The organism is Rhodococcus sp. 14-2483-1-1 (assembly GCF_002259335.1).
In the GTDB taxonomy this organism is placed as follows: domain Bacteria; phylum Actinomycetota; class Actinomycetes; order Mycobacteriales; family Mycobacteriaceae; genus Rhodococcoides.
This window is the reverse complement of sequence record NZ_NPFX01000022.1, coordinates 173,014-230,684: the sequence shown is the minus strand read 5'-3', so window position 1 is coordinate 230,684 and position 57,671 is coordinate 173,014. Positions and strand designations below refer to the sequence as shown.

28 protein-coding genes and 1 riboswitch (1 of these 29 running past the window's edge) are annotated in these 57,671 nt (G+C 64.8%); of the genes, 19 read left to right on the top strand and 9 right to left on the bottom strand.

Annotation, left to right across the window (positions count from 1 at the left end; genetic code table 11):
* Nucleotides 1–104 precede the first annotated feature (104 nt).
* From tatC to CH294_RS21980, 3 genes are all read left to right on the top strand, one after another.
* The gene (gene tatC / locus CH294_RS21990; protein WP_032377889.1) at nucleotides 105–1,076 is read left to right on the top strand and encodes a twin-arginine translocase subunit TatC; all 972 of its coding nucleotides are present in this window, start codon (nucleotides 105–107) and stop codon (nucleotides 1,074–1,076) included.
* 27 nt (nucleotides 1,077–1,103) lie between these two features.
* Nucleotides 1,104–3,878, top strand: coding sequence for a DEAD/DEAH box helicase (locus tag CH294_RS21985; RefSeq protein ID WP_052058382.1), 2,775 nt, complete (start codon nucleotides 1,104–1,106; stop codon nucleotides 3,876–3,878).
* A gap of 141 nt (nucleotides 3,879–4,019) precedes the next feature.
* Nucleotides 4,020–5,108, top strand: a complete 1,089-nt coding sequence (locus CH294_RS21980; protein ID WP_094739077.1) for a DUF4333 domain-containing protein — start codon at nucleotides 4,020–4,022, stop codon at nucleotides 5,106–5,108.
* An 18-nt stretch (nucleotides 5,109–5,126) separates the two neighbouring features.
* Here the strand turns inward: CH294_RS21980 and CH294_RS21975 are convergent, their stop codons facing one another.
* Nucleotides 5,127–6,104 carry a 5'-3' exonuclease gene (locus CH294_RS21975; RefSeq protein WP_094610426.1) on the bottom strand — a complete coding sequence of 326 codons (978 nt, stop codon included), beginning with the start codon at nucleotides 6,102–6,104 and terminating at the stop codon, nucleotides 5,127–5,129.
* 27 nt (nucleotides 6,105–6,131) lie between these two features.
* Here CH294_RS21975 and CH294_RS21970 point away from each other — a divergent pair, with 27 nt between their 5' ends.
* Both CH294_RS21970 and CH294_RS21965 read left to right on the top strand, forming a co-directional pair.
* The gene (locus tag CH294_RS21970) at nucleotides 6,132–7,274 is read left to right on the top strand and encodes a Xaa-Pro peptidase family protein (protein ID WP_094739076.1); all 1,143 of its coding nucleotides are present in this window, start codon (nucleotides 6,132–6,134) and stop codon (nucleotides 7,272–7,274) included.
* 5 nt (nucleotides 7,275–7,279) lie between these two features.
* Nucleotides 7,280–7,849 (top strand): nucleotidyltransferase family protein, encoded by a 570-nt coding sequence (locus tag CH294_RS21965; protein WP_094739179.1) that lies wholly within the window; start codon nucleotides 7,280–7,282, stop codon nucleotides 7,847–7,849.
* Between the two features lie 21 nt (nucleotides 7,850–7,870).
* Here the strand turns inward: CH294_RS21965 and CH294_RS21960 are convergent, their stop codons facing one another.
* The gene (locus CH294_RS21960) at nucleotides 7,871–8,284 is read right to left on the bottom strand and encodes a TIGR03618 family F420-dependent PPOX class oxidoreductase (RefSeq protein ID WP_094739178.1); all 414 of its coding nucleotides are present in this window, start codon (nucleotides 8,282–8,284) and stop codon (nucleotides 7,871–7,873) included.
* Between the two features lie 64 nt (nucleotides 8,285–8,348).
* On the opposite strand from CH294_RS21960, the gene CH294_RS21955 reads away from it, so the two are divergent.
* From CH294_RS21955 to CH294_RS21945, 3 genes are read left to right on the top strand one after another with little or no spacing between them, the layout of a single operon-like run.
* Complete coding sequence (locus CH294_RS21955; RefSeq protein ID WP_032403425.1) at nucleotides 8,349–9,107, top strand: SDR family NAD(P)-dependent oxidoreductase; 759 nt, start codon at nucleotides 8,349–8,351, stop codon at nucleotides 9,105–9,107.
* Nucleotides 9,080–10,336: a precorrin-6y C5,15-methyltransferase (decarboxylating) subunit CbiE gene (gene cbiE / locus CH294_RS21950; protein WP_249305449.1), complete on the top strand. Its 1,257-nt coding sequence runs from the start codon at nucleotides 9,080–9,082 to the stop codon at nucleotides 10,334–10,336. Before CH294_RS21955 ends, cbiE begins: the two co-directional genes overlap by 28 nt.
* A complete protein-coding gene (locus CH294_RS21945) occupies nucleotides 10,333–11,076 on the top strand; it encodes a cobalt-precorrin-6A reductase (RefSeq protein WP_249305447.1) in 744 nt (247 codons plus the stop codon). Before cbiE ends, CH294_RS21945 begins: the two co-directional genes overlap by 4 nt.
* Here the strand turns inward: CH294_RS21945 and CH294_RS21940 are convergent.
* Genes CH294_RS21940 through cobG form a run of 3 tightly spaced genes read right to left on the bottom strand, consistent with a single transcriptional unit; the run spans nucleotide 11,062 to nucleotide 14,360 of the window.
* A complete protein-coding gene (locus CH294_RS21940; RefSeq protein WP_094610360.1) occupies nucleotides 11,062–12,552 on the bottom strand; it encodes a precorrin-2 C(20)-methyltransferase in 1,491 nt (496 codons plus the stop codon). The two genes, CH294_RS21945 and CH294_RS21940, sit on opposite strands and share 15 nt — an antisense overlap.
* Nucleotides 12,549–13,175 carry a precorrin-8X methylmutase gene (locus CH294_RS21935; protein WP_032377897.1) on the bottom strand — a complete coding sequence of 209 codons (627 nt, stop codon included), beginning with the start codon at nucleotides 13,173–13,175 and terminating at the stop codon, nucleotides 12,549–12,551. Before CH294_RS21935 ends, CH294_RS21940 begins: the two co-directional genes overlap by 4 nt.
* Before the next feature lie 54 nt (nucleotides 13,176–13,229).
* Nucleotides 13,230–14,360, bottom strand: a complete 1,131-nt coding sequence (cobG, locus tag CH294_RS21930; RefSeq protein ID WP_094610423.1) for a precorrin-3B synthase — start codon at nucleotides 14,358–14,360, stop codon at nucleotides 13,230–13,232.
* A gap of 82 nt (nucleotides 14,361–14,442) precedes the next feature.
* A riboswitch (cobalamin riboswitch) is annotated at nucleotides 14,443–14,518 on the top strand.
* A 72-nt stretch (nucleotides 14,519–14,590) separates the two neighbouring features.
* Here cobG and cobN point away from each other — a divergent pair.
* From cobN to CH294_RS21915, 3 genes are all read left to right on the top strand, one after another.
* Nucleotides 14,591–18,196, top strand: coding sequence for a cobaltochelatase subunit CobN (cobN, locus tag CH294_RS21925; protein WP_094739074.1), 3,606 nt, complete (start codon nucleotides 14,591–14,593; stop codon nucleotides 18,194–18,196).
* 18 nt (nucleotides 18,197–18,214) lie between these two features.
* Nucleotides 18,215–18,595 (top strand): PPOX class F420-dependent oxidoreductase, encoded by a 381-nt coding sequence (locus tag CH294_RS21920; protein WP_094739073.1) that lies wholly within the window; start codon nucleotides 18,215–18,217, stop codon nucleotides 18,593–18,595.
* 86 nt (nucleotides 18,596–18,681) lie between these two features.
* Nucleotides 18,682–19,107: a VOC family protein gene (locus tag CH294_RS21915; protein WP_032403691.1), complete on the top strand. Its 426-nt coding sequence runs from the start codon at nucleotides 18,682–18,684 to the stop codon at nucleotides 19,105–19,107.
* A 12-nt stretch (nucleotides 19,108–19,119) separates the two neighbouring features.
* Here CH294_RS21915 and CH294_RS21910 read toward each other — a convergent pair whose 3' ends face one another.
* Genes CH294_RS21910 through CH294_RS21900 form a run of 3 tightly spaced genes read right to left on the bottom strand, consistent with a single transcriptional unit; the run spans nucleotide 19,120 to nucleotide 22,788 of the window.
* Nucleotides 19,120–20,487, bottom strand: a complete 1,368-nt coding sequence (locus CH294_RS21910) for a metallopeptidase TldD-related protein (protein WP_094739072.1) — start codon at nucleotides 20,485–20,487, stop codon at nucleotides 19,120–19,122.
* A complete protein-coding gene (locus tag CH294_RS21905; RefSeq protein ID WP_094739071.1) occupies nucleotides 20,484–22,010 on the bottom strand; it encodes a TldD/PmbA family protein in 1,527 nt (508 codons plus the stop codon). The genes CH294_RS21910 and CH294_RS21905 overlap by 4 nt, the downstream gene beginning before the upstream one ends.
* A 10-nt stretch (nucleotides 22,011–22,020) precedes the next feature.
* Entirely contained in the window at nucleotides 22,021–22,788 is a 768-nt protein-coding gene (locus tag CH294_RS21900) for a TSUP family transporter (protein WP_032403433.1), read from the bottom strand.
* A 17-nt stretch (nucleotides 22,789–22,805) separates the two neighbouring features.
* On the opposite strand from CH294_RS21900, the gene CH294_RS21895 reads away from it, so the two are divergent.
* The 8 genes from CH294_RS21895 (at nucleotide 22,806) to CH294_RS21865 (ending at nucleotide 56,612) form a co-directional block, all read left to right on the top strand.
* The gene (locus tag CH294_RS21895) at nucleotides 22,806–23,969 is read left to right on the top strand and encodes a sensor histidine kinase (RefSeq protein WP_037150427.1); all 1,164 of its coding nucleotides are present in this window, start codon (nucleotides 22,806–22,808) and stop codon (nucleotides 23,967–23,969) included.
* A 33-nt stretch (nucleotides 23,970–24,002) separates the two neighbouring features.
* Nucleotides 24,003–24,659, top strand: a complete 657-nt coding sequence (locus CH294_RS21890; protein ID WP_032403435.1) for a response regulator transcription factor — start codon at nucleotides 24,003–24,005, stop codon at nucleotides 24,657–24,659.
* Between the two features lie 81 nt (nucleotides 24,660–24,740).
* The gene (locus tag CH294_RS21885) at nucleotides 24,741–25,277 is read left to right on the top strand and encodes an FxsA family protein (RefSeq protein WP_032403436.1); all 537 of its coding nucleotides are present in this window, start codon (nucleotides 24,741–24,743) and stop codon (nucleotides 25,275–25,277) included.
* Nucleotides 25,278–25,294: 17 nt separating this feature from the next.
* Nucleotides 25,295–26,890, top strand: a complete 1,596-nt coding sequence (locus CH294_RS21880; protein ID WP_249305445.1) for an amidohydrolase — start codon at nucleotides 25,295–25,297, stop codon at nucleotides 26,888–26,890.
* Nucleotides 26,880–28,478 carry an apolipoprotein N-acyltransferase gene (gene lnt / locus CH294_RS21875; protein ID WP_094610356.1) on the top strand — a complete coding sequence of 533 codons (1,599 nt, stop codon included), beginning with the start codon at nucleotides 26,880–26,882 and terminating at the stop codon, nucleotides 28,476–28,478. Before CH294_RS21880 ends, lnt begins: the two co-directional genes overlap by 11 nt.
* A 508-nt stretch (nucleotides 28,479–28,986) precedes the next feature.
* Nucleotides 28,987–29,145 carry a hypothetical protein gene (locus CH294_RS27570; protein WP_155289297.1) on the top strand — a complete coding sequence of 53 codons (159 nt, stop codon included), beginning with the start codon at nucleotides 28,987–28,989 and terminating at the stop codon, nucleotides 29,143–29,145.
* On the top strand, nucleotides 29,146–55,914 hold the full coding sequence (locus CH294_RS21870) for a non-ribosomal peptide synthetase (RefSeq protein WP_094739070.1): 26,769 nt from the start codon (nucleotides 29,146–29,148) through the stop codon (nucleotides 55,912–55,914). It abuts the gene before it with no gap.
* 101 nt (nucleotides 55,915–56,015) lie between these two features.
* Nucleotides 56,016–56,612, top strand: coding sequence for a hypothetical protein (locus tag CH294_RS21865; RefSeq protein WP_032377910.1), 597 nt, complete (start codon nucleotides 56,016–56,018; stop codon nucleotides 56,610–56,612).
* Between the two features lie 67 nt (nucleotides 56,613–56,679).
* On the opposite strand, the gene pabB is transcribed toward CH294_RS21865, so the two are convergent.
* Nucleotides 56,680–57,671: the final stretch of an aminodeoxychorismate synthase component I gene (gene pabB / locus CH294_RS21860; RefSeq protein WP_094739069.1), read on the bottom strand. Its footprint extends 1,069 nt past the window's final position; 992 of the gene's 2,061 nt are visible here — the last part of the coding sequence; its start codon lies beyond the right edge, outside the window; it ends in the stop codon at nucleotides 56,680–56,682.

The window sequence follows — 57,671 nt, the reverse complement described above, 5'->3', positions numbered from 1 at the left end:
ACCGCTCAGCACACCTTCGGTGCCACGTGGGCACCGAAGGTTCACTGCTGTCGGTGACGGCCCGGCGCCGTCGGCCGACCGAAGAAGGCTGACCGTACAACACCATGCGCATTCCGTTCGATCCGCGGCGTAGCAAGCGCCGAGTCAATCCCGACGGCACGATGTCGTTGGTCGATCATCTGTACGAGCTGCGGACGCGGCTCCTGTGGTCGCTCGTTGCCGTCGCCGTCACCACGGCGTTCGGGTTCTTCTGGTACTCGCACACGATATTCGGCGTCGAAAGTCTCGGTGACCTTCTTCGAGGTCCGTACTGCACACTCGATCCGAACCTCCGCGCGAACTTGAGCAACGACGACCAATGTCGACTGCTCGCGACCGGACCGTTCGATCAGTTCCTGCTGCGATTCAAGGTCGCGTTCACCGCCGGGGTCGTGCTTGCCTGCCCCATCTGGCTCTATCAGATCTGGGCGTTCATCACGCCTGGCCTGTATGCCAACGAACGTCGATACGCCGTCTCCTTCGTCACCGGCGCGGCTGCACTGTTCGTCACCGGTGCCATCCTGGCGTACTTCGTGGTGGCCAAGGGGCTGCACTTCTTGCTGTCGATCGGCGACAACGTACAGATCACTGCACTGAGTGGCGATCAGTACTTCGGATTCTTGATCAACCTCCTCATCATCTTCGGTGTCAGCTTCGAGATTCCGCTGCTCGTGGTTGCTCTGAATTTCGTCGGCGTGCTGACCTACGAACGACTCAAGGCGTGGCGTCGCGGTCTGATCTTCGGTCTGTTCGTCTTCGCCGCCATCGCGACACCGGGGCAGGACCCGTTCTCGATGTTGGCGCTGGCGTTGGCGTTGACGGTCCTCTTCGAGATGGCAGTGCAGATTGCGCGAATTCACGACAAGCGTAAGTTGCGCAAGAGAAGAGACGAATGGGGTGATGTGTCAGATGACGAAGCAACACGTATCGAAGGCGCAAGTACGATCGAGTCCCCACACGCTGTCGCTCCGACACCGCCGCCCAGCGGATTCGGTGCTGCAACCCGAACCCAGTCACAGTACGACGACACCATCTGACCTCGGCCGATGCGTGGGGACCAGCGCATGACGGACACTACGACGGACGTCCATCCGAGTCCGAAGCCCACTGAGCTGCAACGTTTCTCGGCAGAGCTGGGTTTCCCGCTCGACCGGTTCCAGGTCGATGCGTGTACCGCGTTGGAGAACGGACACGGCGTCCTGGTCTGTGCCCCTACCGGTGCAGGCAAGACTGTGATCGGTGAGTTCGCCGTCCACCTGGCCCTCGCAGCCGGGCGAAAGTGCTTCTACACCACACCGATCAAGGCGCTCAGCAATCAGAAGTTCGCCGAGCTGACTGCACGGTACGGCCGCGACACGGTGGGCCTGCTCACCGGAGATTCGTCGATCAACCCCGATGCCCCCATCGTCATCATGACGACGGAGGTTCTGCGAAACATGCTCTACGCATCGTCGGACGCGCTTCGCGGACTCTCTCATGTCGTGATGGACGAGGTGCACTACCTGGCCGATCGCTTCCGGGGGGCAGTGTGGGAAGAGGTCATCCTGCACCTGTCCGACGATGTTCGCCTGGTGAGTCTGTCGGCCACGGTCAGCAACGCCGAGGAGTTCGGCGCGTGGATGAGCACGGTTCGCGGTGACACCACCGTCGTGGTGGACGAGAACCGACCGGTACCTCTCTCTCAGCACATCATGGTGGGACGCCGGTTGTTCGACTTGTTCGACACCAGGGCGCAGTCACCCGACGGCAGCCAGAAGGTCGTGGTCGACCGCGAACTCGTCCGGCACGTCAAGCAGCGCCAGTCTCTCGACTCGATGGACCGCTGGCACGCGCCGCACAGCCGAGGCCGGGGCGGTCGAGGGGGCGGAGGAGGCCGCGGTGGCGGTCAGGGCAGCGGGGCCAACAACCGGCCGCTTGCCCGACCCGATGTGATCGCCAAACTCGACGAAGAGGGCTTGCTCCCCGCGATCACGTTCATCTTCAGTCGCGCCGGGTGCGACGGTGCACTCACTCAATGCATGCGCTCGCGTCTGGTGTTGACGACGCCCGAGCAGGCGGAAGAAATTCGGTACATCGTCGAGAAGCACACCTCGGAACTTCCGCGGGAAGACCTGGAGGTTCTGGGCTTCTGGGAGTGGCGCGATGCACTCGAGCGTGGCTTCGCCGCCCATCACGCCGGTATGTTGCCGGTCTTTCGGCACACCGTGGAGGAATTGTTCGTCAAGGGCCTGGTCAGAGCGGTGTTCGCCACCGAGACGCTGGCGCTCGGCATCAACATGCCGGCCCGAACGGTGGTGCTGGAAAAGCTCGTCAAGTTCAACGGTGAAACGCATGCCGAGCTGACCCCGGGGGAGTACACCCAGTTGACCGGTCGAGCCGGGCGCCGCGGTATCGACGTCGAAGGCCATGCCGTCGTGCTGTGGCAGCCGGGCACCGAGCCGACCGAAGTCGCCGGGCTCGCGTCGACCCGTACTTTTCCGCTGCGCAGTTCGTTCGCGCCGGCGTACAACATGTCGATCAACCTGATCGAGCAGTTCGGTGCAGCCGATTCGCGTCTGCTGCTCGAGCGATCCTTCGCTCAGTTCCAGGCCGACCGCTCCGTCGTCGGCATGGTCCGGGGTATCGAGAAGAACATGCAGACGCTGGACGCGCTCGGTGCACGCCTCGGCGGACCCGACGGCGAATACTTCGAGTATGCGCGGCTGCGCGAACGACTCAAAGATCGCGAGAAGACCCTCGAACGCCAGAGCCGCTCCGATCGACGAGACAAGGCTGTCGATTCGCTGCGCGCCCTGCGCCGCGGCGATGTGATCTCGGTGCCGACCGGTCGCCGCAGCGGCCTTGCCGTCGTGCTGGAACCGGACGACGACCGGGCCGATCCGCGTCCGCTGGTGCTGACCGAGGACAAGTGGGCGGGTCGACTCTCCGCAGCGGACTTCCCCTCGCCGGCAACGTCACTGGGAACGATGCGGCTACCGCGGTTCGTCGACCATCGCACCGCGAGGACCCGGCGCGATCTCGCGGCAGCACTGGTCACGCGCGGAATATCGCAGCCGTCGGACCGCATCCGACGAAAGTCGACAGCAGCGGACGACAAGGAGCTGGCCACCCTTCGCCGAGCCATTCGATCGCATCCGGTGCACGCACGACCCGATCGTGACGAACTCGGTCGTACCGGTGAGCGCTACAACCGGCTTGCCCGCGAGACCGAAACGATGCGTCAGAAAGTATCGGCGACGACGAACTCTCTTGCTCGCACCTTCGACCGCATCCTGGCTCTACTCGCCGACCGCGGGTACGTGACGCCGGGTAAGGATCCCAAGGTCACCGACGACGGTGCCAGGTTGAGCCGGATCTACTCGGAGTCCGACCTGCTCGTGGCGGAATGCCTCCGCGGTGGTCTGTGGCAGGGCCTGTCACCTGCCGAGTTGGCAGCGGTCGTTTCGGCCGTCGTCTACGAGTCGAGGTCGGAGGGGGACATCACCCCGCACGGTCCGACGGGTCCCATTCGACATGCACTCACCGAGACGGTCCGGGTGTGGCACGAGCTTCGTTCGGACGAAGTTCGGCACAAGCTCCCGCCGACGAGAGAGCCCGACATGGGTTTCGTGAAGGCCATCTACAAGTGGGCGTCCGATCACTCGTTGGTCGACGCCCTCGTCACGGCCGGGGACAACGGCAAAGCTCTCTCGGGTGGAGACTTCGTGCGGTGGTGCCGACAGGTGATAGATCTGCTCGATCAGGTTCGGCTCGCGGCCCCGGAGCCGGAACTGTCGCGAACGGCGGCGCGCGCCGTCGCAGCCCTGCGCCGCGGCGTGGTCGCCGTCGACGCCGCGTGACAGGAGCGGTGTGATGGAGTGGCCCGGTAGAGATGAACCCGACGCAGTCGGAGCGAATCGGACTGCCGGGTCGGTACAGCGGGACGTCGTACAGTCGGGCTACTGTACCCCCGACGAATCCGAAATTTCAGTGGAGGCGAGATGAGCGGCCCATACGGTCCGACCGACCCCGACAACAGTTGGTCGCGCACACCCGACCAGCAGGACGGTGCCGCGAAAGATACTCCCGAATCTCCTGGTCATTCCGCAGGCTCCACTCCTGCGCCTCCTGGTCATTCCGCAGGCTCCACTCCTGCGCCTCCTGGTCATTCCGCAGGCTCCACTCCTGCGTCTCCTGGTCGTTCCGCAGGCTCCACTCCTGCACCGGATTCGCAGACCCCGACACCATCCGCATGGGGCCAGTACGGGCAACCGCCCGCAGCGCCGACCACTCCGTACGGAGAGTCCACGCCGGGCGCGTACGGGCAGAATTCACCGCAGCCGAGCGGTCAGTACCCACAGGGCCAGTACCCACCGACCGGGTATCCGCAGGGCCAGTATCCGCAAGCGGGCTACCCCCAGGGTCAGTACCCGCAGGGCCAGTATCCACAGGGCGGTTATCCCCAGGGCCAGTACCCACAGGGGCAATACCCACAGGGGCAGTTTCCCGAAGGCCAGAATCCACCGGCCTCGGCGGGTCAGAATCCCACCGCGCAGTACCCGGCCGGCCAGCAGTACGGCGCGCCCTATCCCGGGACGGCCACACCGCCGTCGGGTGATCCGGCTTATCAGAATCCCTATGCCCCACAGCAATTCGGTGGTGGTCAGTACGGTCCCGGCCAGTACGGGCAGCAGCCGTGGAACCCGAATCAGCAGTATCCGAATCAGCAGTATCCGAATCAGCAAGTACCCGGTCAGCAGGGCCCCCGGCCGGCCGGATCGCAGTCGAAGAAACCGTTGATCATCGTGGGTGTCGTCATTGCGGTCGTCGCGGTGATCGCACTGGTCTCGTTCTTGGCATTCGGCCGCTCGACCACGCTCGATTCTGCGGCCGCCCAAGAGGGCGTCCGTAAGGTGGTCACCGAGTCCTACGGCGCGTCCGATGTCTCCGGGGTGTCGTGCCCCCAGAACATCGAGGTGAAGAAGGGCGCAAGCGTCGATTGCACCCTGACGGTCGACGGGGCGTTCAAGAAGGTGACGTTGACTTTCCTGGACGACGACGCCAACTACGAGGTCTCGCTACCAAAGTAGATCTGCTCGACCGTCCTGTCAGTTCTTCGACGCCGTGGCCGCCATCGCAGTGACGAGGCGGGCCACGGCGTTTTCCACTCCGAGGGTCTCGGCAAGTTCGTTCAGTGCGTCGACGTCGGCGGGCTCGGCCGGGATCTCGTCCGACTTCGACAAGACGACGTCGGCGTCGGTGACCACTCGGACGACAGGAAGGGCCGCATCGAGGTAGTCGCTCGCGTTGGCCAGCTTCGCCCGGATTCCCTTGGCCATGTCCGACGACGGATCGAGTGCCGCGTCACGCAATGCAGCGACCGACTCGTACTGGAGCATCAGGGTAGAGGCCGTCTTCTCCCCGATGCCCTTCACTCCTGGCAGGCCGTCCGAGGCGTCGCCTCTGAGCAGTGCGAGCTCGGCGTAGGCCGCGCCTGCACGGTGCAGAGGAACTCCGTAGCGTTCGGAAACCAATGCGGGGTCGAACAATTCGGCCTTGGCCAACCCTCGCCCCACGTACAACACCCGAACCTCGTTCGGTTCGTCCGCCGCGACCTGCAACAGATCTCTGTCCCCGCTGACCACGACCACCGGGTCCTGTCGCTCGCGCGCAGCCAAGGTGCCCAGCACGTCGTCTGCCTCCAGCCCCTCCGCGCCTGCGGTCGCAATACCCAGCGCGGCGAGAACGTCCATGATCATGTCCACCTGAGGAGTCAACGTCTCCGGAACCTCTTCGCTCTCGGCGACCTCCGGGGCAGCCTCGGCCACACGGTGCGCCTTGTAGGACGGCACGAGATCGACTCGGAACTGCGGCCGCCAGTCCAGATCGAGGCACACGGCCAGCCGACTGGGTTCGGTTCGTGCGATCAGCGCCGAGATCATGTCGAGAAAACCACGGACTGCGTTGACGGGTCGTCCGTCGGGGGCCGTAATCGACTCGGGCAGTGCGTAGTAGGCCCTGAACCACAGGCTCGCACCGTCGAGGAGCAGCAACGGCGACTTTCCGGGGGCGGTCATGGGGCTCATCTTGCCGTACGGCATTAGCCTGGAGGCATGAGTGTCGATTCTTCGGTCAGTTCCTCACGTTTCTCCAGTGACGTCTACGCGTCGCGGCTCGCGCGAGCTGCGCGTCTGACATCGGATGCGGGATTGGATGCGCTGCTGATCACGCCGGGCCCGGATCTGCAGTATCTGACCGGCTCGAAGGCCAGTTCGTTCGAGCGTCTCATCGCCCTGGTCGTGCCGGCCGACGGCAGCACTCCCAGTATTGTCGTGCCGCGGCTCGAGCTGGCCGCGCTGGGCGATTCCGCGGCTGCGGATCTGTCACTGAACCTCGTCGATTGGGTGGACGGCGTCGATCCGTACGCGCTGGTGGCTGCGGCGGTTTCGACCGGAACGAAGACTGCCGTCGCCGACGCGATGCCCGCACTGCACTTCGTGCCGCTGGCCGAGGTGTTCGGAACTGTGCCGGTGCTGGCCACGGATGTGCTCCGCGAACTTCGGATGGTCAAGGACGAGGCCGAGATCGACGCGTTACGGCGAGCCGGGTACGCCATCGATCGAGTGCACGCCCGTATGGGGGAATGGCTTCGCGTGGGCCGAACCGAAGCGCAGATCGCTGCAGACATTGCCACGGCCATCGTCGAAGAGGGGCACACTGCACCCGAATTCATCATCGTCGGGTCCGGCCCACACGGTGCCGATCCGCATCACGAGGTGTCCGATCGTGTCGTGGAGGCAGGCGACATCGTCGTGATCGACATCGGCGGGCCCGTTGCACCGGGATACAACTCCGACTCGACCCGCACCTACAGTCTCGGCGAGCCGACAGCGGAGATCGCGGGCCTCTACGCGGTGCTGGAGCGGGCGCAGCAAGCAGCTGTCGACGCGGTGGTGCCGGGGGTCACGGCGCAGTCCATCGATGCGGCTGCCCGCGACGTCCTGGTGGACGCCGGACTGGGCGAGGCGTTTCTGCACCGCACCGGTCACGGAATCGGACTGTCTGTGCACGAGGAGCCATACATCGTTTCCGGCAACGACATCACCCTGACCGAGGGGATGGCGTTCAGCATCGAGCCGGGAATCTACTTCCGAGGACAGTGGGGTGCCCGTATCGAAGACATCGTCGTCGTTACCGCGGACGGGTGTGAATCGGTCAATCTTCGGCCCCACGGTCTGGCCGTCCTCCCGGTGTGACAACTGTGCGCGAGGCCGAATTCGTCTCGATCGTTCGGTCCAATCCTGCTGTCGCCGAGATACTTCGGCGTGCACCGCAACTGAAGCTTCCCGGGTGGTACCTGACGGCGGGTGGCCTGTTCCAGACGGTGTGGAACCGTCTGGCAGACCGCAACTTACAGGCAGGAATCCGGGACTACGACTTCTTCTACTTCGACGACTCCGATCTGTCCTACGAGGCGGAGAACGATGTGATCGAGGCCGCGGCGTCGGTGTTTGCCGACCTCGGTGTGGACGTCGAAGTGCGCAACGAGGCGCGCGTACACCTGTGGTACGAGCAGCATTTCGGCTCTGCGATCGCGCCGTACCGGAGTACCGAGGATGCGATCGATCATTTCGTCTCCACCACGTGCTGCTTCGGCATCACCACCGACCATTGCGGAACGGACGTCGTGTACGCGCCGCACGGATTTGACGATCTCTTCGCGGGAATCGTGCGGCCGAACCCACGGTTGCCGATGCGGCACGTATACGAGGCCAAGGCCGCACGGTGGACGACCGAATGGCCGAACCTTACCGTTCTTCCCTGGGTGTGAGGGCCGAGGCGGTGGCTCTTGTCAGCGCTTCAGCAGTGAGCGGCTGCCCAGCACGCGCTGCACCTGTATCTCGATGACGACCCGGGTGGGGTTCTCCCTCGGTACGCGGTAGCGCTGCGCATAGCGGTTCTCCGCATCGACGACGGATTCGCGATCGTCCCGCACCGCAGCCGGACCCTCCAGCGTCAGCCAGCGGGCACCGTCGATCTGAGTGACGGCGGCGTAGGCACCGCGGCCGGCGTTGATGGCCTTCTGCGACACGTCGTTGGTGATGACCCGCGCAATTCGAGCATCGGAGTCGTACGTGAAGCCGACGGCAACAACGTGCGGCGTCCCGTCCGGTCGAAGCGTCGTCAGTGTGGCGAGATGCCGCTCGGTGAGGAATTCGAGCGCGTCGTCGGTGAGGGCAGTCGCGTCTGCGGGGGTTGCGGCCATGACCCGACTGTAGTGACGTGCCCCGACTGCCACGAGCCGGGTTCGATCGGCCAGACTGATCGGCGTGAGCAGACGAGCAGAACCCGCACCCGGAACGCTGTTGCTGTTGGGCGGACGAAGCGAGATCGGGCTCGAGGTGGCCACCCGACTGGCACCGGGGCGAACCGTCGTACTGGCCGCGAGACGTAGCAATGAGCTGACAGCAGAACAAGTCCGGGTGCAACGGGCAGGCGCGGGCGCAGTCCACACTGTCGAATTCGACGCGAACGCGATGGACACCCACGCCGAACTCCTGCGCGCAATGGCCCGAGAACACGGTCCGATAGGCATCGTGGTTCTCGCCTTCGGCATCCTCGGCGACCAGGCGCGCGCCGAGAACGACGCCCAGCATGCGCTCGACGTCATCACCACGGACTTCCTGGCGCAGGTCTCCGTACTCACTCACGCCGCGACACTTCTTCGGGCGCAGGGCACCGGCGACCTGATCGTGTTCTCGTCGGTGGCGGGTGTACGAGTGCGCCGCGCAAACTATGTGTACGGGTCCGCGAAAGCCGGCCTCGACGGATTCGCGAGCGGACTGAGCGATTCGCTGCACGGCAGCGGAGTGCACCTGTTGCTCGCCCGCCCCGGGTTCGTCATCGGGTCCATGACCGAAGGAATGGACCCGGCTCCGATGTCGAGTACCCCTGATCAGGTCGCCGACCTCGTGGTGTCTGCACTGAACAAACGACGGAACAGCGTGTGGATCCCCGGCATTCTTCGCCCGGTCTTCTTCGCCATGCGTCTCCTGCCACAATGGCTCTGGCGCAGGATGCCCCGCTGATGACGGTTCCGATGCCCCGGCCGATAGTCGTCGTCGGAATCGGCGCGGACGGCTGGGACGGACTGCCTGCGACCTCCCGCGGGGCTGTCGAGAAGGCCGATGTGGTGTTCGGTTCGGTACGCCAGATTGCGAGTGTCCGGCCGCATTGCACCGAGACCAGGACGTGGCCGAGCCCGTTGCTACCGAATCTGCGGTCGATGCTCGACGCCTACGAGGCGTCGAACGTCTGTGTGTTGGCCAGCGGGGATCCGATGTTCCACGGCATCGGGGTGACGTTGGTGCGCGAGTTCGGTGCCGAGCGACTGCGCATGCACCCGGCACCGTCCTCCGTGTCGTTGGCATGCGCGCGGCTGGGGTGGGCACTGCAGGACACCCCGACGGTGTCTCTGGTGAACACGCCGATCGAGACACTGTTGCCGGACTTGGCCGACGGTCGCCGAGTGATCGTGTTGAGTCGGGGGAGCAGTACACCGGGTGAGGTGGCGGGGCTGTTGTCCGGCAACGGGTTCGGAGACTCCGCGATGACTGTGCTCGAACAGCTCGGCGGACCGGCCGAACGAATTGTCCACGGTCGAGCGCGAGATTCGACGTTCGAGGGCACCGACCCGCTCAACGTCGTTGCGCTGGAGTGCGTGAGAGATCCCGACGCGCCCCGCCACGCTCGCGTACCCGGCCTGGCCGATTCCGCATACACCGGTGACGGCCAGATGACCAAGCAGGAGGTTCGAGCACTGACCCTGAGCGCGTTGGCACCTGCGCCCGGAGAACTGTTGTGGGACATCGGAGGCGGATCGGGAACCATTGCCATCGAATGGATGCGTACCGACAGATCCTGCCGCGCAGTGACGTTCGAGAGTTCGCAGGCGCGGCGTGATCAGATCGAGCGCAACGCTCTGCACCTGGGAGTTCCGGGACTCATCGTGCACAACGCGGCACCCGAGAGCTTCGGAGGCGTCTCGGCCGTGAACGCGGTGCCCGACGCGGTGTTCATCGGTGGTGGATTGACCGGTGCCGACATGCTCGAGGCGTGTTGGAACGCGGTGCGCACCGGGGGGCGTGTGGTCGCCAATTCGGTGACTGCAGAATCGGATTCGTTGTTGCTGACCGCGTCGGCGAAGTACGGCGGAGAGCTCCGCAGATTCCAGATCTATCGAGGTGAGCCGTTGGGCGCGTTCACGACGTGGAGGCCACACTTACCGGTTACTCAATGGAGTGCGATCAAACCGTGAAGGTTCTGATTCTCGGCGGTACCACAGAGGCGCGGGCACTCGCGGCGGCGCTGGATCGGGTTCGGGACGTCGACAGCGTCACCTCACTGGCTGGGCGGGTCACACAGCCGATACTGCCCGTCGGTCGGACCCGAATCGGCGGGTTCGGTGGACCGGATGCCCTTGCGATGTGGCTGCGAGACAATGCGATCGACGTAGTGGTGGACGCGACACACCCGTTCGCATCCACCATCGGAGCGCACGCCGTGCATGCCACCGAGGCAACGGGAGTCGCACTCCTCGTAATGACGCGGCCACCGTGGACCGAGGGCGAAGGCGATCGGTGGACCGCGGTTCCCTCGCTGCCCGACGCGGCGTCGGCGATCACCCCCGGCAGCCGGGTGTTTCTCACGACAGGCAGGCAGGGCGTTCACCATTTTGCGAGGGTCGATCACTCGTGGTTTCTGGTAAGGACGATCGATCCTCCGACCGGTCCGGTACCACCGCACATGACGCTGCAGCTCGGTCGCGGTCCGTTCGACATCGACCACGAGTCGAAGGTGCTCGCAGACAACCGAATCGACCTGTTGATCACAAAGAACAGCGGCGGCGACATGACTCGAGCCAAACTCGATGCGGCGAGGGCAGCATCGATCCCGGTCCTCATGATCGCCCGTCCCGAGGCACCGACCTCGGCACCGATCGTGTACGAGGTGGATTCCGCCGTGGACTGGTTGACGAACCGGCTACGCGTCTACTGACGGGTACCGTCGGGAGGTGAAGACTTTCGGACCGCTTCCGGTCTCCACCACCGTGGTCATCGAGGATCCGATGATGAGCAGGCACCGCATATCGATCGACTCGGGGTCGAGTTCTCCGAGCGTCACAGTGCACACCGATTCCTGCACACTGCCCACCGCGCGTCCGATCACCACCGGCGTCTGTGGTGAACGATGCTCGAGCAGTAGATCTTTCATGGCTGCAACCTGCCAGGTTCTCGACTTCGAAGCGGGATTGTAGATCGCGATCGCCATGTCGGCTGCGGCGACCGCCGACAGACGCCCGGCCACCACGTTCCATGGCTTGAGTCGGTCGGAGAGCGATATCACGGCATAGTCGTGGCCGAGGGGTGCTCCCACCCGGCTCGCGACGGCGTTCGCGGCGGTCATTCCCGGTACCACTCGTACCGGCACCGAACTCCACTGTTGTTCGGCTGCAACCTCTATGACCGCTGTCGCCATCGCGAAGACCCCCGGATCGCCCGAGGACACCACGGCTACTCGCCGTCCTTGTTTGGCGAGGTCGAGGGCGAACGCCGCACGTTCGGATTCGACCTTGTTGTCGCTCGCGTGCCGTATCTGCCCGGGCCTCGGCGGTACCCGGTCGATGTAGGTGATGTAACCGACGAGATCGGTGGCGGCGGCCAGTTCGGCCCGCACCTCGTCCGTCGTCCATGCTTCGTCGCCTGGACCGAGGCCGACGACGACCACTTCGCCCGTGCTGGTGGGTGTTTCGGCTCGGTTGGAGGGGCTCGGCACCACGATCATCGAGAAGTACGGGACGTCGTCCGCGTCGGCGGCATCGAGGACGCGTTGATCGGGTGTACTGGCCCGCTCGACGTATCGCGCCTCGTCCAGTCTGCCCGATCGTTCCAGTGCGTCGAGCACTGTCGGATAAGTTCGCCCGAGTTTCATGATGACCGCGGCGTCGGTACCGCGTAGTCGGCGTGTGAGTTCGTCGGTAGTCAGTGTTCCGGGCAGGACGGTCAACACCTCGTCGCGCTCCACCAATGGAGTTGCCAGCGCCGCCGACGCAGCACTGACCGAGGTCACGCCGGGAACCACCTCGACCTCGAACCGGTGCGCCAGGCGTTTGTGCATGTGCATGTACGAGCTGTAGAACAGCGGATCGCCCTCGGCCAGAAGCGCAACCGACCGACCGGCGTCGAGATGAGCGGCGAGCCGTGCAGCAGCGGACTCGTAGAACTCGTCGATCGCACCTTGATACCCACCGGGATGAGCCGTCGCCTCGGTGGTCACCGGGTACACCAGGTGCTCCTCGAGTTGACCGTCACGCATGTACCCGGCCGCGAGGGCGCGCGAGATGCTGCGGCCGTGTCGAGCGCTGTGGAATGCAACAACATCGGCCTCGGCGATCACACGAGCAGCCTTGACGGTCAACAGCTCCGGGTCACCCGGGCCGACGCCGACTCCCCACAATTTTCCGACAGCGGTCATTCCTGTTCGCTCGCAATGGCATTGACTGCGGCGACGGTGATGGGGCTGCCACCACGTCTGCCTCGGACGACCAGATACTCCACGCCGAGGTCGGCTGCGATCAGATCTTCTTTCGACTCCGCTGCGCCGATGAATCCTACCGGGCCGCCGACGATGGCTGCGGGCTTCGGGGCTCCGGCCGCGAGCATCTCCATCAGGTGGAACAGTGCGGTCGGCGCGTTTCCGATGGCGACGACGGCGCCGCCGAGCTTCTCGCCCCACAACTCCAGCGCGGCAGCGGTTCTCGTGGTGCCCATACTCCGAGCCAAATCCGGTACCCGAGGATCGGACAGGGTGCACAGAACCTCGTTGTCGGCCGGAAGACGGCGACGAGTGATGCCGGCGGCGACCATGTTGGCATCGCACAGCACCGGTGCGCCTGCGCGCAGGGCGGTTCGAGCGGAACCCACCACGTCGGGCGTGAATCCGATGGTCTCGGTCAGGTCGATCTCACCGACAGCGTGGATCATGCGTACGACGACCTGGGCGACATCCGGCGCGAATCGAGACAGATCTGCTTCGGCTCGAATGGTTGCGAAAGACTGGCGATAGATCTCCGCGCCGTCGCGGACGTAGTCGTGCATGCGTGTCACGATAGGGGAGAGGGACCCCTCGTCCGGAAGCCGGTCTCCCGGTGCTCAGGACACCTGGTAGCCGATTCCTGTCGCGATCACGTCGGTGACCTCACCTTTCGGTCGCCCACAGCGCCGCTCGCACCCGGACCAGTGTTGCCGCTCGTCACGCGGAGTCATCCGGGCTTCGACGGCCGCCTCCAGGTCGGATCGGACGTCGGCCAACGACTTCGCACAGCCCGGCGATCCGGTACACGCGCTCACCCGGATCCACGGTGATTCCGCGTCGAAGATCAGGCCCATCGGGGCCAGCACCCGGACAACTTGTTCGGCGGGCTCCTCGTCCAGATCGCACACGATCAGCGACCTCCACGGAGTCACGATCACCGGTCGGTCGATGGCGGCGAGGAACTCGGCCAGTCGTGCGCCGATAACGCCGTTGGCAAGTCCTGCGGCCAGGGCCACCAGTCCGTCGTCCTGGTCGAGCCAGCCGATCGGTGGTACCTCGACAGGTGTGGGCAACGGCAGCGCAGTGCCCGCAGAGAGCCCGAGCAGTTCGACGATTCGATCGACGCCGTTGTCGACTTCGGCCAACCGCCATTCGGATTCTCGCAGTTCCGCGAAGGCTGCGGCGCAGTTCAGCAGCGTCGGCACCACGCTGTCTCGATCCACTCGAACTCCGCTGTCCCGGCCTGCGAGCAGCAGCGCGTACGACCCGTCGGACTGGGCGTAAGCACCGAAATCCGGTTCGAGTCCGCCCATGTCGCCGCGCCCGTCGTCGAGGGCGAACAGCGTTCGCCCGGGCAGTTCGGCCAGGTCGCGACGCGCGCAGAGCCCTTCGTCCAACTCGCGGACGAGCGCACGCACGTCGGTGAGACCGCCGACCCGTCCCGAGAGTGGTGAGGCGAGGATGTTGCGCACCCGCTCGTGCGTTGCGGACGGTAGCAATCCGGCCTCGGCCAACCTGCTCGCCAGGGCGACCGGGTCCGAGACCGCCCGCAGCTGAACGTTGCCCCGGGACGTCAGCTCCACCGTCCCGTCGCCCAGTTCCTCTGCAGCCCGCGCCAGGACCTGCATCTGTTTCGGCAGCACCAGGCCACCCGGCAGCCTGATCCGCGCAAGCGGACCGTCCGCAGCGAGGTGCGTCGTCAGCGCTCCTGGGCAGCCGTCGGGCACCGATCTGTCAGGCGAACTCATGTTCACCAGGCTACAAGCGCGACGGGTGGACCGATGTGCCGCTCGCACCGGTAGCATTCTGTCGACACGGCTCAGGCCGAGAGGAAACCGGCGAGAATCCGGTACGGTCGCGCCACTGTAACGGCCCTGCACTTCGGGTGCACGGGCCGGAGTCAGACCCTCTCGCCGACGAACCGAAGAGAAGATTCACCTAGTTCAGGGGCGCGAAACCCCCGAGGAGGGCGTTACCCGTGTTCTTGTTGCTGTCCACATCGGACACAGATCTGCTCAGTGCCCGTGCCAGTGGAGCCGACTTCACCTGGGGCAACCCATCTCGCCTTCTGGCGCAGGACATCCCGTCGATGGCCGAATCGGCCGAGCTGATCATCGTGCGCATTCTCGGATCGCGCCGCTCGTGGGAGGCGGGCATCGGCGCCGTGCTCGCCACCGGGCTTCCGGTTGTCGTTCTCGGCGGTGAGCAGGCACCGGATGCGGATCTGATGGAGATCTCGACGGTGCCGGCCAACGTCGCCGCGCAAGCACACAACTATTTGGCCGAGGGCGGGTCGGACAACCTGCGCCAGCTGTACAACTTCCTCTCCGACACCGTGTTGCTCACCGGTCACGGTTTCGATGCTCCGCGGCACCTGCCGACGTGGGGGCACCTCGAACGGAACTCCACCCCGCACTCCGACGGTCCGACGGTGGCGATCCTCTATTACCGCGCCCAGCATCTGGCCGGAAACACCACGTACATCGATGCCCTCGCCGCCGCGGTCGAGAACGCCGGTGCCACGGCCCTTCCGATCTACTGTGCGTCGTTGCGCACGGCGGAGTCAGACCTGCTCGAGACGCTGAAGTCGGCCGATGCCCTGATCGTGACGGTGCTTGCAGCGGGCGGGACGAAACCTGCCGGGGCGTCGGCAGGTGGCGACGACGAGGCCTGGGACGTCGCCGAACTCGCGGCTCTCGACGTTCCGATCCTGCAGGGTCTGTGCCTCACGAGCTCACGCGCGACGTGGTCCGAGAACGACGACGGGCTGTCGCCACTGGACGTGGCCACACAGGTTGCCGTCCCGGAATTCGACGGCCGTCTCATCACGGTTCCGTTCTCGTTCAAGGAGATCGACGACGACGGGCTGACCACGTACGTTCCGGATCACGAGCGAGCAGCGCGCGTCGCCGGCATCGCCGTTCGCCATGCACGGCTACGACACATCCCGGCCGCCGACCGCCGAATCGCCCTGATGTTCTCGGCGTATCCCACCAAACATGCCCGCATCGGCAATGCCGTCGGCCTCGACACTCCGGCCAGCGCCATCGCGTTGATGTCGGACATGCGCACTGCCGGCTACGACCTCGGGCCGCTCGACGGCCCGGATTCGGTGCCCGGTCTGGCTGCTCGCGACGGTGATGCACTCATCCACGCGCTGATTGCCCGCGGTGGCCAGGATCCGAACTGGCTCACCGACGCTCAGCTCGAGGGCAACCCCATTCGCATCTCGGCGGCGCGGTATCGCACCTGGTTCGAGCAGCTCCCGTCTGATCTGCGCGACGGCGTGATCGAGCATTGGGGCCCGCCACCGGGCGATCTCTATGTCGATCGCTCTGCCGATCCGAACGGTGAGATCGTCATCGCAGCAATGCAATTCGGCAATGTGGTCATCATGGTTCAGCCGCCGCGCGGGTTCGGGGAGAAGCCCGTCGCGATCTACCACGACCCGGATCTTCCACCGAGCCACCACTACCTGGCGGCCTACCGATGGATTTCCGCTACCGAGACAGACGGCGGTTTCGGTGCCGATGCGATGGTTCATCTGGGCAAGCACGGCAATCTCGAATGGTTGCCGGGTAAGACGCTCGGCATGTCCGCCTCCTGCGGAACCGATGCGGCCCTCGGCGATCTGCCGCTGATCTATCCGTTCCTGGTCAACGATCCGGGGGAGGGGACGCAGGCCAAGCGCCGAGCACACGCCACTCTCGTCGATCACCTCATTCCCCCGATGGCGCGCGCGGAGAGCTACGGAGACATCTCGAGGCTCGAGCAGTTGCTCGACGAGCACGCGAATATCTCGGCGCTCGATCCAGCCAAGCTGCCCGCGATTCGTCAGCAGATCTGGACGCTCATGACCGCGGCGCAGATGCACAAGGATCTGGGGCTCGAGGAGCGCCCCGACGAGGAAGTGTTCGACGACATGCTGCTCAACGTCGACGGATGGCTGTGCGAGATCAAGGACGTGCAGATCCGCGATGGGCTGCACATCCTGGGCCAGGAGCCCGTCGGCGATGCCGAGGTCGAGTTGGTGCTGGCGATGCTGCGTGCTCGGCAGATGTGGGGAGGCGAGCAGACGGTCCCCGGACTTCGCGAAGCTCTCGGGCTCAGCGAGGACGGCGACGAGGAACGCACGCGCGTCGACAGCATCGAGGCCGTGGCGCACGGTCTGGTCGCAGCCATGCAGGCCGCGCAGTGGAATCCGGACGAGGCCGAGCGCGTTGCAGGCGAACACGGTGACGTGGTCGCGGAGATCTTGAAGTTCGCCGCCGCCGAGGTGGTACCGCGTCTGCGCGGAACCGCACGCGAGATCGAGCAAGTGCTGCACGCTCTCGACGGCGGGTTCATCGCGGCGGGGCCGAGCGGTTCACCGCTGCGCGGACTGATCAATGTCCTACCTACCGGGCGCAATTTCTATTCGGTCGACCCGAAGGCCGTGCCGTCGAAACTGGCATGGGAGACCGGTCAGGCGATGGCGGAGTCATTGCTCGCTCGATACCGTCAGGATCACGGGGAGTGGCCGAAGTCGGTGGGCCTGTCGGTGTGGGGCACGTCTGCGATGCGGACCTCCGGCGACGACATCGCCGAGGTGTTCGCGCTGCTGGGCGTGTCGCCGGTATGGGACGAGGCCTCACGCCGGGTCACTCGGCTCGAGGTGATCGATCTCGGCGAGCTCGGTCGTCCTCGTATCGACGTCACGGTCCGGATCAGCGGCTTCTTCCGCGACGCGTTTCCCCACGTGCTCGCCCTGCTCGACGACGCGGTACGGATGGTCGCCGCATTGGACGAGGAGCCCGATCAGAACTACGTCCGCGCACACGCGCAGGCCGATCTCGCTGAACACGGTGACGAAAGACGCTCCACAACAAGGATCTTCGGATCCAAGCCGGGTACCTATGGTGCCGGGTTGCTCCAGTTGATCGACAGCAAGACCTGGCGCAGCGACGACGACCTGGCTCAGGTCTACACCACATGGGGCGGTTTCGCGTACGGCCGCGGCCTCGATGGCGTCCCTGCGTCGGACGATATGCGCACCGCGTACAAGCGCATCGCCGTTGCCGCCAAGAACACCGATACACGCGAGCACGACATCGCCGATTCCGACGACTACTTCCAGTACCACGGCGGCATGGTGGCGACTGTGCGCGCGCTGACCGGAAAGTCGCCCGAGGCATACATCGGCGACAGCACGCGTCCGGAATCGGTACGCACCCGCACCCTCTCGGAGGAGACCGCCCGGGTGTTCCGTGCGCGCGTGGTGAACCCCAAGTGGCTCGAAGCCATGCGCAGGCACGGCTACAAGGGCGCGTTCGAGATGGCGGCCACGGTGGACTACCTGTTCGGCTACGACGCCACCACGGGAGTCGTCCAGGACTGGATGTACGAGAAGCTGGCCGAAACCTACGTGCTCGACGAGCAAAACCAGAAGTTCATGCAGCAGTCGAATCCGTGGGCACTGCACGGCATCGCCGAACGCCTGCTCGAGGCGGTGGAACGGAAGTTGTGGGCCGAGCCGAACGAGCAGGTTCTCGACGGGTTGCGCCAGATCTACCTCGAGACCGAGGGCGAGCTCGAAGGGGAGTAGCGACGTACTCTGAGCGGTATGGCCGCCACGTTCGAAGACATTGCCAAGGGCAAGTACGTACTGCTGACGACGTTCAAGAAGGACGGCACCGGGGTGCCGACGCCGCTGTGGGGTGCGCTCGACGGTGACCGACTACTCATGTGGACGGTTGCCGATTCGTGGAAGGTCAAACGCATTCGCCGCAACCCGCAGGTGACGATTGCGGCGTGCGACATGCGCGGCAATCCGCAGGGCGACGCAGTGAGCGCCACCGCCGAGATTCTCGACGCGACCGGCACCGCGAAGGCCCGCGCAGCTGTCGCGTCGAAGTACGGAATCCTGGGCTGGCTCACCGTGAAGGGCAGCGTGCTGCGTCGAGGAAAGAGCGGCTCGGTCGGGCTGTCGATCACCGCAGCCTGAAATCGACACATCGGCACCATCGCTCGCATGCGCGGTTCCGAATGCTTCACGAGGCAGCTTCCCCTGCTGCCGGAATGGAGTATCACGTGCCTATCGCAGTGACCGACTACAACCACGTCCGTCTCACCGTTCGCGACATCGAGCGATCGAGGTCGTTCTACGACTCGGTGTTCGGCTTCGAGGTCGCATACGCCTGGGATCCCGACGCCGACGAGGAGACCAAGAAGGCGCTATGGTTCCTGTTCGGTGGAGTCATCTACAAGTTCGGCGGGGGACTGCTCGGCCTGCGTCCCGTCGCACCGAGCGACGACACTTTCGGTGAAGACCGCTGCGGGCTCGACCACTTGAGCTTCACGGTGGACACGCGAGCCGCACTCGAAGACGCCGTCAAAACGCTCGACGATCTCGGCATCGCCCACGAAGGCATCAAGGACGCAGGGCCCGGGCTGTCCATCGTGGAGTTCCGCGACCCGGACAACATCGCGCTCGAGCTCTCCGGACCCGATAAGTAGCCCGGACCTACGTCACTGAGCGGCGCTGACCGAGGACATGTGAAAATCGGGAATGCGCAGCGGCGGCATCGCCGTGCGGGTGAACCAGTCCTTCCACTCGCGCGGCAGTGTCGCTTCCGTTGCACCCGCTTCGGTGACGCGACGCAACAGATCCAGCGGGCTCTCATTGAACCGAAAGTTGTTCACAGCACCGGTGATTCGACCGTTCTCGATGGCGTAGACGCCATCCCTGGTCAGTCCGGTGAGTAGCAGTGAGGTCGGATCGACCTCACGGATGTACCAGAGTGTAGTCAGGATCAATCCGCGTTCGGTGTCGGCCACCATCTTGTCCAGACCGATGTCTGTGCCGCCCGTGAGAACGAGGTTCTCGCCCGGCACCGCGACGGGAGCTCCGTACTTCTCGGCCGACGCGCGCGGATAGGCCAGAGCCGAGACCGATCCGTCCCGTACCCAGTCGACGCGCTCGATGTCCATGCCGTTGTCGAATACCGACACCGAATCGCTGGACGATCCCGCCACCACGAAGGGCGCGTACTCGAGACCGTCAGCGCGCGGATCCGAGTACAACGTGAGCGGGAGAGCTGTGAGCTTCTCGCCCACTCGTGTTCCGCCTGCGCCCGAAAGTGCAGTGCGACCTTCCTGCGCGCCACGCCCCTCCATGGTCCACATCAGGTAGATCATCAGATCCGCCACGGCCGACGGCGGTAGCAGCGTCTCGTATCGCCCTGCCGGCATCTCGACGGTGTTCTGCGCCCAGCCGAGCCGGGTGGACAGCTCGTCCAACATGTTCTGGGCCGACACATCACGAAAGTCCGTGGTGCCGGTTCCGACCCAGGCGCTGGCCCCGGATCTTTTGCCGTTGATCTCGACCGATCCGGTCGGCTGCGTGAAAGTTCGACGCAGGCCGGCCGAGGTGCCGAGCCAAACGTTGTCGACCCGATGCTGAGCAAATCCGTACAGGGCGTCGCGACCGTCGAACCCGACGTTCAATTCCGTTGCCAGTGAGCCGAACACATCGATCGACGTGTGTTGCGCTCGGCGGTCCCAGTCTCGAGGATCCGAGTCCGACTCTCGAGGCAGCAAGGGCATCGCGTCGTCGGCGGGCTCCGCCGATCGCGCCGCCGCTTCGCTCGCGCGTACCACGCCCTCGATGTCGTCTGGTTCGACACTCGTCGACGACACAGTGCCCACTCGTGCGGATGTCGAGTCTCGCACGACGGAGATCACCTCCCAGCGCCGCGAGGTCGCAATTCCGTTGGTGGTCATGGAGTTTCCGGCCCACCGCAGTGTTGCGTCGCTGGAGTCGGTGACGATCACAATGGTGTCGTCGACACTCGCGCAGGCGAGTGCACGTTCGATCACGAGCTGCGGCGCGATCATCGACCTGCCTCCGATCGGGTGTTGAGGACGTTGACGCCGCGGAACAGCGCTGACGGGCAACCGTGGCTGACGGCGGCAACCTGGCCGGGTTGCGCCTTGCCGCAGTTGAAGGCACCGCCGAGCCGCCAGGTGGACGGTCCGCCGAGCATCTCCATCGAACCCCAGAATTCGGTGGTGGTCGCCTGATACGCAACATCGCGCACCTGGCCGTCGAGCACGCCGTTGCGAATGCGGTAGAAGCGTTGACCGGTGAACTGGAAGTTGTACCGCTGCATGTCGATCGACCAGGACTTGTCGCCGACGACGTAGATGCCGTCCTCCACCGCACCGATGAGGTCGGCAGTCGTTCGATCGGTGTCCGGGTCCGGCTGCAGCGACACGTTCGCCATGCGCTGGATCGGAACGTGATGTGGAGAATCCGCGTATGCGCACCCGTTGGACCGCTCCAGCCCGAGCCTAGGGGCGAAGACGCGATCGAGTTGATAGCCGACCAGTGTCCCGTCGCGGACCAGATCCCACCGTTGCGAGGCCACTCCGTCGTCGTCGAAACCGATGCTGGCCAGGCCGTTGACTTCGGTCCGATCGGCAGTGACATGCATGATGGGCGATCCGTAGCGCAACGTGCCCAATTGGTCCGGCGTCGCGAAAGACGTGCCTGCGTATGCCGCCTCGTAGCCGATGGCTCGATCGTATTCTGTTGCATGCCCTATGGATTCGTGAATGGTCAGCCACAGGTTGGTCGGGTCGATGACGAGGTCGGTCGGTCCGGCCACCACGGTCGGCGCCTTCACCTTCTCGGCCAGCCATTCGGGTATTCGGGCCAACTCCTCGGCCCAGTCCCAGGTGCTGGTTTCGCCGAGGTATTCCCAACCGCGTCCCACCGGTGGCGCGAGGGTGCGCTTGGTTTCGAAAGCACCGACGGACCGGTCGACGGTTGTTGCCTCGAACTGGGGATGCAGTCGCACCCTCTGCTGGGTGATGCTGCTGCCGGCCAGATCGGCGTAGAAGGATTGCTCTTTGACCTGTAGCACCGAGGCGGTGACGTGGTCCACGCCGTCCGACGCGGCCAGGCGGGACGAGTACTCCGCGAGCAACCCCACCTTGTCGGCAGTGGGTACCTCGAACGGATCGATGTCGTAATCCGATACCCAGGTCGCGTCCAAGTAGACCGGCTCGAACGCGAGCTCGACACGTTCGCGATTGAGCGCACGCAGTGCCGTGGCCACCTCGACTGCTTTACGGGCCGTCTCGGAGGCCGCGTCGGTGCCGAGTTCGGCATGGGAGGCGAACCCCCAGGTCCCGTCGACCACCACCCGCACGGCGAGGCCGATCTCACCGGCATCGACCGAGGATTGAACCGAGCCGTCGCGCAGCGAGATCGACTGCGTCGTCAAACGCTGCACGCGCACATCGGCATGGGTGGCTCCGGCCGAGCGTGCTGTGCTCAGTGCGGCATCCGCGAGTTCCCGCAGGGGCAGGGCGAGGAAGTCGGCGTCGACCGACCGATCCGGTTGTCTCGTCACTGCACCGACGCTAGCCGAACTGTTGCCAGCCGAGTCGGAGAACCATCCCCACCACGACGACGAGCAGGACGATTCGGACGAATCCGGCCCCTCTGGCCACCGCTGTTCTGGACCCGACTACCGCCCCGAGGACGTTGCACACCGCCATGGCAGCTCCGAGTTGCCAGTACACGCTGCCGGTGGCGGCGAAGAATCCGAGGGCCCCAACATTGGATCCGACATTGATCACCTTGGCCATCGCAGCACTGCGCACGAATTCCGTTCCGAGCATCGTGGCGAACACGATGATGAGAAACGTGCCGGTTCCGGGCCCGAGGATTCCGTCGTAGAAGCCGATTCCCGCGGCCGCGAGACCGACGACGATCAGAACTTTGCGATGCGTCGGCGGCGACGACGCCACGGTTCGACCGATGGTAGGGCGACACGTCACGAGTACTGCCACGCCGACGAGAACGACCATGATGATCGGGATGAACAGCTCGCGGTCGATCAGCGAGACTGCGGCAGCACCGGCCGCCGAGGTCACCGCGGCGAGGACACCGGCCGGGACCAGGACTGTCCAGTTCAGCGAGACCTTCCGAGCGAAGGTCACGACTGCAGCGACGGTACCGAATACCGCCGTCGCCTTGTTTGTCGCGAGCGCCGCCTGCTGCGTCATTTGTGGTGCCACGAGCAGGATCGCGGGCAACAGGATCAGGCCGCCTCCACCGACCACGGCGTCGACCCAGCCAGCGGCTGTCGCAGCCACCATCAGCAGTCCCCAGTCCGCGGCAGTCATACGGCAAACTCAATCACATGCGTCGTTTCAGCCTGTGGCTCCGTGGGCAGCCCTTCGTAGCCGATGCATTGCTGGCGGCAGGACTGTTCGTCGTCGAGATCTTGGTGTTCGTCAGTTCTGCCGATGGACTGAACGGGCCGTTGTTTCTCGTGTTCTCGGTCGTGTTGGCGGTACCCGTTGCGTGGCGGCGACGCTTTCCCCGGTCGATCGCGGCTTTCACTCTGGTGGCCACGGGCATCTGCGATATCGCGGGCGCCATGGTGGGCGACGCCGTCAACGGTCACCCGGCGACGCTGGCCCTGCCGATCATGCTGTACACCCTGGTTGCGTACGTAGGACGAGTTCAGGGTGCCGTCTACGCCGTTGCTCTCGCGGCGTATTCGGTAGCGTCCATGCTGCTGTTCGACCAGCCGATCTTCACGACACTGTTGTTCGGTGCGCTTCTCTACGCGCTGTCCTGGCTCGCGGCAGAGTTTCTCGGTGCTCGGCGGGCCTACGACGAGGCGACTCAGGCTCGACTGGTCGTCGCCGAGTACGACCGAGACCGCCGCGCCGAGGAAGCCGTGATCGCGGAACGTACGCGCATCGCGCGTGAACTTCACGACGTCATCGCCCACAGCGTCAGTGTCATGGTGGTTCAGGCCGACGGCGCCTCGTACGCCATCCGGCGCAATCCCGAGCGCGCCGAGCAGGCTGTGGCCAACATTTCCGCGACCGGTCGGCTTGCGCTGGCAGAGCTGCGCCGAACCGTCGCACTGATGCGGACCTCCCCGGACTCGGACGACATGCCTCACTACGGCACAGCAGGCCTCGCCCGGGTGGTCGAGATGATGGGCCGCGCCGGGTTGTACGTCGAGCTCGAGCAGACCGGAAATCTCGACGACATCAGCCCGGCAATCAGCCTGGGAGTGCACCGTGTGGTGCAGGAATCGCTCACCAACGTTCTACGGCACGCCGGCCACGCCCCGCGCGCCGTGGTCAAAGTGGTCCGGGAAGAAAATGTTGTCACCGTCGAGATCTCCGACAACGGCACCGGCACCGGCGCGGTCTCATCCGTGGACGGCGGCGGACACGGACTGCTCGGGATGCGGGAGCGGGTGGCCGTGCTGCAGGGCACGCTGCACGCGGGCCGCACCCCGCACGGCAGCTGGCTCGTGCGAGCGACGCTGCCGATCGAGTGAGGGCTAGGTGAATTTTACAGCTAGGTTGGATCGGTGCCGATCACCGTTGTCGTCGTGGACGACCAAGAGCTCATGCGCATGGGATTGAACATGGTGCTCGAGGCCCAGGACGACATCGAGGTGGTCGGTGAGGCATCCGACGGTGCCGGTGCCATCGAGGCCGTGGACAGGCTGGCACCGGCTGTGGTGTTGATGGACGTCCGCATGCCCGGCATCGACGGTGTGTCCGCCACTCGATCTATCACTGAATCCGGTTCCGATACAAGGGTTTTGGTGATGACGACATTCGATCTCGACGAGCATGTCCTGGGAGCGCTTCGGGCGGGCGCAAGTGGATTCCTGCTCAAGGACACACCACCAGAGGATTTGGTATCCGCAATTCGCAGCGTGGCCGCAGGCGATGCCGTCGTCTCACCGAAGGTCACCAAGCGGCTGCTCTCGCGGTTCGTCGCCCAGTCCGTTTCGACCACCGATGCGTCGGTTCTCGACGCACTGACCGGTCGTGAGCGGGAGGTGCTGGTGCACTTGGCGACCGGTCTGTCCAATGCCGAGATCGCGGCGGTACTGCACCTGTCCGAGGCGACGATCAAGACGCACATCGGGCGGATTCTGACGAAATTGGACGTGCGCGACCGAGTACAAGCGGTCGTTCTGGCGTACGAGACCGGTCTCGTACGACCGGGTTCCTGAGAATTTCTCGGCAAACAGGGCACTTCGGGAGCGATTTCGTCGGCTCGAGCGTTGTACCGGTGAAGCGAAGAAAGGACCGTCATGCTCGCTCTGTTCGTACTTTATGTCGTCGTCGAGGTCGCCGCACTGGTCGCCGTCTCGAGCGCGCTCGGTGTGCTGTGGACCGTGGTGTTGTTGATCGGTGGATCGCTGATCGGCTCGCTGCTGGTGCGGTCGCAGGGTAGACGCGTATTGGACGGTCTGCGGAGAGCATCGCGCGGTGAGCGGTCGGCCGGCGGCGCAGTGGCCGACGGCGCTCTGTTCGCGGCGGGGTCCGTGGCGATGTTCGTCCCCGGCCTGGTGACCACGGTGATCGGTTTGCTGCTGCTGATTCCGCCGACTCGGTGGCTGTTGCGCCCGGCGGTGATGTGGGCGGCTGCGCGCTGGCTGCCGCAGGTCGCCACTGCGACGCGGCGCATGCGTCCGACCGTCATCGACGGCGAGATCCTCGACGATCGCGTCGAAACAACGGGCACAGCGTCATCGGCGGCGGGTTCTGCACTCGTCCTCGAAGGTCAGGTGATCGAGGCGGACCGTGACGATCGGCCGACCGGGGATTTCCGGAAGCCGCATCGATAGGGGCAGACTGGTCGTTCGTGACCACCGAATTGTTCTGCGGCGGACGGATCTACAGTCCGATGGCCTCCGACGCCACCGCCATGGCCGTGACCGATGGAGTCGTCAGTTGGATCGGTGAGGATCGCACCGGCCGTGCGCTTCATCCCGGAGTGCCCGTCACCGACCTGGCCGGCTCCTTCGTGGCACCGGCTTTCGTCGACACACACGTACACGTCACCGATCTGGGGTTGTCCCTGATCGGACTCGATCTGTCTCACTGCCGATCCCTCGACGACTGCATGCGCGCACTCGCCGAGTACGCAGCGAAGACGTCCGACGCGCTCGTGTGGGGGCACGGCTGGGACGAATCGGAGTGGATCGAACGGCGGTCACCGACGACGTCCGATCTCGATGCAGCAGCTCCGGGCCGGCCGGTGTACCTCACGCGAGTCGATTCGCACTCGGCTGCCGTCTCGACGCCGTTGCGGGCGGCGGCGTCCGGTATCGACACCGCCACGGGGTTCTCGCCACAGTCCCCGCTCACCGCCGACGCACACCACCTCGCGAGGCTGGCGGCTCGCGCCATGCTCACCACGGACACCCGCACCCGGGCCCGTAAGGCGGCGCTGGACGACGCAGCAGCCAAGGGAATCGTCGCCGTGCACGAATGCGGGGGCCCGATCGTGTCGGGAATCGACGACTTCCGTGAACTGATGGCTACCGCACACGGGGTGGAAGTGCGCGGCTACTGGGGCGAGCCGGTCGACACGGCCGAGCAGGCACGGCAGCTGCTCGCAGACACCGGCGCGCACGGCCTGGCCGGCGACATCTTCGTCGATGGCTCGCTGGGGTCGCGAACCGCCTGGTTGTCGTCTCGCTATGCCGACGGCCCAGGAACGGGAGTCTCCTACCTCGACGTCGACGCGATCACCGCGCACATCTCGGCCTGTACCGCGGCCGGGGTCCAAGCCGGCTTCCACGTCATCGGAGACGCCGCGGTCACGGCCACCGTCACGGCCTTCGCGCGTGTGGTGGCCGAACTCGGCACACCTGCCGTTGCTGCATGCGGACACCGGCTCGAACATCTGTCGATGGTGACACCGGAACAGTCCGATCTCCTGGCCTCGTGGGGCGTGATCGCCAGCGTGCAACCGCTGTTCGACTCATTGTGGGGCGGTTCCGAAGGACTCTATGCGGCACGGCTCGGTGCCGAACGCGGCGCCGCACTCCATCCGTTCGCCCGATTGGCCTCGGCCGGCGTTGCCCTCGCTTTCGGTTCCGACGCACCGGTCACGCGCCTCGACCCATGGGCGACGGCGAGGGCCGCCGTCAACCACCACACGGCGGGCAGTGCCGTTTCACCCCGAGCTGCGTTCTCCGCAGCGACGCGGGGAGCGTGGCGCGCGGGGGGAGTCCGAGATGGCGTGGCGGGCACGCTGGTGCCGGGTGCGCCTGCATCCTTCGCGGTGTGGGACGTCGACGAACTCGTTGTGCGGGCCCCCAAAGACAGCGTCCAACGCTGGTCGACGGACCCACGTGCCGGGGTGTCACCGCTGCCCAGCCTCGACGCGTCGGCCGAAAGCCCGCGTTGTTCGATGACCGTGCATCGCGGCAAGGTCATCCATGAACAGTGACAGAGTTCCGGCGGTCGCGACGACGCAGTCACGGGGTGATCGTCTACGCAGGGCCACCGTGTCGACCCTGCTCTCGGTCGGTGCCGGTGTACTGATCTTCGCAAGCTTCCCTCCTCGGACCCTGTGGTTCCTGGCACCGATCGGCATTGCGGTACTGGCGCTGGTGTTGACCGGCTTCGGCGGTCGACGATCGGTGTCACTGAAGGCAGGCTTCGGCTACGGGTATGCCGCCGGCCTCGGATTCTTCGTTCCGCTGCTGCCGTGGATCGGTGTGTACGTGGGGCCGATGCCGTGGTTGGCGTTGGCTGCCGCCGAGTCCGTCTTCGTCGGATTGTTCGGGGTTCTCGGTGTGGTTGCAGCGCGAAGTGCCTGGTGGCCACTGTCGTTGGCGTTGGCGTGGAGTCTGACCGAATGGCTGCGGTCGAGTGTTCCGTTCGGCGGCTTCCCGTGGGGTCGGCTGGCTTTCGGGCAACCCGAGGGTTGGTTGCTGCCGTTGGCGAGCGTGGGAGGCGCGCCGCTGCTCACTTTCGGGGTGGCCCTGACCGGAACCGGCCTGGCAGCGCTGATCCTGGCGAGCTGCCGTCCGCGCACTGTGCGATCCTTCGTCGTTCCCGTGGCCGCGACGACGGTCGCGTCCATCTTCGCGCTGGCTCTGCTACCGACTCTGCACACAAACGACGCGGAGGACGGCGAACGCACGGTCACCATCGCGGCCGTGCAGGGGAGCGTTCCGCGATTGGGTCTGGATTTCAACGCACAGCGCCGCGCAGTTCTGGACAATCACGTCCGGGAGACCATGACACTGGCCGCCGATGTCGAGGCGGGCAGACAACCGGCTCCGGATCTCGTGGTGTGGCCGGAGAACGCGTCCGATATCGATCCGTTGCGCAATCCCGATGCTGCGACTCTCATCACTCGAGCATCGGTTGCGGTCGGCGCGCCGATCCTCGTGGGCACGGTGCTCGTCAATGCCGATGGCACGAACTCGAATTCCGTCATTGCCTGGAACGGTGACGACGGCCCCGGCGAGAGGCACGACAAGAAGATAATTCAACCGTTCGGCGAGTACTTGCCCTACCGAAGCTTTTTCCGTTTGTTTTCGGAATATGCCGACCGGGCGGGATATTTCGTCCCCGGCAGTGGTAACGGCGTGGTGCACGCCGCGGGAATAGCCGCCGGAATAGCGACGTGCTACGAGGTCGCATTCGATCGCGCCCTCGAAGAATCGGTCAGGTCCGGCGCGGAATTCATTGCCATCCCCACCAACAACGCGACCTTCGGCGACACCGAAATGACCTACCAGCAACTTGCGATGTCGCGAGTACGAGCCGTCGAACACGGAAGGACTGTCGTGGTGGCCGCGACGAGTGGGGTCAGCGCGATAGTCTCGCCCAACGGCGCCGTGTTGCAACAGACGCCGCTGTTCACCCCCGACGTACTCGTTTCGAGTGTTGCACTGCGTCGAACGCACACCGTCGCCACTCGGCTGGGCTTCGGATCAGAGCTGATCCTGTGCCTTTCTGCTGTCGGTGCACTCGGTGCGACCCTGCTGATCAGGCGGCGCGAGTTGCCACACAAACAAACATGAAGTCGGTAAATGCGGCATTTTACCGATCGCTGCGCCGGATAAATACCGGGACGTGACGCCCCTTCCTCTCGAGAAGTCATTCGTTCGATCGAATAGGGCACGTTCGAGTGGCGAACACGGTCACTCCTGTAACAGGCTGGAAGCGGTCGTCGATGCTTCTTATGACGACTGCACAAAAGGCTCCCGCCAATGTTGTATCTTTGTAAGCCGCTGGAGGTGTTGGAGGCCGATTTTCGGGTGCGGCTTCAGTGGGTGGACGGGCTGGACAGCTCCGGCCACACGTTGTAATGGGATCGAAGGGTCGGCATCGACGTTGCGTTCGTGCCGGACACCTGTTCGGGGAGGGGAAGCTCGTGTCGCAGACACTTATCCAATCGGTCGTCGTCTCACGCTCGTCCTGCGAACTCACAGTTCGGTCGAAGCGGTAGAACCAGGGAGCCGCCCCGTTTCAATCCGGTCGGCGATGCGCGACGAAGCAATACGAGCCCTTTCAGTACATCGAGCGGGTGTGAACCGACACGAACGCAGACCAGAACGGAAGCCAGAATTGCTCAATCGCGCGCACCAGCCGCCGCGGCTCGACACCCCGAACCGGACCGAAACCTTCGAGCCGATGAATTCGGCGTCGGATTTCGCCACCGCGACCGTGCCGCCGAAGGGCAAGTGAATGCGTGCAACAACAACCGGTGGGTCTCAGACGCCCCCGACCGGCACCGGTTTCGAAAACGGCTTCCCACTCTCGTCCGCCCAGCGGGGAATGTGGTTCGCTCAGCAGCTCGCCCCTGATGTTGCAGTCTGCATCGCCCAGTACGTCGACCTGCGAGGCAACCTCGACATAGCAGTGCTGCAGGAAGCGTCGGCTCAGGCCGGACACGAGTTCCAGTCCGCCTACCTCCGTCTGGCCGAAGTCGACGGAGAGGCCGTTCAGCTGGTCGATCACTCCATCGACCAATCCGTGAACTACCTGGACCTGCGCGGCGAAGACGATCCCATGGCCTCGGCGCTGCGCTGGATCGACCACAACTACGTGCAGCCGGTCGACATGGAGAACGATCCGCTGGTCGAGAGCTGGATCATTCAGGTCGAGGACGAGCGCAACCTCTGGTACAGCAAGATCCACCACGTGGCCCTGGACGGCTACGGTGCCATGACCCTCGTCAACCGCACCGCAGCGCTGTACACAGCCGCCGTCGAGCACTCCGAACCCGAGCCCAACAAGGCGGCCGAGTTGCGCCGTCTGTACGAGCTCGATCAGGAGTATCGGACGTCGACACGCTTCGAGTCCGACAAGGAATATTGGGTCGCCCGCGCCGCCGACATTCACGACGGAGCAACTCTGTCGAACACGGACGGCCGCACGATTGCCGCCAGCAAGTTGCGCAGCATCGCTCTGCCCGCCGACGTCGTGACCGCTCTCGAAGACTCCGACTCCACCAAGGGCGGAACCTCGGCCGCGGTGTTCATCGCCGCGTTCGGCTGCTACCTCTCGCGAATGACCGGACGAGACGACGTACTGGTCAACATTCCTGTGTCCGCCCGAACCACGGCGTTGCTCCGCCGATCCGGCGGAATGCTGGTCAACGTCGCACCGATTCCGATGCACGTCCGAGAGGACGCCACCGTCGGTGAACTGGTACAGCAGGTCCAGCTCGAGTTGATGGGCGCGCTTCGGCACCAGCGGTTCAGCATCGAGGACATCCGGCGCGAGCTGGCGGCCTCGGGCAGCGACAAGCAGCTCACCGGGCCGATGGTCAACATGATGCTGTTCCACCAGCAGATCAACCTCGGTTCCATTGTCGGCGAGTTCAACATCGTCACGTCGGGGCCGGTGGAGGACCTTCTGGTCAACGTGTACCAGAGTGGTTCACCTGCAAGAACATTCGTCGATTTCAGGGCGAACCCGAACCGATACGACGACGACGACCTCACGGCGCACCATTCGAGTTTCGTGGATATGGCCGAAGCATTCATTGCGGCCGCCCCCGATGTCGTTGTCGCCGAAGTACATCCGGACAGCGCCGACGAAGGCCGACGACGCCGACGCGCCGCCGCTCAGCTCGCCTACTGGACGGATCGACTCTCCGATTCTCCGGACCTGATCGGCATCCCCACCGATCGAGTCCGTCCTTCGCGTATCGGCCATGTTCGCGCATCGCACGAAATCACCCTCGGATCCACGTCCTGGGCCGCAGTCGAACAACTGGCCGCCGACCGGTCGACAACGCCGTTCGTGGTGTTCGAATCCGTTCTCGCCGTGCTTCTTTCACGCCTTGCCAGCACCGACGACGTCTCGATCGCCGTGCCCGCCGACAGCGGCGAAACCGTCGTTCTGCGTACCAACCCGAACGGACGGCAGTCTTTCGGCGACTTCGTCGCTTCGACCGAGGTCGATTTCGACGCTGCACTCGCACACGGTGACGTGTCGTTCGAAGACGTCGTCGACGCGCTCGGTCTGTCTCGGTCCGGCTCGCACAGCCCGTTGGCTCAGGTTGCGCTTCGATTCGGTCCCGCGGCTCTGCCGCACGACGGGGTCGACATGGATCTGGTCGTCACCGTCAACGAGTCCGATTCGGTCGGTGTCGTTTTCGATTACGCCACAGAACTGTTCGACGCCGCGAGCATGTCGCAATTCGGCCGCCGAGTGGTCCGGATTCTCGACGCGCTCACGGATGCACCCGAGCTGCTGATCGGGGACGTGGACATTCTGTCCGCGGCCGAGCGTGCTCGACTGGCTCCGGTTCGTGGGCCGCGGTCTGTGGTGGGTGTGGTGTTGCCGGAGTTGTTGGCTGGTGCGGTGGGTGTGGCTGGTGTCGGTGGTGTTGCGGTGGTGTCGGGTTCGCGGGTGCTTTCGTATGGTGAGTTGGATGCGGCGTCGTCGCGGTTGGCGCGGATGTTGATGTCGTGTGGTGTGGGTCCGGGGTCGTTCGTGGCGTTGGCGTTGTCGCGGTCGGTGGAGTCTGTGGTGGCGGTGTGGGCGGTGGCGAAGGCCGGTGGTGCGTTCTTGCCGGTGGATCCGAATTATCCGGTGGATCGGATCGAGCACATGTTGGTCGATTCGGGTGCTGTGGTGGGTGTGACGTTGGGTGCTCATGTGGGTGCGGTGTCGGGTGTGGGTGGGGTGTCGTGGGTGGTGCTCGATGATCCGGATGTGGTGGCGGATCTGGCGTTTCGGTCGGCTGCTCCGGTGTTGGATGCCGAGCGTTCGGGGGTGTTGCGTCTCGATGATGCGGCGTATCTGATTTATACGTCGGGGTCCACTGGTGTGCCCAAGGGTGTGGTGGTCACTCATCGTGGTGTGGGGAACTTGGCTGCTGAGGAGCGGGTTCGGTTCGGTGTGGGTCCGTCGTCTCGGGTGTTGGCGTTTGCGTCGCCGAGTTTCGATGCGTCGATTCTCGAGTTCGTGTTGGCGTTTTCGGGTGGGGCGACGATGGTGATTGCTCCGCCGTTGGTGTTCGGTGGGGTGGAGTTGGCGTCGTTGTTGGCGCAGGAGCGGGTCTCGCATGCGTTCGTGACGCCGGCGGCGTTGGCGTCGGTGGATCCGGTGGGGTTGGATTCGGTTCAGGTTGTGGTCACCGGTGGTGATGTGTGTGCGCCGGAGTTGGTGGCGCGGTGGGCGCCGGGTCGGCGGATGTTCAATGCGTACGGTCCGACGGAGGCGACGATTTTCTCGTCGATTTCGTCGGCGTTGGTGGTGGGGGAGTCTGTCGATATCGGTTCTCCGACTATCGGTTTCGCGGAGGTGGTGTTGGATGCGCGGTTGAATCCGGTGCCGGTGGGTGTGGTGGGTGAGTTGTATCTGGCGGGTCCGGCGTTGGCTCGTGGGTATCACGCTCGGTTGGGTTTGACGGCGGAGCGTTTCGTGGCCAATCCGTTCGGTGGTGCGGGTTCGCGGATGTATCGCACCGGTGATGTGGTGCGGTGGAATGCGTCGGGTGCGTTGGAGTATGTGGGGCGTAGCGATTTTCAGGTGAAGGTGCGTGGTTTCCGGATCGAGTTGGGTGAGATCGATTCGGTGTTGGCGGCTGTGCCGGGTGTCGATTTTGTGGTCACTGTGGGGCGTGAGAGTGCGGCCGGGGCGACGGTGTTGGTGTCGTACGTGTTGCCGGTGGCCGGGACGGTTCTGGATGCGGCGTCGTTGCGGGAGCATGTGGGGTCGGTGTTGCCGGCGCATATGGTGCCGTCGGCGTTGGTGATGCTCGAATCGATTCCGTTGACTCCGGCAGGCAAACTCGACCGAAACGCACTACCCGAACCGGAACTCGGATCGCACGGTGCGTTCGAGGCCGCGCAGACGGAGTACGAAGCCGCTGTGGCAGCTGTCTTCTGCGACGTTCTCGAGGTCGATCGGGTCGGTGTGACCGACAGCTTCTTCGATCTCGGCGGAAACTCTCTGGTGGCAACGCGATTGATCGCGCGAGCAAATTCTGCCCTCGGAACCGATCTGAAAGTTCTCGACCTGTTCGAGGCATCGACGGTGCGCACACTGGCAGAACGTGCGGAGGCAAAGGGTGCCTCGTTGCACCGCCGCCCGGCACTCGTGGCTGTCGAACGACCCGAGTCCGTTCCGCTCTCTCTCGCTCAGCAGCGAATGTGGTTCATCAACCAGTTCGACGTGGCCTCGCCCGCGTACAACATTCCACTCACCGTCCGTTTGACGGGTCGCCTGGACGTCACCGCGATGTCCGCGGCCATCGGCGACGTGCTGTCGCGCCACGAATCTCTCCGGACGGTGTTTCCCACCGTGGGAGATCTGCCGAACCAGGTCATCACCCCGGTCGAGGACGTCACCGGACCCAACCTCCCACTGGACTTCGTCGAGGTCGACGCCGCGTCGGTAGACGCACTCGTCCGCACCTCTGCGACAACAGGATTCGACGTCACGGTCGATCTTCCATTCCGGGCCGTGCTGTATCGGACCGGCGCGGAAAGTTTTGTGCTCGCCATCGTGGTGCACCACATTGCTGCCGACGGTGCCTCGATGGCACCGCTGGCGCGCGACGTCATGGTCGCCTACGGCGCCCGGTCTGCGGGATCGGCTCCGATGTGGGATCCCCTGGCCGTGCAGTATGCGGACTTCGCCTTGTGGCAACACGCCGTCCTCGGCAACGAGAACGACCCCACATCCGTGGCATCGCGGCAGATCGACTTCTGGCAGTCGGCACTGGCAGATCTACCCGACGTGTTGCCGATGCCGCTCGATCGACCACGGCCCATTCGGCAGTCGATGCGTGGCAGCGTCACCCCGTTCACCATTCCGGCCGATGTCGCCGCTCGATTGTCTTCGGTTGCGGCCGAACACGACTCAACGCTGTTCATGGTGGTCCACTCCGCGCTCGCTTTGCTGCTCGCCCGGTTGAGCGGCACCCGCGACATCGCTATCGGAACTCCGATCGCTGGCCGAGGGGATGCAGCCCTCGACGATCTGGTCGGTATGTTCGTCGGCACGCTCGTGCTGCGTACACAGGTCGAACCGCACGCGACTTTCGGCGAGTTGTTGGCCGGTACCCGACGATCCGATCTCGCTGCCTTCGACAACACCGACATTCCGTTCGAGCGACTCGTCGATGTGCTCGATCCGGCCAGATCGACCGATCATTCACCGCTGTTCCAGGTTCTCCTCGAATTCCAGAACAACGCCGCGGCCACGCTGGAACTGCCCGATCTCACCGTCGAGTTCGAGGAAATCAGCACCGACACAGCGAAGTTCGACCTGCAACTGCGTGTCGATCAGAACCCCGCCGACGATTCCGGTGCGTTGTCGGCCTCCTTCACCTACGCCACGGATCTGTTCGATCCCGACACCATCGATCGGTTCGTCGACCGCTTCCTGCGAATCGTCTCCACCATCGGCACATCGACGGACGTCCGGACCGGCGACATCGACATCCTCTCCGCCGCAGAACGGGAACTCGTTCTGTTCGAGTGGAACGACACCGCACGACTGATCGAATCGTCTTCGGTCCACCAGCAGATCCCGGCCGGAGATAGCGGCGTCACGCTGAGCAGCTTGTTCGACCGGCAGGTGCTTCGCAGTCCGTACTCGACCGCGCTGGTGTTCGAGGACGAGCGCATCACGTATCTCGAACTGGACGAGCGTGCCAATCAGCTCGCTAGGCACCTCATCTCGCTCGGCGTGGCTCCGGAATCCCACGTCGGCCTGGCAATGCGACGATCGATCGACCTGCTCGTGGGTATGTACGCCATCGTCAAGGCCGGCGGTGCATATGTTCCGATCGACCCGGACCATCCGGTCGAGCGGTCGTCCTACGTGCTGTCGAGTGCTCAACCGGTGTGCATTCTCACCACGAGCCGCGACTGGATCAACATTCCGGTGGCAACTCCCGTTCTCGCCGTCGATCTGTTGGACGTCTCCGATCGCGATCACTCGTCGGTCACCGATGCCGATCGACTGGGCAGCCTGGGTGGCTCGAACACCGCCTACGTGATCTACACCTCCGGTTCCACCGGCCGGCCCAAGGGCGTGGCAGTCACGCACTCCGCCATAGTGAATCGCCTGCTGTGGATGCAGCACGAGTATCGTCTCGAGGCGGCCGACACCGTTCTGCAGAAGACGCCCGCCACCTTCGACGTCTCGGTGTGGGAATTCTTCTGGCCACTTCAGGTGGGCGCCAAACTCGTGGTGGCAGAACCCGACGGACACCGCGACCCTGCGTACCTCTCCCGCATCATCGCCGACGAGCACATCACCACCGTGCACTTCGTACCGTCGATGCTCGCTGTGTTCGCTGCCGGTGCCCGGGCTGCGGAGTGCACATCGCTGCGGCTGGTCTTCTGCAGTGGCGAAGCACTTCCGCCTGCCACCGCGGCACAGTTCGCTCAGTTCTCCCTCGCGGAGTTGCACAATCTCTACGGCCCGACCGAAGCCGCAGTCGATGTCAGCTACTACCACGTGACCGGACGGGATCCGGTCTCCATCCCCATCGGCGCACCGGTGTGGAACACCCGGTTGTACGTGCTCGACGCGTCGTTGCGGCTGGCACCGATCGGCGCACCCGGCGAGCTGTATCTCGCGGGTGTCCAACTCGCACGCGGTTATGTAGGGCGCGGCGATCTGACGGCAGATCGCTTCGTCGCCGACCCGTTCGGGGAACCGGGTGAGCGGCTCTACCGCACAGGCGATCTGGTTCGCTGGCGCGCCGACGGTGAGCTCGAGTACATCGGCCGTACCGATTTTCAGGTCAAGTTGCGCGGCCTGCGCATCGAGCTGCCCGAGATCGAAGCCGTCCTGCTGCGGTCCGAGTCGGTCGCCCAAGCGATCGCATTGGTACACAAGGACCCGAACACCGGTGAGACGCTGGTTGCTTACGTCGTGGGCGCACACGGTGCTGCCGTCGACCCCACCGATCTGACGGCCGAGGCCGCGCGCCGGCTTCCGGCCTACATGGTGCCCTCGCATGTGGTGGTGCTCGATTCGCTGCCGGTCAACGCCAGCGGAAAGCTCGATCGAAAGGCGCTGCCTGCACCCGAGTTCACCGTCGCCGCTTCGGAATTCGTCGGTCCTGAGAACCCCGTCGAAGAAATCGTGGCCGGCATCTTCGCTGACCTGCTCGGCATTTCCCAGGTGGGCGTCACGTCGAGCTTCTTCGAGATCGGTGGCAACTCTCTGATCGCGATGCGTTTGGTAGCGCGGGTCAATGCCGCACTCGGAAGCAATATCGGTATCCGGGATCTGTTCGACGCGCCCACCGTGCGCGCGTTGTCCGCTGGCATCGACATCCGTGAACACGACGCCGACGCGGCTCCGCGACTGGTTCCGCAGGAGCGGCCAGACGTAGTCCCGCTGTCGCTGGCGCAGCAACGAATGTGGTTCATCAATCAGTACGACACCGAGTCGGCTGCCTACAACGTCGCGTTCGCCATGCGCCTGAGCGGTGCCCTCGACGTCGACGCGATGCGATCGGCCATCGGCGATGTGCTGACGCGGCACGAGTCTCTTCGCACGATGTTCCCGCTGTCCGACGACGGCCCTGTGCAATCGATTCTCGATGTGGCGTCGGCACTGCCGGATCTGACTCCGATCACTGCGGACGACGACCGGCATGTGCACGAACTGATCGGCGATGTCGCCGGCTCGGGCTTCGACGTGGTGGCGGACGTTCCGTTGCGCGTCCGATTGATCCGGGAGCGCGAGAACGAGCACGTACTCGTCATGGTGGTGCACCACATCTCCTCCGACGGCTTCTCCAGCGCCCCGCTGGCCCGCGATCTGATGGTGGCGTACAGCGCCCGTGCCGCAGGGCACGCACCGAGCCAGGAACCGTTGCCGGTCCAGTACGCCGATTACGCACTGTGGCAGCGTCGATACCTCGGCACGGAGTCCGATCCCGCGTCGCTGATGGCACAGCAATCGACCTACTGGGTCGACACACTGTCCGGCAGCCCCGAGGTTCTGCCCCTGCCAACCGATCGCCCCCGCCCGGCGGTGGCGTCTCTGCGCGGCGACTCGGTCTCGTTCGAGATCGACGCGGCCGTCCATGCGCGGCTCGCAACTGTTGCTGCCGAGCACAATTCGAGCTCGTTCATGATCGTGCACGCCGCATTGGCCGTCCTTCTCGCCCGACTGTCCGGCACCGAGGACATCTCGGTGGGAACGCCGATCTCGGGTCGAGGGGACGCTGCGCTCGACGAGCTCGTCGGCATGTTCGTCAATACCCTCGTGCTACGCACCCAGGTGCCGGGCTCCACTCGTTTCGAGGATCTCCTCTCGGACGTGCGTGCCACCGACCTTGCGGCGTTCACACACTCGGACATCCCGTTCGAGCGCGTCGTCGATGCGGTCGATCCCGCGAGATCGACCGCCCATGCGCCGTTGTTCCAGGTGATGCTCGAGTTCCAACACACCGACCGACCGACGGTGACGTTGCCCGGCCTGTCGATCGAGGGCATCGAACTGCCCAATCACATCTCCAATTTCGACCTGCAATTGACGGTCTCGGAAGAATTCGACAAGTTCGGGGCACCGGTCGGCATCGATGCCGGTTTCCGCTACGCCACAGAACTGTTCGATGCCGACACGGTCCGAGTCCTCGCCGACCGCCTCGCGCGAATCCTCGATGTCGTGACGACGGACCCGTCCGTCCGGATCGGGGACATCGACATTCTGTCGAACGACGAATACGCCTCCCTGGCTCCGGTTCGTGGTCCGCGGTCTGTGGTGGGTGTGGTGTTGCCGGAGTTGTTGGCTGGTGCGGTGGGTGTGGCTGGTGTCGGTGGTGTTGCGGTGGTGTCGGGTTCGCGGGTGCTTTCGTATGGTGAGTTGGATGCGGCGTCGTCGCGGTTGGCGCGGATGTTGATGTCGTGTGGTGTGGGTCCGGGGTCGTTCGTGGCGTTGGCGTTGTCGCGGTCGGTGGAGTCTGTGGTGGCGGTGTGGGCGGTGGCGAAGGCCGGTGGTGCGTTCTTGCCGGTGGATCCGAATTATCCGGTGGATCGGATCGAGCACATGTTGGTCGATTCGGGTGCTGTGGTGGGTGTGACGTTGGGTGCTCATGTGGGTGCGGTGTCGGGTGTGGGTGGGGTGTCGTGGGTGGTGCTCGATGATCCGGATGTGGTGGCGGATCTGGCGTTTCGGTCGGCTGCTCCGGTGTTGGATGCCGAGCGTTCGGGGGTGTTGCGTCTCGATGATGCGGCGTATCTGATTTATACGTCGGGGTCCACTGGTGTGCCCAAGGGTGTGGTGGTCACTCATCGTGGTGTGGGGAACTTGGCTGCTGAGGAGCGGGTTCGGTTCGGTGTGGGTCCGTCGTCTCGGGTGTTGGCGTTTGCGTCGCCGAGTTTCGATGCGTCGATTCTCGAGTTCGTGTTGGCGTTTTCGGGTGGGGCGACGATGGTGATTGCTCCGCCGTTGGTGTTCGGTGGGGTGGAGTTGGCGTCGTTGTTGGCGCAGGAGCGGGTCTCGCATGCGTTCGTGACGCCGGCGGCGTTGGCGTCGGTGGATCCGGTGGGGTTGGATTCGGTTCAGGTTGTGGTCACCGGTGGTGATGTGTGTGCGCCGGAGTTGGTGGCGCGGTGGGCGCCGGGTCGGCGGATGTTCAATGCGTACGGTCCGACGGAGGCGACGATTTTCTCGTCGATTTCGTCGGCGTTGGTGGTGGGGGAGTCTGTCGATATCGGTTCTCCGACTATCGGTTTCGCGGAGGTGGTGTTGGATGCGCGGTTGAATCCGGTGCCGGTGGGTGTGGTGGGTGAGTTGTATCTGGCGGGTCCGGCGTTGGCTCGTGGGTATCACGCTCGGTTGGGTTTGACGGCGGAGCGTTTCGTGGCCAATCCGTTCGGTGGTGCGGGTTCGCGGATGTATCGCACCGGTGATGTGGTGCGGTGGAATGCGTCGGGTGCGTTGGAGTATGTGGGGCGTAGCGATTTTCAGGTGAAGGTGCGTGGTTTCCGGATCGAGTTGGGTGAGATCGATTCGGTGTTGGCGGCTGTGCCGGGTGTCGATTTTGTGGTCACTGTGGGGCGTGAGAGTGCGGCCGGGGCGACGGTGTTGGTGTCGTACGTGTTGCCCGTGGCCGGGACGGTTCTGGATGCGGCGTCGTTGCGGGAGCATGTGGGGTCGGTGTTGCCGGCGCATATGGTGCCGTCGGCGTTGGTGATGCTCGAATCGATTCCGTTGACTCCGGCAGGCAAACTCGACCGAAACGCACTACCCGAACCGGACTGGTCCGCTCAGGTCACCACGGGCGGCCGCGATGCCGACAATGCGGTCGAGAAGACGCTGGCCGGATTGTTCGCCGAGGTCCTGCGGCTGGACCGCGTCGGCGTCGACGATTCGTTCTTCGCGCTCGGCGGCGACAGCATCATGTCCATTCAGTTGGTCTCGCGCGCCAAAGCCGCCGGCCTCGCCCTCTCGCCGCGAGATGTGTTCGAGCACAAAACAGTTGCCGCGCTGGCCGAGGTGGTCGCAGCCGGTGACGGAACAGCAGCGCTCGTGCTCGAAGAACTGCCGGGCGGCGGTGTCGGAGACGTACCGCTGACCCCGATCGTGGCATGGATGCTCGATCGCACGGCAGTGCTCGACAAGCACACCCAGACCGCTGTCCTGACGCTTCCAGCGGACATCGAACTCGACGTTCTCGAAGCCACTGTCCAGACGGTTCTCGATCACCACGACATGCTTCGCGGTGTGCTGCATCGCGGTGAACACCCCGCGATGGAGGTTCTTCCCGTCGGATCGGTGTCCGCGCGGTCGGTTGTCCACCGAGTCTCGTCGACAACCGTTCACGGGGCGGAGTTCTCGGAGCAGGCCAGAACCGAGGCCGCGGCAGCAGTGGCCCGCTTGGCACCTGATTCCGGTGTCATGATCCAGATGGTGTGGTTCGACGCAGGCACCGAGGGAAGCCGTCTGCTCGTTGTCGCCCATCACCTGGTGATCGATGGTGTGTCCTGGCGGATTCTCGTTCCGGATCTCGCGTCGGCATGGGCCCAGATCATCGGCGGAAACACCCCGGAACTGGCTCCGGTCGGCACCTCGATGCGCCGTTGGTCTCACGGTTTGCGTGAGGTCACCGCGACCCGCGCCGACGAGCTGGAAATCTGGCGATCTGTTGTGGCGCAACCCGATCCGCTCATCGGATCCCGTGCGCTCGATCGCGAGATCGACGTGTACCGGACCGTGGACAAGATCGAGACGACTCTGTCGACCGACGTCACCGAGGGACTGCTCACCGCACTGCCCGACGCGTTCCACGGCAGCGTCAACGACGGTCTTCTCGCAGCTTTGGCCCTTGCCACCGCCGTCTGGCGACGAGGTCGCGGCGTGGTCGTCGACGACGCGCTCATCTCCCTCGAGGGTCACGGTCGTGAGGACCACGTCGTGCCCGGCGCTGATCTCGGCCGCACCATCGGTTGGTTCACCACGATCTACCCGCTCAGATTGACCCTCGACGGTATCGATCTGGACGACGCTCTCGCGGGCGGCGCCGATGCAGCGCGCCTGATCAAATCGGTCAAGGAGCAGTTGCTGGCCGTTCCGGATCACGGCATCGGCTACGGCATGCTGCGATACCTGGACGAGACGGGTGCCGCTGCGCTTCGCGACTTCCCGGCTCCCCAGATCAGTTTCAACTACCTCGGGCGCTACAGCACCGACATTCCGGACGAGCTTCGCGGGCACGGCTGGTTGCCGGTCGACGATTCCGGTGTCGGTGATTCGCAGGACGACGATCTACCCGTCGCCGCTGTGCTCGACATCAACGCCGTCACCACGGCGACACCGACCGGCCCACGACTGGAAGCCTCGTTCGCGTTCCCGACAGGCGTTCTCGACGCGGCCGAGGTCGCAGAGCTGGTCGAACTGTGGCGACAGGCACTCACCGCGCTGACTCTGCTTGCACAGCGGCCCGGAGCCGGCGGTTTCACTCCGTCCGATCTCGAGCTGGTTCGGCTCGACCAGAGCTCGATCGACGACCTCGAACGCGTCTATCCGACACTGGACGACATCTGGTCGATGACGCCTCTGCAGGCCGGTCTGCTGTTCCACGCCGAGCTGTCGGATCAGTCCGTCGATGCCTACATCGTTCAACTCGTGTTGGAACTGCGCGGACACGTCGACGAAGCTCGGTTCCGACGGTCTGCTCAGGCGCTGCTGCGTAGACACGCCAACCTACGTACCGCCTTCGTGCACAACACCGACGGCGAGTCGATCCAGATCGTGCATCACGAGGTGGACGCACCGTGGTCGTCGATCGACCTCACCGGTCTGGACGTCGACGATAGGGCCGCCGAGCTCGAACGCATCGAACACGAGGACCGAGCCACCCGTTTCAACATGGCTCAGGCTCCGCTGTTGCGCTTCATGCTGATCACGGTGGCGCCGGGCGAGTGGCGTCTGGTGATGACCAACCATCACATTCTGCTCGACGGTTGGTCGACGCCGCTGCTGCTCAAGGACCTCTTGACCCTGTACATGGTCGACGGCGACGAGACCGTGCTCCCGCGCGTCCCCGCCTACCGCGACTACCTGTCGTGGCTCGCAAAACGTGACCGTTCGTCGGCAACTGCGGCATGGACCGACGCGCTCGCAGGACTGTCCGAACCCACTCTGTTGACTCCGGTCGAAAGTCGGCGCCAGGAATCGACGTTGGCCGGCCGTGCGCTGATCTCGTTGGACACCGCACAGACCGACCGACTGCGGGCCGTCGCCCGAGCACGCGGCGTGACGATGAACTCCATGGTGCAGGCGTCGTGGGCCATGGTTCTCGGCACCTTGACCGGACGCTCCGACGTGGTGTTCGGTGCGACCGTGTCCGGACGACCGCCCGAGGTGTCCGATATCGAGTCGATGGTCGGCTTGTTCATCAACACCCTGCCGGTCAGGATCGTGCTCGATCCATCCGAGACACTCGGTGAATACCTCGATCGGGTGCAGGCCGAGCAGGCTGCTCTGCTCGATCACCACTACCTCGGACTCACCGACATTCAGCGCGCCGTGGGACCGGCCGTCGCCTTCGACACCCTGACGGTGTTCGAGTCCTACCCGATGGACCGTGCAGGACTGTCGGCCGAGACCGACCTCGCCGGCATGCACGTCCACGACGTCCACGACGGCAGCGACACGGCGCAGTATCCACTGACTCTGGTCGCGATGGTCGACGACCGCCTGCACATCGAAGCCAAGTATCTGCCAGAACTGTTCGAGGACAGCGTCGTTCGAGCGACGATCGACAGGATCGTCCGGGTACTGGAGGCCATTGCCACCGATACCGATCGGCGCGTCGGATCGCTGTCACTGCTGTCCGAGGACGAACTGGGTCGACTGGCCCCGGTTCACGGCCCGGCGTCGTCGGGTGTTCGTCTGCTCCCCGAGATCTTCACCGGTGCAGCGGCGACGAACACCGACGGCCTCGCTCTGTGGAGCGGGGACGGCAGCCTCGGCTACGCCGAGCTGGACGCGCGGTCCTCCGCTCTTGCCCGCGCGCTCATCGCCCGCGGTGCCGGACCGGAAAGTGTTGTCGCACTGGCTCTACCGCGCTCCATCGATTCTGTTCTCGGTATCTGGGCGGTCGCCAAGACGGGCGCGGCATTCCTGCCCATCGATCCGAGCTACCCCCGCGATCGCGTCGAGCACATGTTGGTCGACTCGGGTGCCTCCATCGGCCTCACACTCGCCACGCACGTCCCCGCTGTCGACGGTCTCGGCTCGGCCCGGTGGACCGTCCTCGATCAGGACGAGACACGTGCCGAGCTAGCCGATCTCTCGACCACCCCGGTGCGCGACGAAGACCGAACGCGTCCGATGCACGTCGATCAGGTCGCCTACTTGATCTACACGTCGGGCTCGACCGGTGTGCCCAAGGGCGTCACCGTCACCCATCGCGGTCTTGCGAATCTGGCAGAGGAAGAGCGAAGCCGTTTCGAGGTGACTCCCGATGCTCGAGTTCTGGCTTTCGCTTCGCCGAGCTTCGATGCCTCCATCCTCGAACTGGTCATGGTCCTCTCCGGCGCTGCGACAATGGTCATCGCACCGACCTCGGTCTACGGCGGCACCGAGCTGGCCGCACTGCTCGCCGAGCAGAACGTGACGCACGCGTTCGTCACGCCTGCCGCACTGGCATCGGTGGACCCCGAAGGCCTCACCGAGCTGCGCGTCGTCGCCACCGGTGGAGACGTCTGTCCGCCCGAGCTGGTGGCTCGCTGGGCTCCGGGTCGTCTGATGTTCAATGCGTACGGACCCACCGAAGCGACCATCTTCTCGTCGATCAGCGATCCGCTGAGCGTCGATTCCTCTATCGACATCGGTTCGCCGACAATCGGTTTCAGCGAGGTCGTTCTCGACACACGGCTGCATCCCGTTCCGGTCGGAGTTGCGGGAGAGCTGTATCTCGCCGGGCCCGCACTTGCCCGGGGCTACCATTCCCGATTCGGTCTGACAGCAGACCGATTCGTTGCAAATCCCTTCGCCGAGCCGGGTGCGCGGATGTACCGCACCGGAGATGTCGTGCGGTGGACCGAATCCGGGACACTCGAGTACGTCGGGCGCAGCGACTTCCAGGTCAAGGTGCGTGGGTTCCGTATCGAACTGGGCGAGATCGACGCTGTTCTGACCGACGATCCGACGGTCGAATTCGCCACCACGGTTGGGGTCGACGGTCCGACGGGAAACACGATTCTGGTCGCCTATGTTCTTCCGCGACCGGGTCGGCAGATCGACGCCGCCGCATTGCGGACCCATGTGTCGAGTTCGCTTCCCACGCACATGATCCCGACGGCCTTCGTCGCGCTGGAATCGATTCCGTTGACCCCTGCCGGCAAGCTGGATCGAAAAGCACTGCCTGCTCCCGATCTCCATCTCGGAAGCGATTCACGTGCTCCCCGAACCGAGACGGAGCGGATCATCGCCGACATATTCGGCGAGGTGCTCGGAATCGAGGCAGTCGGTATCGATTCGAGCTTCTTCGATCTGGGCGGCGACTCCCTCAGCGCCACCAGACTCACCGCGCGAGTCAACACTGCCCTGGACACTGCGATCAGTGTGCGTGCCCTGTTCGAGGCTCCCACTGTCGAGTCGCTCGCAGAGCGCGTGGACAGCAACCCGCTCGGCACGGTTCGCCGCCCCGCACTCGTCGCGAAGCCGCGGCCGAGTTCGATTCCGTTGTCCTTGGCTCAGCAACGGATGTGGTTCATCAACCAGTTCGACGTGACGTCGGCGGCGTACAACATCCCGCTCGCGGTTCGTCTGACCGGTCGTCTCGATATCGCTGCGATGAGCGCGGCCGTCGGCGACGTTCTGGAACGACACGAGTCGCTGCGCACGGTGTTCCCCACCCAGGGAGAGCGACCCGAGCAAAAGATTCTCGACGTCCGGACTGCATCGACGGAGCTCGACGTCGTCGATCTCGACGCCGGCGAGGTCGTGGCGGCCGTGTCGGCAGCTGCGGCACAGGGATTCGACGTCTCGACCGAGCTGCCCTTCCGCGCGGTTCTGTACCGGTTGGCACCGGACGAGTTCGTGCTCTCGATCGTCGTGCATCACATCGCCGCCGACGGAGCGTCCATGGCACCACTGGCGCGAGACGTGATGGTGGCCTACGGAGCCCGTGCCGCAGCCACAGTTCCGATGTGGGTACCGCTCGAGGTTCAGTACGCCGACTTCGCGATATGGCAGCGCGATGTTCTCGGCGACGAGTCCGATCCGTCGTCACTCGCCGCACAGCAGCTGGACTTCTGGAAAACCGCCCTGGCGGACCTGCCCGAGGTTCTCCCGCTGCCGTTGGATCATCCCCGCCCGGCCCGTCAATCGTTGCGCGGCAACAGCGTTCGTTTCGAGATCGACCGCGACGCCCATGCATCACTGGTCGACGTCGCACGCGCCAACGAGGCAACCGTCTTCATGGCCGTACATGCTGCATGGTCGGTCCTGATGGCGCGACTGAGCGGCACCGAGGACATCGCGGTCGGTACCCCCATCGCAGGCCGCGGCGACGCCGCACTCGACGATCTGGTCGGCATGTTCGTGGGTACGCTCGTTCTGCGCACCGACGTGGCACCGCAGCTCTCGTTCACCGACCTGCTCCGTGCCACGCGCACAGCCGATCTGGCTGCGTTCGACAACACCGACGTCCCGTTCGAGCGGTTGGTCGACGTACTCGACCCGACGCGTTCGACCGACCACTCGCCGCTGTTCCAGGTACTGCTCGAATTCCAGAACAACACCTCGGCGACGCTCGAGCTGCCGGACCTGACCGTCCGAGCCGTCGACATCGACGCACACGTGGCGAAGTTCGATCTACAGCTGACCGTTGCGGAGAACTTCGACGAGACCGGTGCGCCGTCCGGGATGACCGCAGCGATCACGTATGCGGTCGATTTGTTCGAGGAATCGTCCGTCCAGGAGTTCTCCGCACGCTTCGGTGCCGTTCTCGATGCAGTCACTGCCGATCCTGACAGCGCCGTAGGCGACATCGATCTGCTTCTCACCGGCGAACTCGATGCGATGACGCACGAGTGGAACCACGCGGGTCTCGAGGCAGACGACTCGACCTTGGCCGACCGATTCGCCGCTGCTGCAGCACGATTCCCGGATTCGCGTGCCGTCGTCTTCGGCGATCGATCGATGACCTACGCCGAGCTGGACGACCGTTCGAGCCGCCTGGCCCGCGTTCTCGTCGGTCGCGGCGTGACGTCCGAATCGCTCGTTGCGGTCGCAATGCCACGTGACGAGCAGCTGATCGTGGCGCTGCTCGCCGTGATCAAATCCGGCGGCGGGTATCTGCCGATCGACGTCTCCTACCCAGCTGACCGACTCGCGTTCATGCTGGAGGACGCCTCGCCTGTCTGCGTCATCTCCACCGTGGCCGACAGCACTGCGGTTCCGGCCTCCGACGTCGATGTTCTCCTGGTCGATTCGCCGGAACTGATCGCGGAGCTGAAGGACGTCTCCGGCGCACCGCTGACCGATGCGGACCGCTCGGGCAGGACCGGTGCAGATTCGATCGCGTACGTCATCTACACCTCGGGTAGTACCGGTCGCCCCAAGGGCGTCCAGATCGCGCACCGCAATGTGGCGACACTGTTTGCGAACACCGCGGATCTGTTCGATTTCGACAGCCGCGATGTCTGGACGATGTTCCACTCGTACGCGTTCGACTTCTCGGTGTGGGAGCTGTGGGGCCCGTTGCTGCACGGCGGAGCCCTCGTCGTCGTCGATTACTACACGGCACGTTCGCCGGAGCTGTTCCGCGAGTTGCTGGTGCGCGAGAAGGTCACGGTGCTCAACCAGACACCGACGGCGTTCTACCAGTTCGCTGAGGCCGATAGGGTTGCCACCGCTGCCGTGGGAGCTGCCGATGACTCGGCAGACCTCTCGCTGCGTTACGTCATCTTCGGCGGTGAGGCACTCGATCTCGGACAGTTGGGCCGTTGGTATGCCCGACACGACGAGTCCGCGCCGACCCTGGTGAACATGTACGGCATCACCGAGACGACGGTCCACGTGAGCCACCTGGCCCTGACCGAGGAGTTCGCCGCCTCGGCGTCCGCCAGCGTCATCGGTCAGGCGATCCCGGCCCTGAACGTTGCCGTTCTCGACGCGCGTCTGAAGCCTGTGCCACCCGGCGTGACCGGCGAAATGTACGTCTCCGGGGCACAGCTCTCGCGCGGCTACCTCGGACGGGCCGGCCTGTCGGCAACGCGTTTCGTGGCTGATCCCTCCGGTCCGGCCGGACACCGGATGTACCGCACCGGTGACACTGCGCGATGGAACCGCGACGGGGCGCTCGAATACCTGGGCCGCAGTGACATGCAGGTACAGCTGCACGGGTTCCGCATCGAACTCGGTGAGATCGAAAGCGCTCTGCTCGCATTCGACGGTGTCGCGGCCTCCGTGGTCTCGGTACGAGACGACGGATTCGGTGACCGATTGATCGGCTACGTCGTTGCCGAGTCCGGTCGAACCCTCGATCACTCCGCCGTTCTCGATTTCGTGGGCACCACGCTGACGTCCTACATGGTGCCTGCCGCGCTGATCGTGCTGGACGAGCTGCCCCTCACCGCCAACGGCAAGCTCGATCGACGCGCCTTGCCGGCACCGGACTTCTCGGCCAATGTCACCGAAAGTCGCTTGCCTGCAACAGAAGTCGAGTCCATTCTCGCCGGCCTGTTCGCGGACGTGCTCGGACTCGACACCGTCGGCGTCGACGATTCGTTCTTCGCACTCGGCGGCGACAGCATCATGTCGATTCAGCTGGTCTCCCGCGCCAAGGCGGCCGGACTGGTGCTGGCTCCACGCGACATCTTCGAGCGCAAGACCGTGGCCGCGCTGGCCGAGGTGGTCGTTCTCGGAGGCGACGTCGTCGTACTGGAGGAACTCGACGGCGGGGGAGTCGGCCCACTACCACTGACACCGGTCGTTCGATGGATGTTGGATCGCAGCACCGACTTCGGTCGCTACACCCAGACCGCTCTGCTTCAGCTCCCGGTCGGTATCGACACCACCACGCTCGAGCGCACAGTCCAGGCCGTGCTCGATCGTCACGACATGCTGCGGTCGCGTCTGTTCCAGGACTCGGACGGCACGTGGCACGAGGAAGTCTCTCCGATCGGGACCGTGTCCGCCGCGTCGGTCATCCATGCCGTCTCGGTCGATTCCGTGGACGGTGCCGAGTTCTCCTCCCGCGCCGCAACCGAACTCGACGCCGCAGCGGATCGACTGATCCCCGCCGACGGGGTCATGGTCCAGATGGTGTGGTTCCAGGGCCCGAACGGATCCGGTCGACTTCTCGTCGTCGCACATCACCTCGTCATCGACGGCGTGTCCTGGCGCATCCTCGTTCCGGATCTGGCCACGGCATGGAGCCAGATCGTCGCGGGCGACGAGCCTGTGCTGGCACCGATCGGCACGTCGATGCGGCGCTGGTCCACCGGATTGACCGAGGTCACCACAAGCCGCGCAGGCGAGCTCGGGCTGTGGCGACGCATCCTCGACGGCGAAGATCCGACCATCGGCTCGCGTCCGCTGGACAAGCGGGTGGACGTCGACGCCACCGTGCAGCGCATTCGCACATCGCTGCCGGTCGAGGTCACCGAGCGCCTGCTGACCACGGTGCCGAATGTCTTCCGGGGCAGCGTCAACGACGGCCTGCTGGCCGGGTTGGCTCTCGCGCTCACGGCATGGCGTCGCGAACGGGGAGCCGCTGTCCGCAGTGCGCTGATCACGCTCGAAGGCCATGGCCGTGAAGACGCCGTGGTTCCCGGAGCCGATCTCGGCAGAACCGTCGGCTGGTTCACCACGATCTTCCCGGTGCGCCTCGACCTCGGTTCCGTCGACATCGCCGACGCGTTGTCCGGCGGAGACTCCGCAGGCACGCTGATCAAGGCCGTCAAAGAGCAGCTGCTCGAGATCCCCGATCACGGCATCGGCTACGGCATGCTCCGGTACCTCGATCCCGCAGGAACCGAAGCTCTGTCCGATCACGCCGCTCCGCAGGTCAGTTTCAACTACCTCGGGCGCTTCTCGACCGGTTCGTCCGAGGGCATGGAAGACGTGGGCTGGATTCCCGTGGCCGACGCCGAACTGGGCGACGCGCAGAACCCGGACATGCCCGTGCCGGCCGCGTTGGACATCAATGCCGTCACGACGTCGACACCCAATGGCCCACAGCTCGACGCCACGTTCGCATTCCCGGCCGGGATCCTCGGTGCCGACGAGGTCGATCGACTGATCGAGCTCTGGACGCAGGCGCTCACCTCGATCACCGAGCACGCCTCGGCCGACGGTGCGGGTGGTCTCACTCCGTCCGATCTCGAGCTGGTCGACATAGATCAGAGGTCCATCGAGGTACTGGAGAACAGATTCCCGGACCTGGACGACGTGTGGTCGATGTCGCCGCTGCAGGCTGGTTTGCTCTTCCACGCGCGCCTCGCGGGCGAGGTCGGCAGCGACTCTGCGGGCGTCGACGCCTACATGGTGCAACTCGGCCTCGAGTTGCGTGGCACCGTCGATTCCGAGCGGATGCACGCCGCAGTCGACAAGCTCGTCTCACGTCATCCGAATCTGCGGGCAGCGTTCGTCCACAACAGCTCCGGCGAATCTCTGCAGATCGTGCAGAGTTCGGTCACGGTTCCGTGGGCCGAGATCGATCTGCGCGGTGAAGCCGATGTCGAGGCTGCACTGGAAGGAGTCCTCGAAGCCGATCGCGGTGTTCGGTTCGAGATGGACTCCGCGCCGCTGCTTCGATTCACGCTCATCACCCTCGCCGACGATCATTGGCGACTGCTGCTGACCAACCACCACATTCTGCTGGACGGGTGGTCGACGCCGCTGGTCGTCAAGGAACTCATCACGCTGTACGTCACCGAGTCCGACGACTCGATGCTGCCGCGGGTGCCCGCGTACCGGGACTACCTGACATGGATGCGGCAACGCGACGTCTCGATCTCGACCGCGCAGTGGGTCAGTGCGATGGCGGGCGTCGAGGAGCCGACGCTGCTGGTCACCGGCGATCGAGGGCGGCAATTGTCCACGGTCTCTCGCGAATCCGAACGCTCGTTGTCGATCGAGACCACCGCTGCCCTACGCGATTTCGCGGCGCGCCGCGGGTCGACTCTCAACACGCTCGTCCAGACCGCGTGGGGCGTCGTGCTCGCGACACTGACCGGCCGAGACGACGTCGTGTTCGGTGCCACCGTGTCGGGACGTCCACCCGAGGTCCCAGGCATCGAAGGCATGATCGGGCTGTTCATCAACACGCTGCCCGTTCGGGTCACGCTCGATCCGAGCGAGACGCTGGGCGCTCTGGTCGATCGTGTTCAGTCCGAGCAGGCGTCGTTGCTGGACCATCACTACCTCGGATTGACCGACATCCAGCGTGCGGCTGGTGCCGGGGTCGCATTCGACACGCTGACGGTGTTCGAGTCGTACCCGGTCGATCGCGCCGGTGCCTCTGCGGCAACGGATTTCGCCGGTATGCAGGTGACCGACATTCTGGGGACCGACGCCGCACACTATCCGTTGACTCTGGTCTCGTCCGTGGACGAGCGCCTGAATCTGAAGGCCAAGTACCTGCCCGAACTTTTCGATGTCGAGGACGTCGACGCCATCGTCGACCGAGTCGAGCGGGTGCTCGGCGCAGTGCTGGCAGACGAGCAGCAGCCTCTGGCCCGACTCAGCCTGCTCGATCAGGCCGAATTCGGCTCCCTGGCACCGGTATTCGGAATCGAAGGCCGCTCCACGCGTTTGTTGCCGGAGATCTTCTCCGACGCCGCAGCCATCGATCCGGACGCCATCGCGCTGCGCAGCGTGGACGGAGAGCTGACGTACCGGGAGCTGGACCGACGGTCGAACAGACTCGCTCGGATCCTGCTGAGCCACGGCGTGCACACCGAGACGTTCGTCGCGCTCGGTATCGCGCGGTCCATCGAATCCGTTCTGACGGTGTGGGCGGTCGCCAAGTCCGGTGCCGCGTTCGTTCCGGTCGACCCGAACTACCCCGCCGATCGCATCGAGCACATGCTGGCGGACTCGGGCGCGAGTTTCGGCGTCACCACCCGTGCCCATCTCGACGACCTGCCCTCGACCGTGGCATGGATCATTCTGGACGATCTCGCCACGGACGGCCCGAACGGCGTCGGTGACGAGCCGATAGCCGACAGCGAACGTCACGGTCGCATCACTCTGGACAGTGCTGCGTACACGATCTACACGTCGGGTTCGACGGGCGTTCCGAAGGGCGTCGTGGTCACCCACTCCGGCCTCGACAACTTCGCGACCGAGCAGCGCGAGCGCTACGGCGTCTCGAAAAAATCACGGACACTGCATGTTTCGTCGCCGAGCTTCGATGCCTCCGTGCTCGAATATCTGCTCGCATTCGGTGCCGGAGCAACCATGGTGATCGTGCCACCGACGGTGTACGGCGGCGAGGAGCTCGCGTCGTTGTTGGCATCGGAGGCAGTGACTCACGGATTCATCACTCCGTCTGCCCTCGCGTCGGTGGACCCAACAGGTCTCGACACGTTCGCCGACGTCGTCGTCGGCGGCGAGGCCGTTCCGGCCGAGTTGGTCGGCAAGTGGGCCCCCGGGCGCAACCTGTACAACGGGTACGGACCGACCGAGGCCACGATCATGTCCAACATCAGTGCACCGATGGTCGCCGGCGAGCCGGTGTCGATCGGTGGGCCGGTGCGCGGCGTGCACGAGGTGGTCCTGAACTCACGGCTGCAGCCGGTTCCTGTCGGTGTCGCAGGAGAGCTGTACCTCGCCGGTGTCGGTCTGGCCCGCGGCTACCACGACCGAATGGGCCTGACGGCAGAGCGATTCGTCGCCGATCCGTTCGGTGCACCCGGTTCGAGGATGTATCGCACCGGAGACGTGGTGCGGTGGTCACCGGATCTGACCGTCGAGTACGTCGGTCGGAGCGACTCCCAGGTCAAGGTTCGCGGCTTCCGCATCGAACTCGGCGAAATCGACGCGGCGCTCTCCGCGCATCCTGCGGTGGACTTCGCGGCGACCTTCGGCACTCCGGGGCCTTCGGGGGCGACCGTGCTCGTTGCCTACGTGCGTCTGGCAGGGGAGGCAGTCGACACCTTCGACACCGCTGTGCTGCGCGATCATCTCGCCGCTGCACTGCCCTCTCACATGGTTCCGAGCGCCATCGTCGTGCTCGAGACCATTCCGCTCACCCCCGTGGGCAAGCTCGATCGCGCTGCCCTGCCGATACCGGAGTTCGGTGCGGCAACGTCGTACCGCGAGCCGACCACCCCTGCCGAGCTGACCGTCGCTGCGGTGTTCGCCGAGATCCTCGACATCGACCGAGTCGGTGCCGACGACAGCTTCTTCGAGCTGGGGGGCGACTCGCTCAGCGCAACTCGGGTGATCGCGCGTGTCAACGCCGAATTCGGTACTGCGATCGGCGTTCGCACGATCTTCGAGACGCCGACGGTGTCGGGTCTGGCGAACGTGGTCGGTACTGCGGACACCCGATCGCATCGTCCGGCCCTCGTCGCAGTTCAGCGTCCCGAGCACATTCCACTCTCGCTCGCTCAGCAACGTATGTGGTTCATCAACCGGTTCGACACCTCGTCGGCGGCATACAACGTGCCGCTGGTCGTCAAACTGACCGGGCAGCTCGACACTGCGGCACTGGCCGCCGCGGTCGTCGACGTTCTCGAACGCCATGAGTCGCTACGCACGACCTTCCCCGAGGGTCCGCAGTTCCCGGTGCAGCTGGTGCATCCGGCCGGCGATGTCGCGCCGACGGTCGAACCCGAACGGATCGATGCCGGGGTACTGACCGATCGCGTGGCCCTGTTGGCGGGTCGAGGGTTCGACGTCACCACCGAGATACCGGTGCATGTCGAGCTGTTCCAGGTGCTCGACACGACCGGCTCGGCGGCGGACGATCAGGTCTTCGTTCTCGCCATGGTGGTGCACCACATCGCAGCCGACGGCGCATCGATGGCACCGCTGGCGCGCGACGTCGTACTCGCATACTCGGCTCGCAGTGCAGGGCGCGCGCCGGATTGGCGGCCGCTACCGGTGCAGTACGCCGATTACACGCTCTGGCAGCGTTCGTTGCTCGGCGACGAAAAAGACGAGTCGAGCGTGGCTGCGGCCCAGCTGAAGTACTGGACGACAACGCTCGCAGGACTGCCGGATCTGTTGCCGTTGCCCACCGATCGCCCTCGACCCACCACTCAGGATTTCCGGGGTGGCCGGGTGCGATTCACCGTCGAGGCCGAGATACACCGGGCACTCGTCGAGGTGACCCGCGAGCAGAACGTCAGTATGTTCATGGTGCTGCACGCCGCGTTCGCCGTGGTGTTGGCACGACTGAGCGGTACCGACGACATCGCGATCACCACCCCGGTGGCAGGGCGCGGCGACGCGGGACTGGACGACCTCGTCGGGATGTTCGTCAACACGTTGGTGTTGCGCAGCCGGGTCGTCGACTCCACCTCGTTCGTGGATCTGCTCACCCAGGTGAAGGCACAAGATCTCGATGCCTTCGATCACACCGAGATGCCGTTCGAGCGCATCGTCGAGGTGCTCAATCCCACCCGGTCGACGGCGTACGCTCCGCTTTCACAGGTGGCGCTGTCGTTCCAGAACAACGAGAAGGCGTCACTCGAGCTCCCCGACCTACGGGTGGAGGGCTTCGACTTCGACGTACCCGTCGCCAAGCAGGATCTGCAACTCCTGGTGTCCGAGAATTTCGGGGACGACGGGCGACCGGCCGGCTTCGAGGCAGCGTTCGATTACGCCACATCACTGTTCGACGCAGCCACCGTCGACGCCATCGCGGCGCGTCTGGTTCGCGTGCTCGACGCCGTCGGGAACGATCGACTCACTGCGGTGGGGGATATCGATATTCTCGGTGCCGACGAGAAGCAGGCTTTGGCACCGGCCCGCGGTTCGGCGGACGTCGCGCTGCGGACATGGCCGGAAATGCTCGCCGCGTCGGTGGCACTCGACCCGTACGCGGTCGCCGTCACCTATCGAGGCGTGAGCCTGTCCTACGCCGACCTCGACAGCTGGTCCAACCGCATTGCTCGGATGCTCATCGACTACGGCGTCGGCCCGGAAACGTTCGTCGCCCTGGCACTGCCTCGGTCGATCGAATCGGTCCTGTCGGTGTGGGCGGTCGCCAAGACCGGCGCAGCTTTCTTGCCGGTCGACCCCAACTACCCGTCCGACCGCATCGCGCACATGCTCGAAGATTCCCGCGCTGCAATGGGATTGACCGATATCGACAGTAGGGAGTCGCTACCCGACACCGTGCCGTGGCTCGTGCTGGACGATCCCGAGACGTCCTCGGAACTGTCTCGTTACCCCGTGGATGCCGTCACCGACTCGGAGCGCACGGCGACGCTGCACCTCGACCACCCGGCATATTTGATCTACACGTCGGGTTCGACGGGTCGGCCGAAGGGCGTCGCGGTGCGACACCGAGGCATGGCCAACTTGCAGGCCGAGGTGATCGAGCGATTCCGACCCACCCGAGATTCGCGGGTGTCTCACATCGCTTCGCCGAGTTTCGACGCGTCGGTGTACGAGCTGACGATGGCATTCGGCGTCGGTGCCACGGTCGTGATCGTGCCGCCGGGTACGTTCGGCGGCAGCGAACTTGCCGACCTGCTCGAGTCCGAACACGTCACGCACGCATTCCTGACACCGGCGGCGTTGTCGTCGATCGACGAGACCCGCCTCGGCACTGTCCGCGTCCTTGCAGTCGGCGGCGAGGCCTGTACTCCGGAACTGGTGGCGAAATGGGCACCTGGCCGCAAGATGTTCAACGGCTACGGTCCGACCGAGACCACTATCCAAGCGAGTGTCGGTGGGCCGTTGGTGCCCGGCGGCACGGTGGACGTCGGCAGCCCTGGGACCGGATTCCGGTTCCTGGTGCTCGACGCACGCCTGCGACCGGTCCCGGCAGGTGTGTCAGGCGAGCTGTACATTGCCGGCCCAGGCACTGCACGTGGGTACCTACGGCGATTCGGACTGACGGCCGAGCGGTTCGTAGCCGACCCGTTCGGTACTCCGGGCGAGCGGATGTACCGCACCGGCGACGTCGTGCGCTGGGGGAGTACCGGTGCTGTCGAATTCGTCGGACGCAGCGACTTCCAGGTCAAGGTGCGCGGCTTCCGAATCGAACTCGGTGAGATCGACTCCGCCCTCACCGAGCACGAACAGGTCGGATTTGCCGCCACGATAGGACACACCGCGGCGTCCGGGGACACGGTGCTCGTGTCGTATGTCCTGGCGGCAGACGGCGAGACGGTCGACACCGAGGCGCTGCGAGATCGAGTAGCCAAAGTGCTTCCACGCCACATGGTTCCGTCGGCGATCATCGAGCTCGACGACATTCCGCTCACCCCGGTGGGCAAGCTCGATCGTCGGGCATTGCCGATACCGGAGCTGACGGTCTCGACAACTCCGTACCGAGCACCGAGTACCGACGTGGAGGCTGCCATCGCCGACGCCTTTGCTCAGGTTCTCGGAGTCGAGCGTGTCGGTATGGACGACAACTTCTTCGAGCTCGGCGGCACCTCGCTGGTGGCCACGAAGATCGTGCCGGCCATCGAAGGCGCCATCGGAGTACGAGTGCCGCTGCAAGCGTTGTTCGTCGACCCCACACCGGCCGGGCTGGCCGCACGGGTTGCGTCCGACGCCGATGCCGCGGGTGCCGATCTCGATTCGGTGTTCGGAGTGATGATTCCGCTGCGTGGTACCGGGTCGAAGGCACCGCTGTTCTGCGTCCACCCGGGAATCGGGCTCTCGTGGGGATACGCCGGTATCGTCTCGAAATTGACCGACGACCGTCCCGTGTACGGCCTGCAGCTGCCGAGCATCGTGGAAGGTACTACGTTCGGTTCGATTCGTGACCTCGCGCACCGATACGCCGACGAGATCCGCACTGTCCAGCCGGTCGGTCCGTACCACCTGCTCGGTTGGTCGCTGGGCGGCTCGCTCGCTCACGCGATCGCTGTGGAATTGCGCAGCACCGGCAGCGAAGTTCGCACTCTCGCGTTGCTGGACAGCTACGTCGACGGCCACGACGACGACAACATCGACGGAGCGTTGAGCGTCGAGAATCTGCTCGGAGGCCTGGGTCTCGACCTGACGGCGCAGCCGTCGGCCGAGCCGCTGACCTACGAGCGGGGCGTGGAACTGCTGGACGAATCCTTGGGTCAGACGACCGGCGTGACTGCCGATCATCTGCGAAGAATCAACGCAGGATTCGAGAATTCGACAAGAATCATGGCCGAGTTCGTGCCGGACGTCTTCGACGGAGATGTTTTGTTCTTTTCCGCAACGAAGGGTGCGAGCGACGGAATTGTCAGATCACCGCAGGAATGGCGACCGTACGTGACAGGGGATATCGTCATCCACGACGTCGAGGTTTTCCACAACGAGATGACAAATGCCGATGCGGCCGATGTAATCGGGCCGATCGTCGATTCTCATCTGGGTAATACAGCTGAATAACGTTTGGCGTGTTCTTCACATCGAGGAGCACCTGTACGAATACCATCGGCGTTCGGTACCAATGCGGTCGAATGCTCGTCACTACCAACCAGGGGACAGAAGTGAAACTGATCAGAACAGCTACGGTCGCGGTGGCGTTGACCGCTGCGGTAGCCACCGGAGCGGGCCACGCCGTAGCAGATCCGTCGTCGGACACGGTTAACTACCAGACGTCGGTCAACCCGGATGGATCCGTCAAGACCATCCTCGACGCCGGGCTGTTCCGGGTCGATGCGACGAGCGAGACAGTGTCGATCATCGATCAGTCCGGTGCCACGCTCGCATCGGTTCCGCTGGAGTACACCATCAACGGCACGGTCTACTCGATCGCACCCCTGATCGGTGCCGAGGGTCGCGAGCTGACCTTGACTCCGCAGACTGTTCCCGTCGCCGACGCTGTGGGCCCTCGTACCAAGCAGCAGGCGTTCGACAACATGGTCAACCAGCTGGCAATCGGCTGGAACAACGGCGGCGGCGTCGGTACGGCAATCGGTGCAGGCCTCGGCTTCGCCATCGGCTGCGTGTCCATCTTCCCGAACTTCATTTCCGGTTGCATCATCGGAACTGTGATCGGAACCGTCGCCGGCGCGGTCATCGGAACGGCCAACGGCAACCCGCAGGCACAGCCCGCGGTCTTCGAGTACTTCACCACTCCGTAAGACGCGACAAGCGCTTACAGACGCACACGACACGGAGGGTAGGGCGGCAAGCGCCCTACCCTCCGTTTTACGTTCGGCCGGTCAGCGCCCGGCGCATGGACACGGCCTTGACCATCGTTTCCTCGAACTCCTCATCGGGATCGGACAGTGCCACGATCGCACCGCCGACCCCGTAGGTCACCTCGTGCTCGGTGGCGACGATCGTGCGGATGACGATCGAGAAGTCCGCAGTGCCCGTGATCGAGAAGTAGCCGATGGCACCCGAATACACTCCGCGCGGGCCGTCTTCGAGCTTGTCGATGATCGCCATGGTGCGGATCTTCGGGGCCCCGGTCATGGATCCACCCGGAAACGCAGCGCGGATACAGTCCGCCGCCGACGCGTCGTCACGCAGGCGACCGCGAACCGTCGACACCAATTGATGCACAGGGGCATAGGTCTCGACATCGAACAGCTTCGGCACATGCACCGAACCAGGAATACACACCTGAGCCAGATCGTTGCGGACCAGATCGACGATCATGAGGTTCTCGGCCTTGTCCTTCTCGTTCGCGACGAGGTCGGCCTTGAGTGCGTTGTCCTCTTCGGAAGTCGCTCCGCGTGGACGAGTTCCTTTGATGGGCTTGGACTCCACGATGCGGTCTGCGTCGATTCGTAGGAAGCGCTCGGGTGACGCGCTCAAGACCGACACCTCGGGAAAATTCAAGAACGCACTGTACGGAGTCGGGTTGATTTCCCGCATGAACGAATACGTTGCCGCAGGGTCGATCGAACCCGCCAACGTAGCGGTGTTCGTCAAACAGACCTCGTAGGTCTCACCGGAGCGGATTTCGGCGAGGCACTGGGAAATCAAATCGAGGTAGTGGGCGCGATCGTGCCGCAGTCGCGGTTCGAGCGAGTGCTCTGCTCCGAGCAGAGGAGTACCGGACGCGCCCATGCCGGAGCGGGCCGCCTGTGCGGATCGACCGGACAGGACGCGCAGTGTGGCGGTTGTCGAGTCGAACCACTGCGCCAGGACGGGGTCACCGGGCGTGGTGGCCAATCCCATCAGATAGAGGG

Bases quoted from the DNA above. Each gene is read 5' to 3' on its own strand.
- tatC (WP_032377889.1), top strand. From the start codon at position 105: ATGCGCATTCCGTTCGATCCGCGGCGTAGCAAGCGCCGAGTCAATCCC.
- CH294_RS21985 (WP_052058382.1), top strand. From the start codon at position 1,104: ATGACGGACACTACGACGGACGTCCATCCGAGTCCGAAGCCCACTGAG.
- CH294_RS21980 (WP_094739077.1), top strand. From the start codon at position 4,020: ATGAGCGGCCCATACGGTCCGACCGACCCCGACAACAGTTGGTCGCGC.
- CH294_RS21975 (WP_094610426.1), bottom strand. From the start codon at position 6,104: ATGAGCCCCATGACCGCCCCCGGAAAGTCGCCGTTGCTGCTCCTCGAC.
- CH294_RS21970 (WP_094739076.1), top strand. From the start codon at position 6,132: ATGAGTGTCGATTCTTCGGTCAGTTCCTCACGTTTCTCCAGTGACGTC.
- CH294_RS21960 (WP_094739178.1), bottom strand. From the start codon at position 8,284: ATGGCCGCAACCCCCGCAGACGCGACTGCCCTCACCGACGACGCGCTC.
- cbiE (WP_249305449.1), top strand. From the start codon at position 9,080: ATGGCTCTGGCGCAGGATGCCCCGCTGATGACGGTTCCGATGCCCCGG.
- CH294_RS21940 (WP_094610360.1), bottom strand. From the start codon at position 12,552: ATGACCGCTGTCGGAAAATTGTGGGGAGTCGGCGTCGGCCCGGGTGAC.
- CH294_RS21935 (WP_032377897.1), bottom strand. From the start codon at position 13,175: ATGCACGACTACGTCCGCGACGGCGCGGAGATCTATCGCCAGTCTTTC.
- cobG (WP_094610423.1), bottom strand. From the start codon at position 14,360: ATGAGTTCGCCTGACAGATCGGTGCCCGACGGCTGCCCAGGAGCGCTG.
- CH294_RS21920 (WP_094739073.1), top strand. From the start codon at position 18,215: ATGGCCGCCACGTTCGAAGACATTGCCAAGGGCAAGTACGTACTGCTG.
- CH294_RS21910 (WP_094739072.1), bottom strand. From the start codon at position 20,487: ATGATCGCGCCGCAGCTCGTGATCGAACGTGCACTCGCCTGCGCGAGT.
- CH294_RS21900 (WP_032403433.1), bottom strand. From the start codon at position 22,788: ATGACTGCCGCGGACTGGGGACTGCTGATGGTGGCTGCGACAGCCGCT.
- CH294_RS21895 (WP_037150427.1), top strand. From the start codon at position 22,806: ATGCGTCGTTTCAGCCTGTGGCTCCGTGGGCAGCCCTTCGTAGCCGAT.
- CH294_RS21885 (WP_032403436.1), top strand. From the start codon at position 24,741: ATGCTCGCTCTGTTCGTACTTTATGTCGTCGTCGAGGTCGCCGCACTG.
- lnt (WP_094610356.1), top strand. From the start codon at position 26,880: ATGAACAGTGACAGAGTTCCGGCGGTCGCGACGACGCAGTCACGGGGT.
- CH294_RS21870 (WP_094739070.1), top strand. From the start codon at position 29,146: ATGCGTGCAACAACAACCGGTGGGTCTCAGACGCCCCCGACCGGCACC.